The sequence below is a fragment of the Paenibacillus faecis genome, assembly GCF_008084145.1.
GTDB lineage: Bacteria > Bacillota > Bacilli > Paenibacillales > Paenibacillaceae > Fontibacillus > Fontibacillus faecis.
The window spans coordinates 806935-860000 of record NZ_VSDO01000003.1; the positions used below are offsets into that span (position 1 = coordinate 806935).

Annotated in this window: 49 protein-coding genes and 1 tRNA gene (2 of these 50 only partly in view); 23 read left to right on the forward strand and 27 right to left on the reverse strand. The window is 52.0% G+C overall.

The genetic code is table 11. The features are described 5' to 3' along the window. The 9 genes from FRY98_RS17015 to FRY98_RS17055 form a co-directional block, all read right to left on the reverse strand. Positions 1–184, reverse strand: partial view of an ABC transporter ATP-binding protein gene (locus FRY98_RS17015; RefSeq protein ID WP_148454087.1) — the beginning only. 782 nt of this gene lie to the left of the window's left edge; only the first 184 of its 966 coding nucleotides appear in the window; the start codon lies at positions 182–184; the stop codon falls past the left edge of the window. After that, on the reverse strand, positions 181–1170 hold the full coding sequence (locus tag FRY98_RS17020; RefSeq protein ID WP_148454089.1) for an ABC transporter ATP-binding protein: 990 nt from the start codon (positions 1168–1170) through the stop codon (positions 181–183). Before FRY98_RS17020 ends, FRY98_RS17015 begins: the two co-directional genes overlap by 4 nt. A 30-nt stretch (positions 1171–1200) precedes the next feature. Next, entirely contained in the window at positions 1201–2124 is a 924-nt protein-coding gene (opp4C, locus tag FRY98_RS17025) for an oligopeptide ABC transporter permease (protein ID WP_148454092.1), read from the reverse strand. Between the two features lie 11 nt (positions 2125–2135). Further along, the gene (locus FRY98_RS17030) at positions 2136–3098 is read right to left on the reverse strand and encodes an ABC transporter permease (protein WP_148454094.1); all 963 of its coding nucleotides are present in this window, start codon (positions 3096–3098) and stop codon (positions 2136–2138) included. A gap of 72 nt (positions 3099–3170) precedes the next feature. Next, positions 3171–4928, reverse strand: coding sequence for an ABC transporter substrate-binding protein (locus FRY98_RS17035; protein WP_148454096.1), 1758 nt, complete (start codon positions 4926–4928; stop codon positions 3171–3173). Positions 4929–5528: 600 nt separating this feature from the next. Then, complete coding sequence (gene rpsR / locus FRY98_RS17040; RefSeq protein ID WP_082207605.1) at positions 5529–5798, reverse strand: 30S ribosomal protein S18; 270 nt, start codon at positions 5796–5798, stop codon at positions 5529–5531. A 21-nt stretch (positions 5799–5819) separates the two neighbouring features. Then, positions 5820–6302: a single-stranded DNA-binding protein gene (gene ssb / locus FRY98_RS17045; protein WP_148454098.1), complete on the reverse strand. Its 483-nt coding sequence runs from the start codon at positions 6300–6302 to the stop codon at positions 5820–5822. Between the two features lie 42 nt (positions 6303–6344). Further along, positions 6345–6629 carry a 30S ribosomal protein S6 gene (rpsF, locus tag FRY98_RS17050; protein ID WP_148454100.1) on the reverse strand — a complete coding sequence of 95 codons (285 nt, stop codon included), beginning with the start codon at positions 6627–6629 and terminating at the stop codon, positions 6345–6347. A gap of 143 nt (positions 6630–6772) precedes the next feature. After that, positions 6773–8284 carry an RCC1 domain-containing protein gene (locus FRY98_RS17055; RefSeq protein WP_148454102.1) on the reverse strand — a complete coding sequence of 504 codons (1512 nt, stop codon included), beginning with the start codon at positions 8282–8284 and terminating at the stop codon, positions 6773–6775. 129 nt (positions 8285–8413) lie between these two features. Here FRY98_RS17055 and FRY98_RS17060 point away from each other — a divergent pair, with 129 nt between their 5' ends. Then, positions 8414–8611: a YjzC family protein gene (locus FRY98_RS17060; protein WP_148454104.1), complete on the forward strand. Its 198-nt coding sequence runs from the start codon at positions 8414–8416 to the stop codon at positions 8609–8611. Positions 8612–8917: 306 nt separating this feature from the next. Here FRY98_RS17060 and FRY98_RS17065 read toward each other — a convergent pair whose 3' ends face one another. The 5 genes from FRY98_RS17065 to FRY98_RS17085 form a co-directional block, all read right to left on the reverse strand. Beyond that, a complete protein-coding gene (locus FRY98_RS17065; protein WP_148454106.1) occupies positions 8918–9289 on the reverse strand; it encodes a YybH family protein in 372 nt (123 codons plus the stop codon). 100 nt (positions 9290–9389) lie between these two features. Next, positions 9390–9480: transfer RNA gene (locus FRY98_RS17070), tRNA-Ser, on the reverse strand. 99 nt (positions 9481–9579) lie between these two features. Further along, positions 9580–9813, reverse strand: a complete 234-nt coding sequence (locus FRY98_RS17075) for a DUF951 domain-containing protein (protein ID WP_148454108.1) — start codon at positions 9811–9813, stop codon at positions 9580–9582. Between the two features lie 58 nt (positions 9814–9871). Then, positions 9872–10777: a mechanosensitive ion channel family protein gene (locus FRY98_RS17080; protein WP_148454110.1), complete on the reverse strand. Its 906-nt coding sequence runs from the start codon at positions 10775–10777 to the stop codon at positions 9872–9874. Further along, a complete protein-coding gene (locus tag FRY98_RS17085; protein ID WP_148454112.1) occupies positions 10774–11040 on the reverse strand; it encodes a putative Se/S carrier protein in 267 nt (88 codons plus the stop codon). Before FRY98_RS17085 ends, FRY98_RS17080 begins: the two co-directional genes overlap by 4 nt. Before the next feature lie 166 nt (positions 11041–11206). Between FRY98_RS17085 and yyaC the strand changes: the two genes are divergently transcribed. Further along, positions 11207–11824 carry a spore protease YyaC gene (gene yyaC / locus FRY98_RS17090; protein ID WP_148454114.1) on the forward strand — a complete coding sequence of 206 codons (618 nt, stop codon included), beginning with the start codon at positions 11207–11209 and terminating at the stop codon, positions 11822–11824. Here the strand turns inward: yyaC and FRY98_RS17095 are convergent. The 12 genes from FRY98_RS17095 to rpmH all read right to left on the reverse strand — a co-directional run bounded on the left by FRY98_RS17095 (position 11796) and on the right by rpmH (position 24305). Continuing rightward, positions 11796–12296: a DUF4446 family protein gene (locus tag FRY98_RS17095; protein WP_148454116.1), complete on the reverse strand. Its 501-nt coding sequence runs from the start codon at positions 12294–12296 to the stop codon at positions 11796–11798. The two genes, yyaC and FRY98_RS17095, sit on opposite strands and share 29 nt — an antisense overlap. A gap of 17 nt (positions 12297–12313) precedes the next feature. After that, positions 12314–13474, reverse strand: a complete 1161-nt coding sequence (locus FRY98_RS17100) for an aminotransferase class V-fold PLP-dependent enzyme (RefSeq protein WP_148454118.1) — start codon at positions 13472–13474, stop codon at positions 12314–12316. A 116-nt stretch (positions 13475–13590) separates the two neighbouring features. Continuing rightward, a complete protein-coding gene (locus FRY98_RS17105; protein WP_148454120.1) occupies positions 13591–14433 on the reverse strand; it encodes a ParB/RepB/Spo0J family partition protein in 843 nt (280 codons plus the stop codon). Next, positions 14426–15187: a ParA family protein gene (locus FRY98_RS17110; protein WP_148454122.1), complete on the reverse strand. Its 762-nt coding sequence runs from the start codon at positions 15185–15187 to the stop codon at positions 14426–14428. Before FRY98_RS17110 ends, FRY98_RS17105 begins: the two co-directional genes overlap by 8 nt. A gap of 186 nt (positions 15188–15373) precedes the next feature. Continuing rightward, complete coding sequence (gene noc / locus FRY98_RS17115) at positions 15374–16192, reverse strand: nucleoid occlusion protein (protein ID WP_148454124.1); 819 nt, start codon at positions 16190–16192, stop codon at positions 15374–15376. Positions 16193–16526: 334 nt separating this feature from the next. Further along, positions 16527–17249, reverse strand: coding sequence for a 16S rRNA (guanine(527)-N(7))-methyltransferase RsmG (gene rsmG, locus FRY98_RS17120; RefSeq protein WP_148454126.1), 723 nt, complete (start codon positions 17247–17249; stop codon positions 16527–16529). Positions 17250–17253: 4 nt separating this feature from the next. Then, complete coding sequence (mnmG, locus tag FRY98_RS17125; protein ID WP_148454128.1) at positions 17254–19140, reverse strand: tRNA uridine-5-carboxymethylaminomethyl(34) synthesis enzyme MnmG; 1887 nt, start codon at positions 19138–19140, stop codon at positions 17254–17256. Between the two features lie 147 nt (positions 19141–19287). Then, positions 19288–20667, reverse strand: a complete 1380-nt coding sequence (gene mnmE / locus FRY98_RS17130) for a tRNA uridine-5-carboxymethylaminomethyl(34) synthesis GTPase MnmE (RefSeq protein ID WP_148454130.1) — start codon at positions 20665–20667, stop codon at positions 19288–19290. A 1255-nt stretch (positions 20668–21922) separates the two neighbouring features. Further along, positions 21923–22648 (reverse strand): RNA-binding cell elongation regulator Jag/EloR, encoded by a 726-nt coding sequence (gene jag, locus FRY98_RS17135; RefSeq protein ID WP_148454133.1) that lies wholly within the window; start codon positions 22646–22648, stop codon positions 21923–21925. Next, a complete protein-coding gene (locus FRY98_RS17140; RefSeq protein ID WP_211373314.1) occupies positions 22645–23538 on the reverse strand; it encodes a YidC/Oxa1 family membrane protein insertase in 894 nt (297 codons plus the stop codon). The genes jag and FRY98_RS17140 overlap by 4 nt, the downstream gene beginning before the upstream one ends. Positions 23539–23613: 75 nt before the next feature. Continuing rightward, positions 23614–23964 carry a ribonuclease P protein component gene (gene rnpA, locus FRY98_RS17145; protein ID WP_148454135.1) on the reverse strand — a complete coding sequence of 117 codons (351 nt, stop codon included), beginning with the start codon at positions 23962–23964 and terminating at the stop codon, positions 23614–23616. A gap of 206 nt (positions 23965–24170) precedes the next feature. Further along, positions 24171–24305, reverse strand: coding sequence for a 50S ribosomal protein L34 (rpmH, locus tag FRY98_RS17150; RefSeq protein WP_040735642.1), 135 nt, complete (start codon positions 24303–24305; stop codon positions 24171–24173). A 355-nt stretch (positions 24306–24660) separates the two neighbouring features. Between rpmH and gnd the strand changes: the two genes are divergently transcribed. The 19 genes from gnd to FRY98_RS17240 all read left to right on the forward strand — a co-directional run bounded on the left by gnd (position 24661) and on the right by FRY98_RS17240 (position 48474). Then, positions 24661–25560, forward strand: a complete 900-nt coding sequence (gene gnd, locus FRY98_RS17155) for a phosphogluconate dehydrogenase (NAD(+)-dependent, decarboxylating) (RefSeq protein WP_148454137.1) — start codon at positions 24661–24663, stop codon at positions 25558–25560. A 13-nt stretch (positions 25561–25573) separates the two neighbouring features. Then, positions 25574–26254 (forward strand): GntR family transcriptional regulator, encoded by a 681-nt coding sequence (locus FRY98_RS17160; protein ID WP_148454139.1) that lies wholly within the window; start codon positions 25574–25576, stop codon positions 26252–26254. Positions 26255–26288: 34 nt separating this feature from the next. After that, on the forward strand, positions 26289–27650 hold the full coding sequence (locus FRY98_RS17165) for a GntP family permease (protein WP_148454141.1): 1362 nt from the start codon (positions 26289–26291) through the stop codon (positions 27648–27650). A gap of 51 nt (positions 27651–27701) precedes the next feature. After that, on the forward strand, positions 27702–29249 hold the full coding sequence (gene gntK / locus FRY98_RS17170) for a gluconokinase (RefSeq protein ID WP_148454143.1): 1548 nt from the start codon (positions 27702–27704) through the stop codon (positions 29247–29249). A 474-nt stretch (positions 29250–29723) separates the two neighbouring features. Then, positions 29724–31070, forward strand: a complete 1347-nt coding sequence (gene dnaA / locus FRY98_RS17175; RefSeq protein WP_148454145.1) for a chromosomal replication initiator protein DnaA — start codon at positions 29724–29726, stop codon at positions 31068–31070. A 707-nt stretch (positions 31071–31777) separates the two neighbouring features. Then, entirely contained in the window at positions 31778–32920 is a 1143-nt protein-coding gene (dnaN, locus tag FRY98_RS17180; protein WP_148454147.1) for a DNA polymerase III subunit beta, read from the forward strand. A gap of 21 nt (positions 32921–32941) precedes the next feature. Then, a complete protein-coding gene (gene yaaA, locus FRY98_RS17185) occupies positions 32942–33163 on the forward strand; it encodes a S4 domain-containing protein YaaA (protein ID WP_148454149.1) in 222 nt (73 codons plus the stop codon). A 50-nt stretch (positions 33164–33213) separates the two neighbouring features. Further along, on the forward strand, positions 33214–34326 hold the full coding sequence (gene recF / locus FRY98_RS17190) for a DNA replication/repair protein RecF (protein ID WP_148454151.1): 1113 nt from the start codon (positions 33214–33216) through the stop codon (positions 34324–34326). Positions 34327–34345: 19 nt separating this feature from the next. After that, complete coding sequence (gene remB, locus FRY98_RS17195; protein WP_148454153.1) at positions 34346–34594, forward strand: extracellular matrix regulator RemB; 249 nt, start codon at positions 34346–34348, stop codon at positions 34592–34594. 45 nt (positions 34595–34639) lie between these two features. Beyond that, a complete protein-coding gene (gyrB, locus tag FRY98_RS17200) occupies positions 34640–36544 on the forward strand; it encodes a DNA topoisomerase (ATP-hydrolyzing) subunit B (protein WP_211373315.1) in 1905 nt (634 codons plus the stop codon). A 138-nt stretch (positions 36545–36682) separates the two neighbouring features. Beyond that, positions 36683–37621: a carbohydrate ABC transporter permease gene (locus tag FRY98_RS17205; protein WP_148454157.1), complete on the forward strand. Its 939-nt coding sequence runs from the start codon at positions 36683–36685 to the stop codon at positions 37619–37621. Positions 37622–37639: 18 nt separating this feature from the next. Further along, positions 37640–38479 (forward strand): carbohydrate ABC transporter permease, encoded by an 840-nt coding sequence (locus tag FRY98_RS17210; protein ID WP_148454159.1) that lies wholly within the window; start codon positions 37640–37642, stop codon positions 38477–38479. Positions 38480–38590: 111 nt separating this feature from the next. Further along, positions 38591–39994, forward strand: coding sequence for an ABC transporter substrate-binding protein (locus FRY98_RS17215; protein WP_148454161.1), 1404 nt, complete (start codon positions 38591–38593; stop codon positions 39992–39994). Positions 39995–40066: 72 nt separating this feature from the next. Beyond that, positions 40067–40288, forward strand: a complete 222-nt coding sequence (locus FRY98_RS29315) for a hypothetical protein (RefSeq protein WP_338114602.1) — start codon at positions 40067–40069, stop codon at positions 40286–40288. Further along, complete coding sequence (locus tag FRY98_RS17220) at positions 40285–41889, forward strand: cache domain-containing sensor histidine kinase (protein WP_338114603.1); 1605 nt, start codon at positions 40285–40287, stop codon at positions 41887–41889. Before FRY98_RS29315 ends, FRY98_RS17220 begins: the two co-directional genes overlap by 4 nt. After that, a complete protein-coding gene (locus FRY98_RS17225; RefSeq protein ID WP_148454163.1) occupies positions 41864–43474 on the forward strand; it encodes a response regulator transcription factor in 1611 nt (536 codons plus the stop codon). The genes FRY98_RS17220 and FRY98_RS17225 overlap by 26 nt, the downstream gene beginning before the upstream one ends. A 40-nt stretch (positions 43475–43514) precedes the next feature. After that, positions 43515–45359, forward strand: a complete 1845-nt coding sequence (locus FRY98_RS17230) for a heparinase II/III family protein (protein ID WP_148454165.1) — start codon at positions 43515–43517, stop codon at positions 45357–45359. Next, positions 45359–46522 (forward strand): glycoside hydrolase family 88 protein, encoded by a 1164-nt coding sequence (locus tag FRY98_RS17235; RefSeq protein WP_148454167.1) that lies wholly within the window; start codon positions 45359–45361, stop codon positions 46520–46522. Before FRY98_RS17230 ends, FRY98_RS17235 begins: the two co-directional genes overlap by 1 nt. Positions 46523–46608: 86 nt before the next feature. After that, complete coding sequence (locus FRY98_RS17240) at positions 46609–48474, forward strand: DUF2264 domain-containing protein (RefSeq protein WP_148454169.1); 1866 nt, start codon at positions 46609–46611, stop codon at positions 48472–48474. 83 nt (positions 48475–48557) lie between these two features. On the opposite strand, the gene FRY98_RS17245 is transcribed toward FRY98_RS17240, so the two are convergent. Continuing rightward, positions 48558–49337 carry a YheC/YheD family protein gene (locus tag FRY98_RS17245; RefSeq protein WP_148454171.1) on the reverse strand — a complete coding sequence of 260 codons (780 nt, stop codon included), beginning with the start codon at positions 49335–49337 and terminating at the stop codon, positions 48558–48560. A gap of 341 nt (positions 49338–49678) precedes the next feature. On the opposite strand from FRY98_RS17245, the gene gyrA reads away from it, so the two are divergent. Together gyrA and FRY98_RS17255 are read left to right on the forward strand one after the other, a co-directional pair. Further along, positions 49679–52192 carry a DNA gyrase subunit A gene (gene gyrA, locus FRY98_RS17250; RefSeq protein ID WP_148454173.1) on the forward strand — a complete coding sequence of 838 codons (2514 nt, stop codon included), beginning with the start codon at positions 49679–49681 and terminating at the stop codon, positions 52190–52192. A 177-nt stretch (positions 52193–52369) separates the two neighbouring features. Then, a protein-coding gene (locus FRY98_RS17255; RefSeq protein ID WP_148454175.1) for an HD-GYP domain-containing protein crosses the window boundary here: on the forward strand, positions 52370–53066 show its 5' portion. 404 nt of this gene lie beyond the right edge of the window; the window shows 697 of its 1101 coding nt (coding positions 1–697); it begins with the start codon at positions 52370–52372; its stop codon lies off the right edge, out of view.

The window sequence follows — 53066 nt, forward strand, 5'->3', positions numbered from 1 at the left end:
GCAGCGTTCGGCCGATCGTGCTCTTGCCGCAGCCCGACTCCCCTACCAGACCGAACGACTCGCCCCGCTCGATATGAAACGAGACGTCGTCCACCGCCTTCACGTAGCCGACCGTGCGGTGAAACACCCCGCCGGTAATCGGAAAATACTTCTTTAACCGTTCCACTTCAATTAATGCGCTCATCGTGCCACCCCCACTTCCTCGTACAGCCAGCAGGCGGTTTTATGTAACTTCTCGCCATGCTCCCGAAACGGCGGCTGCTGCTGTCGGCATATGTCCATGCAAAATTCGCAGCGGTCATGGAAATGGCAATTGTCCTCAAGCTCTATCGGATTGGGCACCTGACCGGGAATGGAGTAGAGCCGTTCCTGAGATTGCCCGAGAACGGGCTTCGCTTGAAGAAGGCCTTTGGTGTACGGATGCTGTGGGTTTTGGAACAGTTCCAGTACCGGCGCCTCTTCAATGATTTTCCCGGCATACATCACGATGACGTAGTCGGCCATCTCCGCGACCACGCCAAGATCATGGGTAATCAACATAATGGCCGTTCCCAGCTTCCGTTTGATTTCCCGCATCAAATCAAGGATCTGCGCCTGAATCGTCACATCCAGTGCCGTTGTAGGTTCGTCGGCTATCAACAGCTTCGGATTGCAGCTTAAGGCGATGGCAATCATAATGCGCTGGCGCATTCCGCCGCTCAGCTCGTGCGGATAGGCCTCATAGATCTGCTCGGCCCGCGGAATCCCGACAAGCTCAATCAATTCGATCGCGCGCTGCCTGGCTTCCTTGCGGCTTAGCAGCAAATGCATCATCAACGGTTCCGTAATCTGATCGCCGATCGTCAGTACCGGGTTCAGTGAAGTCATCGGTTCCTGAAATATGATGGATATATCCTTCCCCCGGATCCGGGACATTTCCCGTTTGCTTAATTTAAGCAAGTCTTTACCCTCATAGAGGATTTCTCCACCGGCGATGACACCATGCGGGCCTTCCACCAATCGCATCAGCGACATAGCGGTCACGCTCTTGCCACAGCCCGATTCTCCTACAACTCCTACCGTTTCCCCCTCGCGGATAGAAAAGCTGATTTTATCGACGGCCTTAACAACGCCTGCCGAAGTGTGAAAATGGGTCTCCAGATTGCGGAATTGCACAAGATCTTTAGCCATAATCGCATCTCCTTCTATGGGTTCCGAACGTTATCTCTTCATTTTGGGATCCAGGGCGTCCCGCAGCCCGTCACCGATGAGATTGATCGCCACGGTCGTAATCAGAATACACATGCCCGGAGGAATCCAAAGCCAAGGGCGCTTCCGGAAGTCAATTAAGTTGTTGGCGTCCGCAATCAAATTGCCCCAGGATGGGGTCGGCGGCACAACCCCGAGCCCCAAAAAGCTCATCGACGATTCATACAATATCGCACTCGCCACGCTCAAAGTCGCCGTTACGATAATAATCGGCACCGTATTCGGGAGAAGATGGCGGAAAATTTTTCGGCGGTCCTTCAGTCCCAGCGCCTCGGTGGCCAACATAAATTCTTGTTCCCGCAGCGTCAAAATCTGACCTCTGACAAGCCGCGCTAATGTCGTCCAGCTTAACGCTCCAATGATGAACATTAGGAAATAGATGCGCGAGCCGGGAGATACTTTTAAATCCGACATCACCGCGCCCAAGATGATCAAAATCGGCAGAGTCGGCAGGGACAGGAAGATATCGGCGATTCTCATAATGATCGTGTCGACGCTCTTCCGGTAAAAGCCGGCCAGGGCGCCCAAAGTCCCGCCGATCACCACGGTGATGACGGTGGCGACAATCCCCACCAGAAGCGAAATTCGGCCAGCCAGCATCACGCGGAGCAGAATGTCCCGGCCCAGCTTATCGGTGCCGAACCAATGCTTGGGGGACGGAGGCAAATTTTTATCGACCAGGGAATAGTCATACAAGTTATACGGTGAAAAGAAGGGGCCGAGAAAACAAATCAGGAACATCAGCACTAAGATGATCAGCCCGCCCAAGGCCAGCTTGTTTCGGTTAAACCGGCGTACCGCCATTCGCCAAGGCGATTCCGATGTCATGGCCGGACCACCCGTATTCTTCTTCATTGTAGCGATTTCTGTGGCCATACCTTCTCCTCCTACTTCAAGCGAATTCGCGGATCAGCCATCCCGTATAGCACATCCGAGAGCAAGTTCCCCAGGAGCGTTAGCACGGATAAGAACATGGTGAATCCCAGCATAAAAGGATAATCCCGCATATGAATCGCATTTAAATAGATATGGCCGATGCCCGGCCAGACAAAAATTTGCTCCGTAATCATGGCACCGGCAAACAAACCGGGGAGCTCGAAGCCAAGCAGCGTGATTGCCGGAATCATGGCATTGCGCAGGGCATGCTTGAAAATAACCGTTCTTTCCTTCAGTCCCTTGGCGCGTGCCGTCCGGATATAATCCTGGCGAATCACCTCGAGCATACTGGTGCGAAAATAACGGGTCAGGCTTCCGGTGCTGAGCATCGTAAGCACCAGAATCGGAAGAAAACTGTGATGCAGCACATCCATAATGTGGTCCCATCCCATGGCCTTCGACCCGGCCGTGACCATTCCGCCGACGGGAAACCACCCGAGTATCAGCGCAAATATCCGTATCAATAAAAGTCCGATAAAAAATGACGGCAATGACATGCATATAAAGACGATCAACGTAATAACTTTGTCAAAGAAAGAATACTGAAATTTTGCAGAAAAGACCCCCGTAAACACGGCTATGGTCCAACTGAGAACGAGTGTGGCGAAGGCGATAATAAAGGAGTTCCATACATAATCCTGTACGACCTCCATCACCGGTTTTTTATGCTGGAAGGATTCCCCCATGTTGCCGAGCATCATATTCTTGACCCAGGTAAAATACCTTAGATATTCGGGTTGGTCCAAGCCATAGATGGCTCTCAACTCGTCCGCCCTCTCCTGCGTCATGTTCGGATTGTTCAGCGCCGTTATGTAATCGCCCGGAACCAAGGCGGAAATGGCGTAGATAATAATAGAAATACCGATCAACGTGGGGATCATTTGCAAGAGTCTTCGGACAATATACGTTTTCATACCTTTTCCCCCTGGTAAAAGAGTGCGAGCGTACCCGGAAATCATGATTTCCGGGTACATTCGCTTATTGGCTTACTGCATCTCTACTTGATACAAGCTGTATGCGAAGTATTTATAAGGGGAGAAGTCGAAACCCTCAACGCGTCCGTTCACCGCCAGCATATTCTTTCTTTGATATAGCAGAATGACTGGAACATCCTTGTTCATTTCTTGATACATTTCTTTATAGATTTTTTTGCGTTCTTCGATATCGAGCGTTTTCTTGCCTTTGGCCATCAACTCATCGACTTTGGCGTTGGAATAGCCGATGTCGTTCTGGGCCCCATTCGTAATGTACACCGTGTTGTCCGGATCCGGCGTCAATCCCCATGCGGCGAAGAACATATCGAAATCCCCGGTATTGGCCTTATCCATAATAGCGTTGAAATCCAAAGTTTCCGCCACCACTTCAATGCCCAGTTCCTTATAGTTTTGCGTCATAATCGGCAGCAAAGCGTCTACCACAGGATTATCCGCCGTGGCCGAGAAATTGATTTTGAATTTCTCGCCGTCTTTTTCGCGGATCCCGCTGCTTCCCACTTTCCAACCGGCCTCATCCAGCATCTGTTTGGCCTTTTCCAAATCGAAATCATAGGTTTCGATATTTTCCTTTGTATGCGCCCATGATACCGTCGACTCCGGAATGTTGATGACATCGGCATACGGACCGTAGATCCCGGCTACAATTTCCTTCCGGTTCAAACCGTACACCAGTGCCTGGCGAACCTTGACATCCTGGAACTTCTTCAATTTGTGGTTAAATGCGATATATCCATAACCGTTGTTCGGCAGTAGGTTGATATCAACAAAGCCCATTTCTTTCAAGGCCTCGACATTGTCCTCCGATACGCTGATCCCTTCATCCATATCGGTTTCGCCCTGCTGCAGCATCGGCAGGTTCGTCGTTTCCGTCGTCGTCTTGAAGATAACGTTTTTGACCTTGGGCGCTCCGCGGAAATAGTTCTCGTTGGCTTCAAAAACGACCTCCTGACCCGGGCTGTACTTGGTCAATTTATATTGTCCGCTTCCAAGCGGCTTGGAGTTCAGTGCTTTTACCCCGTCGAGATTGCCCTGCTTATAGCTCGGTCCGTAATAGTGTTCCGGCAAGATGAAAATGTTCCCAAGCTCTACCGGCGTCAGGGCGGAGAATTCCGTGATGGACACTTCCACTGTATGATCGTCGATAATTTTTACGCCCGAAATTTCTTTGGCTTTGCCTTCGTGATACTCCTTGGCACCGACGATGTTGTAGCTCATCGGATCCGATTGACCATCATAACTCGCGTCAAGCAGCGTTTTGAGGGTGAAATAGTAGTCTTTTACGGTCATCGGCTTGCCATCGGTAAACGTTACACCAGGCTTCAAATGATACGTATATTTCAGGCCGTCTTCCGATACGTCGACTTTCTCCGCCAGACTGTTCGTATACGTTCCGTCGGCGGCCACTTCAATAAAGGAGTCGAAAAGCACATAGCAGACGTAAGCGTCATAAGTGGTTTCTCTAAACAGCGGGTTGAACACCCCTTTGGGATCGGTCATCCCCACAATCAAGGTATCCTTACGATTGACTGCCGCCGGCGGATTTAATGACATATCGACCGCTTCGATCACACCCTCTGGAGCCGCCTCCGCGGGAGGAGTCGCATTCTCGCCTTTGCTCTCCGTTTTGTTCCCCTCCTCGTTGCCCGGCGTCGTCGTTGCGGTGTTGCCTCCTCCGCCGCCGCTGCAAGCTCCGAGCACGAGTGAAAATACCAGCAATAGAACCAATAACCCCCACGATTTCTTTCTCATACGTTTACTCCTCCTCATGAATAATTTCATCTATAGTTTGTGAAAATTATTACTGATAGAATTTTAGCTGGTAAACGATTTTCCGATACGGGTGTAATCAGCCATGGAGTGAGGACTCTATTACCGGTTTATCCATATGTACTATGAAGTGATCCTCATTATGATTCATTAAAGAAGCGAAGCGGTTTGATTTGATTTATATCAAGATATGACATAATTGGCGTGGTATAAACCTGCGGTTAATTAATATGCAAGCCGATGCATTAGAAGAAAGAGGAAAAACTGTATTTGAATTATTGATCATAATACATGTGAATATATCTAACGTCAAGCATTTTTTTAGCCAAATTTTACAGAGTCAAAGGATGGATTTAATATTTTAAGGCGCTATACAGCACATAAATGTAACTATTTATCACCTACTATGTTATAAATTTTCGACATATGATTGTATAATCTAACATGATTCTACTTAATTCGCCTCGGATCAACTTGGAATGATGTCGATTTTTAAGTTTTTTTGTTTCCAGTTTTCAATAAAGGAACGCAAAAAAACAGCCGATCCCCGAAGGAACCGGCTGTTCTTGGCGTCTGGTTCGATTACTCCGTTGTGTACGGAAGCAATGCGATTTGACGGGAGCGTTTGATCGCTACTGTCAGCAGACGTTGGTATTTTGCGCTCGTACCCGTTACACGGCGAGGCAAAATTTTACCGCGCTCACTGATGAATTTCTTCAGCAGCTCAGTATCTTTATAGTCAATGTGAGTAATTTTGTTCACAGTGAAGTAGCACACTTTACGACGTTTGTTACGGCCGCCGCGGCGAGCCGGTCTCTTGTCGTCTCCGCCTTCTCTTTGCTTGAAGCTCATGCTTTTCAGTCCTTTCCGTAATTAAAATGGCAAATCGTCATCCGAAATATCGATCGGTTTCCCGTCATCGGAGAAAGGATCCTTCTGATTGTCCCGCGAGAAGTTGTTGCTGCGTCCGGCATTGCCGCCACCGCCTCCAAATGGAGACTCCTCACGCTGTCCTCCGCCGCCCGATCCGCCCTCGCGGTTCGACTCCAAGAAACGGACATTATCGGCAATGACTTCGGTGACGTAAACACGTTTACCTTCGTTATTCTCGTAATTCCGTACTTGGATGCGTCCTTCCACAGCCGTCAACCGTCCTTTGCGCAAGTAATTGGCACAGGTTTCGGCAAGCTGTCTCCAGGTTACGACTGGAATGAAATCGGCCTCGCGCTCTCCGCCTTGCGATGTAAAAGGTCTGTCCACGGCAATCGTGAACTGGGTGACCGCCACACCCGATGGCGTATAGCGCAGCTCCGGATCCCGGGTAAGACGTCCGATCAGAATGACACGGTTCAACAATCCAATCCCCTCCTTCGGGCTTGTTCAATACGAAACTTGCAATTAGGCAACGTCTTTAGTAATGAGATAACGGATAACCTCGTCGGAAATCTTCAGAATCCGCTCAAGCTCAGCAACTACCTCTGGAGTAGCTGTGAAATTTACGAGCACGTAAATTCCGTCACGGATCTTGTTAATCTCATACGCAAGCCGGCGTTTGCCCATTACATCATGCTTCGTAATTTCTCCGCCGTTTTGGATGATGCCTTGGAATTTTTCGACTGTAGCTTGAACAGCTTCTTGTTCAACGTCAGGACGAATAATGTACATCACTTCATATTTGCGCATCTGGTTCACCTCCTTGTGGACTATGGCCCCCAACCTGTTAAATTTGGGAGCAAGGAACGAGTCTAAACTCGCACCATAGTAGTATATCAAATCGAAACCCGCTCTGCAAGAACCTAAATAATACTGCTATATGCCTCAATGTTCTACTTCGCTTTGACTCCAATTCCTTGTTGGCCGTATTCGTTACCATTTCCCCACACCCACAATTTACCGCCGCTGATCCAATACATGTTCCGACTCGTATTTTCTATGTAACTTACGTTTTTATTTAAGTCACCGAGACGTGGATACGTATTATACGTCAACATTTCGTGATTCTCGGTCAGCAGCAACACGCCGTTTACGTTCAAGGAAACCGCTGTGTAATTCAGCTTCTTGCCAGCCGCGCTCCAGCCCGTTTGCTTGTTGTATCTAAGCGCCATATTCGTGATATTAGTCGGTTTTCCCAGTTTGGAAGGAACCTTCTGTCCAAGTTGTCTCGCCGAGTTGTCCCCATACCCCCACAAGTCGCCCTTGCTGTCTATCGCAATGATATATTCATCATTCGTATTCGCCGCGTCGAACTTTTGAATGTCTTTGAACCCGGCGATTTGTTCCGCTTGGGTCGTCTGCCCTTCCACGATTGAATTGTTCCAGCTCCATAGAGTTCCATCCTTCTTCAGCGCATACCCTTTCATATTGCTCATGGATACCGAAACCGCATCCTTGATCACGATCTGTCTAAAATGATTGCGGACGAATTCGCGAGCCTCATCATTGGCCCAGCCAACCCCTCCCAGTTGATACACGTTCCCCGATTTGGTCAGGAGTGCGACTCCGCGATTAAACGCGTTCATATCGACGATCGGCTCGCTGATCAAAGTGATTTTGGTCGGTTTGCCGGTAATGGTTTTGACGCCCAAATGATTCAAGTCGCCCCAGCCGTATAACTCTCCGTCCGTTGTAATATATAGGGAAAACTTCTCCCCCGCCTCGATTTTCTTAATCGTTTTGTCGGTTGTAATCAGCGTCGGCGGCAGCACCGGCATTTCGCTCTCGTTGATTTCCCGACTCGTATTTTTTCCCCATCCGTAAAGCCTGCCATCCTTTCCAAGCGCCAAAGTATGGGATTCGCTTGCGGCAACGGATATCGGTGAATCTACGGCTTTTAACTGGATTGGTTCTTTGGCGATGGGAGCTTGTGCTCCGACGCCATATTGTTCAAACTTCACCGGTTTCGGTTCCTGGTAGCCCTCGCGATACTTTTCGTAGGGACTTGGCGATTCATAACGATCCCGGAAATCCGGCAAGGTAGTAGCCGCCTGGGCGCCTCCCGGCACGCTCACGTAAACGCCCACGCCATAGTTGTATTTGGAGTGCCTGGATGGCTTGAACACCTCTTCATTAAAGGGAGGCGTCTTCAATTGATAATACCCTTCCTTATTTACCTGAACCGTAGAGGAGAAAAATGGCTTTTCATCCTCGTCCTTTAATTCGATTTTCACAGACGAAGCTTCAGCCAATCCTTCAACCAAGACGCTGTTATCTTCATTTCGCTGCGTGAAAATTTCAATTTTTTCTCCAATAGCCTGAACCGGCTGAACCGATATAGGCATAAATGGAAAAATGAGTGCCATGACAACCAGTATGGTTAATCCTCTTAAACGACTTCCCACGTTCCTTCACCCTCTCCTCTTCGATTATGTCTGTAAATAATTATCGGTCCGAATCGGTACATGATTAAGTCGGCGTTACAAACAATATGCTTGATTCCCCTAATTGGGACGGAAAGGAGGAGTAGAAAGATGGGCGAACGTACGGAATTTGAACCGGGCGACAAGGCGCCGAATCCCGGAGTTTATGTGGAGGTCGGCGAGGCGCGCAGCTTCCATACCCAAATCAATGACCCGAAGCGGATCACCCTGGAGCGCGGCGAGACGTTCCCGGACACGACAAACAAAAACCGCAAATGGAAAAAAGCCGAGAAGGCCCGTGTTCACTGACTTTTGGCCGCAGCCGCACTTTTTAAAAATTTGATGTATAGAACCCGGCTCACTGCACATAATACACTCAGACGGTGATGCAAAGAGAGGTGTGGTTCCGTTGGAGGTATCAGCGAGCAACATTTTTCAGGAGTCTTATTCACATCATTGTAGAAGCCTAGATCCCGGGTTAGTGAAGACCCCTCTTCTTTAGTCCGGGCTGCATACGCGCAGGATCGACCGTTTCTTGGGTTGTGAGAGAAGAATTCCATTAAGCACACCGTCAACCAGAAAAGGGACCCGAAAGGGTCCCTTCTGCCGTTCAATTTATGCAGGATCACGACTTAAATGCTCATGAATTAATCGCCAATCCCCGTCGTTTTCTTTAACAAAGATATTGGTGGCTCTTCCGCTTCCTTTCACATACTCCCCGTTGTAGTACCCTTCATACTGATATGTATAAATACAAGTGGCCACCTTCTCGTCGGCGGCTAACCATTGAATCTCCGAAGCATTATATACTTCATCCTTAATCAGGTTCCAGCTATTTTCAAAATACGCCCTAATCTCCTCCATGGTCCGGCAGGTCTTGTCACTAAACCAATAAACCACTTCCGGATGTAAAAGGGGTTGGATGTTGTCAAAGTGATGTGTGTTAGTCATTTCAATATACCGCTTCAATGCCTCTTTATAATCCATCTGTAGAGCTCCTTTCCGCCCCAGGCGAACCTAGAGTCCTAAGAATAAAGAAAAACCTTCTACATATGTAGAAGGATCGAGTTCACTATTGTAAAAATGATGGCGGAGAGGGTGGGATTCGAACCCACGCACGCCTTGCGACGCCTAGTTGATTTCGAGTCAACCCCCTTGGGCCTCTTGGGTACCTCTCCACAGCAAGCAAGATTGATTGTAACATGAATTTCAATGAATTGCAACTATTTTTCCTTGCTTGCGTGATTTTTTTCTAGGTCGTTATTTGAATTTACTCATTAAATCTCTTGCGCCCCTCCGGAGTTCCCCTCTTCACTTTCAGCAGCCGACCGTAGAACTTTGCGCATGTTCTTTTCGAATTTGGCCCGAGGGATAAGCACACTATGTTTGCATCCGACACACTTGATCCGTATATCCATCCCCATCCGGATGATTTCCATTTCATTGCTCCCGCAGGGATGATTTTTTTTCATAAGGACGATATCGCCTAGCTGAAAGGTCTTTCTCTCCATCCTCGCTCTCCTCCCGTCTTTTTAACTTCCTTCATTCTTCCCGTTTTGCCTTCAAAACTTAACCCGGCTGCTGTTCCTGCCCTTGCCCTGATTCCTGTGCCAGCCTTAAGGTCTCTTCTTCCTCCAGAGCCTCTTTGGCATACCGTTGAATTTTACGCTCCAGATCCGCCCGAATCCCGGGTGGACATTCCACCGCGATCCGAATCACGTATTCGTTGGCCGTGAGCGACTGTACCCCCATTACGTTGGGGATTTGGGCAAGCTCCGGCGTCTCCTCGGACAGCTGCATCATGGACTTCTTAAGCAGTTCCAAGGTGTCTTCCAGCTTGCGCGCATTGCTGAATGGAAGATCCACAACCGCCAAGGCCGTGCCGATTGAAAAGTTTGTCACATTGGTGATCATTCCGTTCGGTATGATATGCACCTCGCCGGTCCAACTGACAAGCCGGGTAGAACGCAGGCCGATCACCTCGACCGTTCCTTTTAAATTCCCCGTCTGAATCACGTCCCCAACGGCGAATTGATCCTCCAGAATAATGAAAAAACCGGTAATTACATCCTTAACCAGGCTTTGTGCGCCAAAACCGATGGCCAGACCTACGACACCAGCCCCGGCCACCAGCGGGGCCAATTGAATTCCAATTTCACCCAAAATTAGCATAATCATAATGAAATTGCTCGTGATCCAAGTGACATTTTTAAGGAGTTCCCCCACCGTCACGAACCTGCGGGGATTTACATTCAGCCGGCCTTTCTCCCGCCGCTCCAGAGATCGGTCAATAACCCGATAAATAATCTTGATGAAGATTCGGATTAATAGGAAGATCAACACGATCCTCAAACCGGCAAATAGGACCTTCTCCCACATGTTCATGTTCGTCAGCCAGTTCCATAACCGTTCGTTCCAGGCTGCCGCCGACTGCGTAATATCCTCCACCCCTGCTTTGAGCGTCCATCCTCTCATGGTGTTCCCTCCTCCAAGTCAATCATGTTGTACTCCGCGTTTACCCGTATAAAGATCCCGCGAATCTCTACCGCCTCGCGGCTTATGATCTCTTTAACCCGCTCCAAGCACTCCGGCGGAAATTGAATGGATAGCGCACACCCTGCGGTAATCTCCTTGGGCGTAGGGCATAAATCGATCTCGATCTCCGCGTATTCCAAAAGCATCTCCGCCCGCAGGGCTTGCTGCGTGGAATCGAAGGACATGATAAACCAACTGTCCACGAATCTCCCTCCTTCTCTTATTTCCTTACCGGAAATTCCGCTTTATTTCACTTATGACTTTAGTTGGAGTATAGAACTTCACAAATTTCCATATACTATCTACTAATATCCGAAAGCGCAGCCAATGCTTTGTATTGCTATCCCAGGTGGAGGAAAGGAAGATTCCATGTCGCAAATTCAGCCTAATGTACCGGGCCCGGGGCAAGATATTCCCTACTTGAAAATCCCCCATACCGATCCCGGCATTCATTCCGCTATCATTCATCGTTTGCTCTTGCACTTTGCCAAAATTTCGCCAGGCCAAGATCTGGTCATCGTATGTATCGGCACGGATCGTTCCACCGGCGATTGTCTCGGCCCGCTTGTCGGAACGGCGCTTTCCAAGCTGAATCACCGGCACCACTTTCATCTCTACGGAACATTGGATGAACCCGTCCATGCCATGAATTTGAAAGATACTTTGGAAACGATCAATCAAACGTTCATAGATCCTTTCATTATAGGGATCGATGCCTGCCTCGGTCAAACTTCCAGCGTGGGCTCGATTCAAGTGGTTCAGGGACCTTTGCGCCCGGGAGCCGGCGTAAATAAAGAATTGCCGCCGGTCGGCGATATCCATGTTACGGGGATCGTCAATGTCGGCGGCTTTATGGAATATTTTGTATTACAAAACACACGTCTCAGTTTGGTCATGCGCTTGTCGGAAATCATTTCCAGCAGCGTATCGACCGCCATTAAAGAATGGAACCGGGGCTTTATTCCCCTTGCCCGGCGAGAGCAATAGCTTCGATTTCCTCCGGAGATAACGCATGCTGGGATTGCCCTTCCGTTAGCGGCTTGGCATACACATAAGAACCCTCCCGGCTGTAAAGTCCGGTAATGACGATCCCGTTTTTAAAGTCGTCCACAAAAGCCACGGAAAAGCTGAGTTCATTTCCGCGCTCTCCAAACGCATTATAGCGCTTGATTCCGATCTTGGCCTTTTGTTTGGGGAGCAAAGCGTTGATGTTCTTCAGTTGCTGTTGTTGTTCCGCTTGTATATCTTCGATGATGCCCTGTTGATTTTTCAGATCGATCAACAAACTCTCAAGATCCTCAATTCCCGTTCCTTGCATCATTTGCTCATAATTCCGCCGCATTTTGCGCAGCTTGGCCCCTTGTATGAAATTCCATATCAGCAGCCAGAGTAAAATGACGGCAACCCCGGTGACAATCCATGCCAGCTGATCCGAGAAAAGTTTACTCCACTCCTGCATGTTCTTCTCCCCTATATTTAAGTATCACTTGCGATAGCCTGTACCGCTAAAATCAATTGTTCAACTTCCTCCGTCGTCGTGGTGTATCCGAAGCTTGCCCGTACCGCTCCCCCTTGCGTTGTCCCCGCCGTCATATGTCCCAAAGGTGTACAATGGTAACCCGCCCTTACGGCGATGCCATATTTCCGGTCCAGGAGGAAGGCAACCTCCGAGGCATCCCGCCCTTCCAAGGTAAACGCAACAATTCCGGTTCTCGGCAAGTCCAACCCCGGCCCCAAAACAGAAACGCCCTTGATCGTCAGCAGAGCGGGTATGAGCTTCTGAGTCAGCTGCCATTCATGCTCATAGATAGCTGCAACACTATGCTCCAAAACATAGTCCACACCTGCACCTAATCCGGCGATTCCTACGGCATTTTGAGTTCCCGCTTCATAGCGATCCGGACGAACCGTCGGCATCTCCAAAGCTTCCGATTGGCTCCCCGTCCCCCCATGCATAAGGGGCTCCAAATCGACATCCGGATGGATGTATAGTCCCCCGGTCCCTTGCGGTCCCATCAATCCCTTATGTCCGGGAAAAGCCAGCAGGTCGATCCCCATCGTTTGCACGTCGATCGGATATCCCCCAGCAGTTTGCGCTGCATCCACCACGAATAGGGCACCGTGTTTATGGGCGAGTTCCCCCATTTCCCGAATAGGAAGAATGCACCCCAGCAAATTTGAACTATGCGCACATACGACCAGCTTTGTATTCGGACGAAATGCTTTAGCCATTTGTTCCAGATCAAGATTCCCATCCGGGTTGACGGTGATATAATCAACCGATATATTCCGGGTTCGTTTCAGATACTCCAACGGCCTTCGGACGGAGTTATGCTCCACCATGGTGGCAATCGCATGATCGCCTGACCTTAGGGACCCTTTGAGCGCCAAGTTTAACGCTTCCGTAGTATTGGAGGTGAAAATAAGATCGTTCGGGTTATCAATATGAAACAGCTCGGCCAACTTCGCTCGAGTTTGAAACAGGGTTCGCCCGGCCTGTAACGCCATCCCATAATTTCCCCGACCCGAGTTTGCCGATGGTCCATTTAGTATTTCCAACATAGCTTTCCCTACACTAGCGGGTTTGGGCCATGAAGTGGCGGCATGATCCAAGTATATCAGGGGCTGCTGCTTCACATCGTCCCTCCTCTCCTACCGATCCTTCGAGAACACGCTAAGAATGCAATGACATACCCAACTTCCTAATTATAAGGCGGTCTATGCCCTTTAGGGAAGCTGAGTATGTCATTCGTTTAATTCAGCATATCGAGCAGTCGTTGCAAGTCTTCTTTGCTGTAGAAATTAATTTCAATTTTCCCTTTTTCCTTGTTTGACGACTTAATTTTTACGGTCGTCTTATAACGGCTGCGCAAGCTTTCTTCCACTTCATCAATGTAAGGATCCCGCTTCTTGCTTACCGTTTTTTGCTTTTCCTGCTTATTCCGATCCAGCTGTTGAACCGCATCCTCCAGTTCACGTACACTCCACTCATGGTCAATACATTGCTTGGCTAACTGTTTAATCTTACCAGGATCTTTCAATCCCACCAATGCACGAGCATGCCCCATAGATAATGTTCCACGTGAAACATATTCCTTTACTTCATCCGGTAATGACAATAACCGTAAGAAGTTCGCAATATGAGAGCGCGACTTACCTACCTTTAAGGAAAGTTCTTCCTGGGTTAATTGAAATTGATCCATTAAGCCTTGGTAAGCAACAGCAACCTCCATCGCGTTCAGGTTCTCCCGCTGTAAGTTTTCGATTAAAGCGATCTCCATGACTTGCTGGTCGGAAAAAGTGCGCACAACAGCCGGAATTGTAGTATTTCCGCAAAATTGTGAAGCACGGAAGCGCCGTTCCCCGGCAATAATCTCATAACCTTTAAGTACGCTTCGCACAATAATCGGCTGGATGACGCCGTGTTGACGAATCGATTCGGCTAATTCCCGGATCGCCTCTTCATCGAATGATTTTCTCGGCTGGTAGGGATTGGCGCGTAACTGATTCAACGGAATTTCAATAACCTTATCATCTTCCTGTACCGATAGTGACGGAATTAATGCATCGAGTCCCTTCCCCAAGCGTTTACTCATAGGAAACCACTTCCTTTGCCAACTCTAAATACACTTCGGCGCCTTTCGACTTGGGATCATAGGTAATAATGGACTGACCATGGGAAGGCGCTTCACTTAACCGAACATTTCTTGGAATGACCGTTTTATAAACCTTTTGCTGGAAGTACTTTTTCACTTCCTCAATGACCTGGATTCCCAAATTGGTTCGGGCATCGAACATGGTCAACAGAACCCCTTCAATTTGCAAAGAAGTATTCAAATGTTTTTGAACAAGCCGTACCGTATTCAATAACTGGCTTAGTCCTTCCAACGCGTAATACTCACATTGAATCGGGATTAACACCGAATCCGCAGCGGTCAAAGAATTAATGGTAAGAATCCCCAGCGATGGTGGGCAGTCGATTAAAATATAATCGTAAAGATGTTTGACCTGCTGCAGCGACTTCTTTAATCGAACTTCACGCGAAATCGTCGGAACCAGCTCTATTTCAGCCCCCGCCAACTGAATGGTGGCCGGGATAATATGCAATCCCTCAATTTCAGTGGGCAAAGTAGCCTCTTGCGGGTTGACTTCATTAATCAACACATCATAAATGCAATTGGCTACATCCGCTTTATTTACTCCAACTCCACTGGTGGTATTCCCTTGCGGGTCTATATCGATGAGGAGCACTTTTTTACCGATCGATGCGAGTCCCGCTCCCAAATTAACAGAGGTCGTCGTTTTGCCGACGCCTCCTTTTTGGTTAGCTATGGCAATTATTTTAGACAATCCATTTCACCTCAATATAATAGAAGAATCTCTTTGTAGAATAATGTGTGCGTTAACTAAGTTGTTGCTACAAAAAGACCACAGCGCTCCTGGCGAGTACCCTTTCCGATTGAACAAGAAAGCTCCATCCATTTCCCAAAAAGAAACTGACCTCAGACCTTTCGGTTCCGGTCAGTAGCATGTCTGCTATCTCTTTGGAATTTGAATGACAATTTCATAATGATCTTCATGGTCCTTTTCGGCCGTTTTAATGGCCAGACCCGAGCCGGACACCATATCAATCGATTGACGAATCGTATTTAAGGCCAGTCTGACATCCTTGGTAAAAGAAATTCGTCTGGAGGCCTTCTTATTCTTAGCCGCTTCCTTATAGAAAGCAATTCGAGCTTCCGTTTGTTTTACATTTAATTCCTTGGAGATCACTTCTTCCAGTACTTTCATCTGCAGCTCTTCGGAATCCAAGGAAAGCAAAGCTCTGGCGTGCCGCTCCGTTATTTTCCGTTCCATTAATGCGACTTTAACGCCCTCGGGAAGTTGCAGCAATCGTATTTTGTTCGCAATGGTGGATTGGCTCTTCCCTAACCTTTGTGCCAAACTTTCTTGCGTGAGTTGATGCAAGTCGATGAGATTTTGGTAGGCAAGCGCCTCTTCTATAGCCGTTAAGCCTTCACGCTGCAAATTTTCAATCAAAGCGATCGAAGCCGCCTGGGAGTCGTTGAAATCCCGCAAAATAGCCGGGATGGTTTCTAATCCCAATTTTTTAACTGCCCGCCAACGTCTTTCACCGGCGATAATCTCGTACTTGTCATTTCGATATCGTACAACAATCGGCTGAATCACCCCATGTGTCCGAATCGTCTGACACAACTCATCGATCTTCCCATCATCAAAAATAGTCCGGGGCTGGTACGGGCTTCCGACAATGTTCCCCACCGGAATTTGCTTAACTTCATCACCGTTCGTTCGTTCGGTTAAACCAAACAATTTAGAAAATTGTTCTTTCATTCCGCAGATTACCACCTAATTTCATAGTGACATAAGGCACACCTTGGCAGCACATTTTTCAAATGAAAATGCGTTGTGCTACCTATACTAGTGAGAATCCTTATGTATAAAACCCTCCTCTGAGGTCGAACCCCAGCAGCAGGGAATATAAGGATAACCCATCATTGAAGCAAAATGCCCCGACAATGATTCGTGATACATCTATTCTACCACTTTTTTCTCTATAATCCTATTCTCTTATTTAATGATTTTTTAGGAGAAGTCACGTAAAAAAAAGCCCCTAACAAATTGTTCCACGTGAAACAAAGAGTTAGGAGCATGCTTGCTTATCTTGTTATACAATAGGCTGCTTTAATGGAGTTCCCGCTTTCCTCGGGTATTTCTTTGGCGTGGGAGCCGTTTTGCCGACAATAATGATGTGCCGGTCGGAATTCTCCATCGGCAGTTCAAAGTGATGGCTTGATTCAAGCTTCCCTTTAAGTTCGCTTAAACTGCGTTTTGCCTCTCGAACTTCTTCCTCCGGGTCGCTTCCCTTCATTGCTGCGAATTTACCTCCGGTCTTCACAAAAGGCAGGCAAAACTCATTAAGCACCGCCATTCGAGCGACCGCCCGCGCGGTAACCAGATCAAAAGAGTCCCTGAGCCCTTCCTTTCGCCCCAAATCTTCCGCGCGCCCGTGAAGGAGTTCCACTTGGGATAAACCCAGCTTATCCACTACGTTCTGCAAAAAATGAATTCGCTTATTCAAGGAATCAATAATCGTCAGCTTTATGTGCGGAAAGCAAATTTTTAAAGGAATACCCGGAAACCCTGCACCGGAACCAATGTCAGCCAAAGTTTGCACCTCATCCATCGGGATATAAAAAGAAAGTGTGATGGAATCATAGAAATGCTTGATATAGACTTGATCCCGCTCCGTAATCCCGGTAAGGTTCATTTTTTCATTCCACGAAACCAGCTCTTGAAAATAGGTCTCGAATTGATCCATCTGCTTGGGGGAAAGATCGATCTTATGCTCCAACAGAAGGGAGTGAAAACCGGTTTGTATCGTATCCAATAGATCAACCTCCTGCAGCCGTTACCCGATTATAATGCTCCAGATAAACGAGGAGTATCGAGATATCGGCTGGTGTAACGCCAGAGATTCGGGAAGCTTGGCCGATCGAGATCGGACGGATTTTCGCCAGCTTTTGCCGGGCCTCCATCGCGAGCCCATGAATATCTTCATAATTAATATTCTCAGGTATCTTCTTCTTCTCCATCTTTTGGAGTCTTTCCACATGAAGCAATTGTTTTTCAATATAACCCGCGTACTTAATCTGTATCTCTACCTGCTCCTTCATTTCCTCGTCCAATTCCACCTCGGACGGGAATAAGTTACCCACATGTGCATAAGTAACTTCAGGCCGGCGAAGAATTGTCAACAAGTTGCTTCCATCCTGGATCGGTGCCGAGCCGATGGATTCAAGCAGCGGATTAATCTCCGAAGGACGAACTTTCGTCTCCCGCAACCGTTCGATTTCTTTCTCAACTTTTTCCTTTTTATCAATAAACTGGTTGTATCTCTCCTGCGTAATCAACCCGATTTCATATCCGATCGGAGTTAAACGCAGGTCTGCGTTATCATGACGCAAAAGCAGGCGATACTCCGCCCGTGAAGTCAACAGCCGGTAGGGCTCGTTTGTCCCTTTCGTAACCAGATCGTCAATCAGGACGCCGATATAGCCTTGAGAACGGTCAAGGATCACCGGCTCTTTGCCTTGAACCTTACGGGCCGCGTTAATCCCCGCCATAATGCCTTGGCCGGCGGCTTCCTCATATCCGGAAGTTCCATTGATTTGCCCTGCCGTAAACAACCCCGGCACACGCTTCGTCTCCAGCGACGGCCAGAGCTGCGTAGGAACCACGGCGTCATATTCGATGGCATACCCCGTCCGCATCATCTCCACATTTTGCAGGCCAGGTATGGACCGAAGCATTTGCAATTGAACATCTTCCGGCATACTCGTCGAAAATCCTTGAACGTAATACTCCGACGTGTTTTTCCCTTCCGGCTCCAGGAAAATTTGGTGTTTCGGCTTATCCGCAAACCGGACGATTTTGTCCTCGATGGAAGGACAGTACCGCGGCCCCGTCCCTTCAATCACCCCGGAGAACATGGGTGCCCGATGCAAATTCGCATTGATGATATCATGCGTCTCGGAAGACGTGTACGTCAACCAGCAAGGCAATTGCTCGTTATCCGAGCTTTTCGTTTCATAGGAGAAAAACTTCGGCTTTTCATCTCCCGGCTGAATCTCCGTTTGCGAAAAATCGATGCTGTCCTTGTGAACCCGCGGCGGCGTGCCTGTTTTGAACCGCACCAATTCAAAGCCCAGCTCCTTCAAGTTTTGCGACAATCTCACCGAAGGCTGCTGGTTGTTCGGTCCGCTTTCGTACATAAGCTCGCCCATGATGATTTTGCCGCGTAAATACGTTCCGGTGGTCAGCACCACGGCCTTAGCCCGGTATTCCGCGCCTGTCTTGGTGATCACACCGACACATTGACCGTCCTCGACGATCAGCTCCTCCACCATACCTTGACGCATCGTCAAGTTCGGCTCCCGCTCCATCGTTTCCTTCATCGTTTGCTGGTACAAAAACTTGTCCGCCTGCGCCCGCAGGGCATGAACGGCCGGTCCTTTCCCCGTATTCAGCATCCGCATTTGGATAAAAGTCTTGTCGATATTGCGGCCCATTTCCCCGCCGAGCGCATCCACTTCGCGTACCACATGGCCTTTCGCCGGACCGCCGATCGAAGGATTACACGGCATAAACGCCACCATATCCAGGTTGATCGTGATCATCAGCGTGCTGCAGCCCATCCGGGCCGCCGCCAAAGCGGATTCACAGCCGGCATGACCCGCCCCTACGACGATAACGTCATAACTTCCGGCAACATAACCCATCTTTTAAACCTCCTAAAACGTAAGTGTGAACCTTGATGAACTTGTATGACTCACTTCGTGTTCTCCACACGTATATTTTAAATTTAAATTAATCCATCAATCTCCATCATCATACCATGATCCGCCGGATTGCATACGCTGGAATCATTATTTTCCCAGACAGAATTGTGAAAAAATTTGATCGATCAGCGCATCCGGCGCGGAATCCCCGATCACTTCCCCAAGCTGTTCCCAAGCCAAACGCACATCGATTTGCAAAATATCGATCGGAACTCCGCTGTCTGCCGCCTCATAAGCGTCGGCCAGCGACTGCTTGGCTTTCTTCAACAGCGCGATATGCCGGACATTGCTGACATAAGTCAAATCGCCGGACTCCAGTTTGCCTCCAAAAAACAGTTCCGAGATCGCATCTTCCAAATGATCCAATCCCTCCTGGGTTTTGGCGGACAATTCGACCACAGCATTTTCCGGGAAATAATGAGCGATTTGAGCGCGATCCAACTGCTGAGGAAGATCGATTTTATTTAACAGCACAAGCGTCGGTCTGTTTTTCAATTGCTCCATCAGTTTCAATTCATCCTCATGCAGCGATTCGGCACTGTTGAGGACCAGCAAAATCAAATCCGCTTCCACTACGGCCGCCTTGGACCGTTCCACGCCAATCTGCTCCACCACGTCCATCGTTTCCCGGATTCCCGCCGTATCGAGCAGCTTCAAAGGGATATTGTTAATCGTGACATACTCCTCGATCACGTCGCGCGTCGTTCCCGGAATATCCGTGACGATCGCTTTATTTTCACGGGCCAGCGCATTCATCAAGGAAGACTTCCCTACATTCGGGCGTCCTACAATGGCTGTAGTAATCCCTTCCCGGAGGATCTTGCCCTGGTTTGCGGTTTTCAGGAGCCCGTCGATTTGCGATGTTACTTCCGTACATTTGTCTTTGATGAACTCCATGGTCATCGATTCCACATCATGCTCGGGATAATCGATGTTCACTTCGATATGCGCCAACGTCTCCACCAAACTATGCCGCATGGCGTTGATTCTGCGCGACAAGTCGCCTTCCACCTGCTTCAAGGCCACGGAAAAAGCCCGGTCGGATTTCGACCGGATCAAATCAATAACCGCCTCCGCCTGCGACAAATCGATTCGTCCATTCAAAAAAGCGCGCTTCGTAAACTCCCCCGGCTCCGCCAGGCGAATTCCCCGCTGCAACAGCAGCAGATCCATCACGCGCTTTACCGATATGATGCCCCCGTGCGTGCTGATTTCCACCACATCTTCGGTCGTAAAAGAACGCGGCGCCCGAAACAAAGAAACGAGCACCTCTTCCAGTTTCTCGCCTGTCTCGGGGTCCACGATGAAACCGTAATGCACGGTGTGGCTCTCCGCCTCCGATAATGCCGTTTTGGAGCGGAACAACCGCCCCACTTCGCCGATCGCTTCCGGGCCGCTGACCCGGATCACGGCGATTCCGCTCTCGCCGACCGCAGTCGAGATCGCGGCTATTGTATCGCTTAGCATGATATATCACCTCGATTATTGATAGTTAGTGCTGTATGGGTGAATCCTTGGCGCTGCGCAAGTCGCCAAAACCTAATTCGTGAATCCTGGGCGCTCCGCAGTCCGAATGATCTTCCGATCGCTGTTGCCCTTGGATTGCTTCATCTTCCTCAACCTTAAGCAGCGGCAATCCAACGGCAAAGGCGAGCGCTAGCGCTTCTCCAGATTCATTCGGCCCTGCTCCGCTGGTGATTCACCGTGCTTGCCAAACCTAAAATCGTGAATCCTTGGCGCTGCGCAGCCCGAATGATCTTCCGATCGCTGTTGCCCTTGGATTGCTTCATTCACCTCAACCTTAAGCGGTGGCAATCCAACGGCAAAGGCGAACGCTAACGCTTCTCCAGATTCATTCGGCCCCGCTCCGCTGGTGATTCACCGTGCCGGCCAAAACCTAAAGTCGTGAATCCTGGGCGCTGCGCAGCCCGAATGATCTTCCTCACCAATAAGTATATCCTAAGCGACTGAAAGTCCCGATTTTGATATGCCCCCTCATCAGCAAGCGCATCCCGCAGGGACAGCGTCTCCTTCCCCTAACCTTACTCCCCAACCACTAACTTACCGCCCTTTCTCCTGCAGGAGATCTACCCTAAAGCGTGCCCCAACGGGGAGAAAAGCGGCTATCACTTCCATCGCCCGCCCGGGTGCACCGAAAGCAGCAGTGTCTCCAACCCTCAGGTAGCCCAGGTGCACCCAAAGTAAGACGGACCCGTAGGGGGAAAAGCGTGCCTATCGCCACAGTTAAAGCGCATCCCCGTAGGGGACAGCGGGCAGGAGCGCCTCTGTAACTCCTACGTTCCTCCCCTTGCGGGTGTCCCGAGGGCTGCCAGCCCTGGGGGCCCTCCCTTACGGTAAGGGAGGGTTTGGGTGGGTTGAGATCCCTCGCAGGAGCTCTACCCTAAAGCGTGCCCCAACGGGGAGAAAAGCGGCTGTTTCCACTACAGTCCGCCCGGGTGCACTCAAAGTAAGACGGACCCGTAGGGGGAAAAGCGTGCCCACCACCATAGTTAAGCGCATCCCCGTAGGGGACAGCGGGCAGGAGCGCCTCTGTAACTCCCACGTTCTTCCCCTTGCGGGTGTCCCGAGGGCTGCCGGCCCTGGGGGCCCTCCCTTACGGTAAGGGAGGGTTTGGGTGGGTTGAGATCCGCTGGTTGAGGCCCTGTATTTAAAAGAAAAGCAATGACATTTGCCGGAGCAAGACGCCATTGCATTTCACGCTTCATTTGCTTTGCTTCAATGTAATCACGACCCGCCGGTTAGGCTCGTCGCCTTTGCTGTACGTTTTGACCTCCGGATGATCCTGCAGTTTGGAATGGATCACTTTGCGCTCCTGAGGAGACATAGGTTCCAGAGAAACTTCCTTTCGGGTGCGAATGACCTTGGCGGCTAGACGCTCGGCCAAATCCTCCAGCGTCTTCTTGCGCCGTTCCCGGAAATTCTCGGCATCCAGAGTCAGACGAATAAAGCTGTCCGAGTACCGGTTGGCAATGATATTGGCCAAGTATTGCAGCGAATCGAGGGTTTGGCCTCTGCGGCCGATCAGCACGCCAAGGTCGCTCCCTGAAATGTTTAGGACCGTACTGTCTTTCCGGTGAACGATCTCCACATCGACATGAATGTCCATGCTTTCACCGACGTCCTTGATGAATGACGCCGCCGCTTCATAAGGATCCTGTCCAGGGGAAGCCTCTCTCTCGGGCTGCTCCTTCGGGAACACCGTCGCATGCTTCTCCGGGGTGGTCCCTTGCGGCGGAACCGATGACTCTTGCTCGGAAAGTAAAGTCAATTCGACCTTGGCTTCCTTTACGCCAATCAGTCCCAGGAATCCTCTTGATGGCTGCTCCAACACATTCACGGTGACTTTGTCCTCGGTGGTGCCGAGCTTAGCCAATCCTTGTTTTACAGCTTCTTCAATGGTTTTTCCTGACGTCACGATCTTGTTCATTTCGATTTTTTGGCCCCCTTGGCACTTTTACCGGGATGACCGGCTTTTAAATTCGAACCGCCCTTTTTCGGCTTTCCGGAAGGGACTGAGACTGAACCCGCTCCAGCGGCATTGGCGGCGACAACCGGGTCCTTCTTACGATAAATAAAGAAGTTCTGCCCGATGGTGTACAAGTTACTGAAAATCCAGTACAACGGAAGCGCCGCGGCAAAATTCATCGCCATGACGAAGATCAATACCGGGTAGATAAACATCATGAACTGCATCGGGCCCTGCATGCCGGCCGGGTTCATGTTCGACATCATCTTCGTTTGAATGAACGTCGTCAACGCCGCGATGATCGGCAGGATGTACCATGGATCCGGCTGGCCCAACTGCAACCAGAGGAAGGAATGGCCCGCGATCTCCGAGTTGTAGTAAATCGAGTTATATAGAGCGATGAACACCGGCATCTGAATGATAAGCGGAAAACAGCCGGCCATCGGATTAACCTTGTTTTCCTGGAACAGCTTCATGGTTTCTTGCTGCTGTTTCTCCGGGTTGTCCTTATACTGCTCGCGGATCTTCTGAATTTGCGGCTGAATCGCCTGCATCGCTTTCGAACTCTTAACCTGCTTGAGCGTAAGCGGCAAAATAAGCGTCCGCACGATCAGCACCATCACGAGGATGGCCAAGCCATACGCCCCGCCGAACCATTCCGCAAACGTATCCAAAGCAAAAGAAAAGTAATAAACGACATTTCTCGTCCACCAGGAACCGCTTGTCCGCATGTCTTCGGTGGTACTCATGTGATTGGCCGGATTCGCGCCACACCCCGCCAAGACGGCCATCAGACCGATTGCGAGGATGAGCAGGAGCCATTTCTTTTGATTTTTCGTAAGACGCGACACTTCAAAACCCCTCTCTTAACCTATCCATACAACGTAAATCATACCATATTTAATGGGACAAAGAAACAAGCACGCTTACCGTCCGGAAGGCTTGAGCAGCGCGGCTTTGCGCAGGACATGAAGCACGCTCTTCTCCAGTTCTTTGTACTCCATCCCGACCGCCCCGTTGCGGACGATCAGAATCAGGTCCAAATGATCCCGGATTTCCGGTTCATGCAGGCGGACGATCTCCTTCAACATGCGGCGCATCCGATTGCGGACGACGGCATTGCCGATCTTCTTGCTGGCGGAAACGCCGAGCCGGAAACGCTCGATTTCGGGCCGGGTCGAATAGTAAACGACGAGCTGACGATTGGCAAAAGATTTTCCGTACCGGTAAACCCGGTTGAAGTCTGCCCGATTTCGTAATCTCAACTTTCTGTGCACGAGCTTCTTCTCCTCGGTCAAGCCCCTGAAGGGCTGGCTGTCATTGTAGTTATAGACATGTCCCATCTGCGGCAAACGATACAAAAGGACCCCACAAAGTTAGGCGGTTACACCTCTTCTTCTTCAAGACGACTTTGCGGGGCTCCGGTTCAAACACATCTATGACAATGTAAAAAAAGACCACCGTAGTGGTCTTCATGCACGCATTACGCACTCAATACTTTTCTGCCTTTTTGACGGCGAGCAGCGAGAACCTTACGGCCGTTTTTCGTGCTCATTCTTTTGCGGAAACCGTGAACCTTTTTACGTTTGCTCACATTCGGCTTAAATGTCGGTTTCAATGTATTGCACCCCCTTAACAGGAATCGATCACTGTATATTTACCATTTTCATATCCACAGAAAATGCCTTTTTACATTTAATCATAACCCCCCTGAAAAGTCAACAGAGCCCGGCATTTCTTTTTGGGCGTCTTTTGCGTTTTTCGGGGCCTGTGCATAGTTTTTTGAAAAAAGTTTTCCACAACCCTCTAGTTTTTACGCGGGAATAGAAGTTATGCACATGTGGAAAACTATTTGCAGGACATTTCGCCTTGGGAAATCGCTTTCTTAAAGTGATTTACAGGGACCATGTAGAGGAGTAATATAAAAAATAAGTTGTATACAAGTATACCAATTAAGAAAGGTGTTGAATTTTATGAAATTAGGCATGGTCGGTCTTGGCAAAATGGGGTACAACCTCGTGCTTAATCTTCTGCATCATCGGCATGAGGTGGTGGCGTTCGACATGAACGGCGAAGCCGTCCAAAACGCCGCCAAGCAAGGTGCGGTTCCCGCGTCAAGCTTGGAACAGCTGGTCCAATCGCTGGAGGCTCCCCGCATCGTTTGGGTGATGGTCCCAGCCGGTCCCGCCGTTCAATCGGTGGCGGACACGTTGATCCCCCTGCTGTCCCCCGGCGACATTGTGATCGACGGCGGCAACTCGCACTACAAAGATTCGCTGGCCCTCGCCGAAAAATTGTCCGGCCACGGGATCCACTTCTTTGATGTGGGCACTTCCGGCGGCGTGGAAGGCGCCAATCAAGGCGGCTGCTTCATGATCGGCGGAGACGAGGCGATTTTCCGGACGATCGAACCGATCTTCAAGGATATCGCGGTCGATAAAGGTTATCTGTACGCCGGTAAAAACGGCAGCGGCCATTTTCTGAAAATGGTGCATAACGGGATTGAATACGGCATGATGCAGGCGATTGCCGAAGGTTTCGAAGTGCTCGAGAAAAGCCAGTTCGACTATAACTTCGAAGATGTGGCCCGCGTCTGGTCCAACGGTTCGGTGATTCGCAGCTGGCTCATGGAACTGACGGAGCACGCTTTTTCCAAGGATCCCAAGCTCGAAGGCATTCGCGGCGTCATGAGATCCTCGGGCGAGGGTAAATGGACGGTTGAAACGGCCCTGGATCTTCAAGCCAGCGCTCCGGTCATCGCCCTATCCCTCTTTATGCGCTACCGCTCTCTTGAAACCGACACGTTCCACGGCAAAGTCGTTGCCGCCCTTCGCAACGAATTCGGCGGACATGCCGTGGAATCGTCCAAATAAAGGGGACGGTTTTATGAAATTCCCGTCTTCCTGGCTGAAGGGCAGCTCCTTGGGCGAATTTATCGCTTGCGAGCTGCGCCTTCAAATTATTAACGGCACCATTCAACACGGGACCGTCTTGTCCGAGAACCGCATTGCCGCCGAGTTCTCGGCAAGCCGTTCTCCGGTCCGTGAAGCTTTGAAAACGCTGTCCAGCGAAGGGCTGATCACGTTGCAGCGAATGGGAGCCGTCGTTAACGGCCTGCAGGTAAAGGATATCGAGGAGCTCTACGACGTCCGGTACTTGATCGAAAGTTTCTCCTGGCGTCGGCTTGCCTCCACCGATCCCACGCCGATCATCGCCAAGCTCCACCAAATTGTCGACAAGATGGAGCTAGCCGCCAAATATCGGGATGTCGTGGAGTTCGCTTACCAAGACCTTACCTTCCATGAGCACATTATCACCGCGGCCAACCATGCGAGGCTGATGCACCTTTGGTCCAGCATCCGGCCCATTGTGATGACCGTGATGTTGATAACGACCGAAGAGGTTTTGTCCGAAGGCGAGGCAAAAATCAACTATGTCGTGGAGAAACACCGCAAACTGTTGAAAGAACTGCAATCCCAGGACCCGGCGGTCATCGCGGCCGGGATTGAAGAGTATTTTGCCGATTCAATCAACACCGTGCATACCAGCATGAAGGAAACGAAATAGTAGTAAAAAAGGGTAAAATAGAAGGAGGACCACCATGAGCACGTTATTCAACATGAGCCACAACGCCACCTTGTTATTTTGGACCCTGGTGACGATTGTCTTTCTTGTCGTTCTTATTTCCAAATATAAATGGAATCCATTTGTAACACTGCTGATTTCGGCCTTATTGCTCGGCCTGCTGACCGGCATGCAGCCGCTGGACGTCGTCAGCTCGATTACGAGCGGGCTTGGAGGGACGCTGGGCACGATCGCGATTGTTATCGCTCTTGGCACCATGCTCGGCAAAATGATGGCCGAATCGGGCGGAGCGGAAAAAATCGCCACGACGCTTGTGGACCGGTTCGGGGAAACGAAAGTCCACTGGGCGATGATGGTTGTCGGATTTATCGTCGGGATCCCGGTCTTTTTCGAGGTCGGCGTCATTCTTCTGATCCCGATCGTGTTTACGGTAGCCAAAAAAACGAAAATGTCGCTGCTGCAAATCGGGATCCCGATTTTGGCGGGACTGTCCACCGTACACGGACTCGTCCCCCCGCATCCGGCTCCGATGATCGCCATCGACGCGTATGACGCGGACCTCGGCCGCACGATTCTGTACTCGCTGCTGATCGGCTTTCCGACCGCCATTATCGCGGGTCCCCTGTTCGGCCGATTCATCGGGAAACGCATCGTCCTGGAACCGCCCGCGGAGCTGGCGGAGCAATTTGCGGTCAAAGGCTCCCGCAAGCTGCCGGGCTTCGGCATCACGCTGTTTACGATTCTGCTCCCCGTCCTGCTGATGCTGATCGGATCGATCGCCGATATTCTGGATCCGGAGGCCACGCACAGCTTTACGCTGTTCTGCGAATTTATCGGCCATGAAATCATGGCTCTGCTGATCGCCGTTGTCTTTTCCTTTTTCTCGCTCGGTTTCTCCCGGGGCTTTACGAAGCACGAGATTTCGAAATTTACGAGCGAATGTCTGGCCCCGATCGCCACAATCGTCCTGATTATCGGGGCGGGCGGCGCCTTCAAACAGGTGCTGATCAACAGCGGCGTCGGCGGCGCTATTGCCGAACTCGCCACAGGGGCGCATATTAACGTCATCCTGTTCGCGTGGTTCGTCGCCGCCCTGATCCGCGTAGCGACCGGGTCGGCCACCGTCGCCATGACGACCGCCGCGGGGATTGTCGCCCCGGTTTTGGCCCTGTCGCCCGGCGTCAACGTCGAACTGGTCGTGCTGGCCACCGGGGCCGGTTCCATCGTGCTTTCGCACGTAAACGACGCGGGATTCTGGATGGTCAAGGAATTTTTCAATATGACCGTTCCGCAGACGTTGAAGTCCTGGACCGTCATGGAAACGATCCTTTCGGTCGTGGGCTTGGCACTGATTCTACTCGTTAACGCTTTTTTCTAAAATTATTAATGAAACGAATTATTCAAACCTGGAGAGAGAGGGTAATATCGGATGGAACAAACTGCTTATATGATCGGTGTGGATATCGGTACGACGAGCACCAAGGCGGTGCTGTTTGAAGAGAACGGGACCATCGTCGCCTCCGCCAATGAAGAATACCCGCTGTATACCGACGCGGCGGACGTCGCGGAGCAGGAACCGGAGGAGATATTCACCGCCGTCCTGAATGCGATTCGGCACGTCATGAACCAAAGCAAGGCGGCGCCCGAGCGCATTCTGCTTGTCTCCTTCAGCGCGGCGATGCACAGCGTCATCCCGGTCGACTCCGCGGGCAAACCGCTGATGAGGTGTCTCACCTGGGCGGACAATCGAAGCGTCGAATGGTCGAAAAAATTAAAAAACGAGCTCGGCGGACATGAGATTTATCTGCGCACCGGAACTCCGATCCATCCGATGTCTCCGTTGACCAAGCTGCTCTGGCTGCGCCATGATAAAGCGGATATTTTTGAACAAACCAGCAAATTTATTTCTATTAAAGAATATGTCTTTGCCAAACTGTTCGGCGAGTACGTCGTCGATCATTCCATCGCCTCCAGCACCGGGCTCTTGAACCTGGAGCGGCTGGATTGGGATGAGGAGGCGCTGCGGGTCGCCGGCATCACGCCGGAGCAATTGTCCACGCTGGTGCCGACCACGCACGTCATGAACCGGCTGTCGGAAACCTATGCGGAGAAAATGGGCCTCCTCCCCTCCACCCCCTTCGTCATCGGGGCCAGCGACGGCGTGCTGTCGAATCTGGGCGTGAACGCCATCGACCCCGGAGTGGTCGCGGTTACGATCGGAACAAGCGGCGCGATTCGGACGGTCGTCGACCGTCCGAAAACCGATCCCAAGGGCCGCATTTTCTGTTATGCGCTGACCGAGAAACATTGGGTCATCGGCGGAGCGGTCAATAACGGCGGCGTGATTTTCCGCTGGGTGCGCGACGAATTCGCCGCCTCCGAGGTGGAGACCGCCAAACGTCTGGGCATCAGCCCTTACGATGTGCTGACCAAAATCGGCGAACGGGTGAATCCGGGGGCGGACGGACTCCTGTTCCATCCTTATTTGGCCGGCGAACGCGCCCCGCTCTGGAACCCGGACGCCCGCGGCTCGTTCTTCGGTTTGACGCTGCATCATCAGAAAGAGCATATGATCCGCGCCGTATTGGAAGGCGTCATCTATAATCTGTACACCGTACTGCTGGCGATGGAGGAACAGATCGGACAGCCGCAAAAAATCCAGGCCACCGGCGGATTCGCCCGCTCCCCGCTCTGGCGTCAGATGCTGGCCGACATCTTCGATCAAAAGGTCGTTATTCCCGAGAGCATCGAAAGCTCCTGCCTCGGCGCAGTCGTACTCGGGCTGTACGCGCTTGGTAAAATCGAGTCCTTTGACGTCGTTTCCGACATGGTCGGCGGCACCTTCGAGCATTCGCCGATTCGAGAGCATTCGGCGGTGTACAAAGAACTCCTCCCGATTTATATCCGGATCTCCCGCAAGTTGGAGGAAGATTACGAAGCGATCGCCAAATTTCAGCGCGGTCTAAAATACGAGTAAAGAAGCGATAAAAAAGACGGTATCCGAAGTTGCTTCGGAGGACCGTCTTTTTTTGTCTCTAGAAGTATTCACAACCCTCATTTGGGAATATGTCGGACTTTTGGATATCCTGTGTATAATTTTATACGGATTCACTCGGATTCTGTCGAAATTTAAACAATTTATAAACAATATGTAGTGGTGTGGGTTAAAATTATACACAAGTTATTGAATTTGTGGATAAAAAACAGCAACGCATTGAAATATAAGGCTTCTTTTGCTATGATTATATTGTTTTCGGTGTGAATATCTATTTTGAAACCACAAATTATCAACAGCCTGTGGATAACATTGTGAACAATTCAAATTTATCCATGTTTATAATCATTCCACTTTACTGACTCATGGGGATAAACGTCCCCTTTATTTATGTTTTTTCGACCCTTTCTGCATGGCTCATGCCACAATTGGAAGATTTAAAAGGAGTGACCGTCTGTGGATAGCCATACCTCCGATCTATGGCAGCAAATCTTATCCATCATTAATACAAAACTCAGCAAACCCAGCTTCGATACCTGGTTCAAAGCCACCAAAATCGTATCCCTGAACGATCGGTCGATCGTCATTTCCGCGCCCACCACATTCGCCGTGGAATGGCTGGAGAGCCGCTATACGAAATTGGTCGCAACCACGGTTTACGAATTTCTCGGCAAGCAAGTGGACGTATCCTTTGTCATTGAGGAATCCGCCGCTCCAGAGCAGACGCAGGTATACAAGGAACCCCCTGCGCCCGTCCAAGCGGAGGAAAGCGTTTCCAATATGCTGAATCCCAAATATACCTTCGATACGTTCGTTATCGGTTCCGGCAACCGGTTCGCGCACGCTGCCTCGCTAGCCGTTGCCGAGGCGCCGGCGCGCGCCTACAACCCGCTTTTTCTATACGGAGGGGTAGGTCTCGGCAAGACGCACTTGATGCACGCGATCGGTCACTACATTTTGGAGCACAGTCCAAGCAGCAAAGTGGTCTACATCTCGTCCGAGAAATTTACGAACGAATTCATCAACTCCATTCGCGATAACCGTGCGGAGAGCTTCCGGAACAAGTACCGGAACATCGATATCCTGCTGATTGACGATATTCAGTTCATCGCCGGCAAGGAATCGACGCAGGAGGAGTTTTTCCATACCTTTAACGCGCTCCATGAGGAACGCAAACAGATCATCATTTCCAGCGACCGGCCGCCCAAGGAAATTCCGACGTTGGAGGAACGGCTCAGATCCCGGTTCGAATGGGGGTTGATCACCGATATCCAACCGCCCGATCTGGAAACGCGGATCGCCATTCTGCGCAAGAAAGCGAAAGCGGAGAATCTCGACATCCCGAATGAAGCGATGATGTATATCGCGAATCAAATCGATACGAACATCCGGGAGCTGGAAGGCGCTCTAATCCGTGTAGTGGCGTACTCTTCCCTCATCAATCAGGATATCACCACCCATTTGGCCGCCGAGGCCCTGAAGGACATCATTCCGTCGAGCCGGCCGAAGATGATTACGATTCAGGATATTCAGCAAAAAGTCGGCGAATATTACAATCTGCGGCTTGAGGATTTCAAAGCCCGGAAACGGACCAAGGCTATCGCTTTTCCCCGTCAAATCGCCATGTATCTATCCAGGGAATTAACGGATTTCTCGCTTCCCAAAATCGGGGATGCCTTCGGCGGACGGGATCATACCACGGTCATTCACGCCCACGAAAAAATATCCCAGCAGCTGAAAACCGACCAGGATCTCTATAAAGTTATCAACAACATTACGGAGAAAATCAAAAATTCATCCTGAATAAGCTATAAGCCTATGCACATGATATTCACATGTGGATAGGCTTCATTTCATATATTTTATGTCGTTATCCACATATTCAGGGCCCCTACTACTTCTTCTATATATTTAAAAGATATACATCATCATAAAACAGCGGCGATTGCCGCCTCGGGAAGAGCAGGACAACCCACGCTGAGATCAGCCGGCTTCTCGGACACGGTTTCTGGGTTTCTCGTTACTATGAAATTTGATGGTTTATTAGCGAGAATTGCATTTACTTGCTAAAATCAAATATATGCAGATTAGGTCGAGCATATGCTAAAGAAGTAGAGTTTTATTGCTAAATAGGGGTGGAACTCCGAAATTGTAGATGCAAAGCACCGCCGGCGGAGTTATAAAGTTTAACGGGAAAATCTCCCGCTAAAGTACCGCTTTTGGTATTAGGATCGGATTTAGCTGGAAAAGTTCCATCTATTTGGCGGCCCTACCGCCAATAGACGCAATTTCAAACGAATTAACGGGAGGTTTTCCAGCTAAATCACCTCTGCAGCCGCGTACGCACCAAATTAGCGGGAATAAATCCCGTTAATTTGAAAATGCAGGCCAAGAGTGTGAAACGCCCCTTTGGACCGTTGTCGAATATGCAATTTTAAGATACGAAGTAAGTTTTATTGTAATGGTTATTCCAGATGCTATGTTCCATAAAACTTTTAGGAGTTGAAGTTATGAAAATCCGCGTTTTAAAGCATGATTTGAACGAGTCTATCCAGCATGTGGCCAAGGCGATCTCCAGCCGCACCACGATCCCGATCTTGACGGGGATCAAGCTGGAGGTAAACTTCCAGGGGATGACGCTGACGGCGAGCGATACCGATATTTCCATCCAAGCGTTTATTCCGGCGGAAGATCAGGAGAAGCAAATCGTGCAAGTCGAACGTACGGGCAGCGTAGTGCTGCCGGCGAAGTTTTTTGTGGAAATTATCAAAAAACTGCCTTCCAACGAAATCGAAATGGAAGTGGGCGAAGGGTTTAAAACGCAAATCCGTTCCGGTTCCACCGATATTCAGATGGTCGGTCTGGATCCCGAAGAATTCCCGGTTCTGCCGAATATTGAAGAGAATCAGGTGATCTCCATTCCGGGAGACCTGCTGAAAAATATGATCAAGCAAACGGTGTTCTCTATTTCGACTAATGAGAGCTCCCCGATTCTGACCGGTGTGTTGTGGAATTTGAGCGATAACCAGTTCAAATTCGTCGCTACCGACCGTCACCGCCTGGCCAGCCGAACGGCGGGACTGGACGATGCGGAAGGCGTGCGCTTCAGCAATATCGTCATTTCCGGCAAGACGCTGAATGAACTCAGCAAAATCGTTCCCGACCAGAACACACGGGTGGACATCGTCGTGGCGGACAACCAGGTGTTGTTCAAAATTGACCGGGTACTCTTTTATACCCGTATTTTGGACGGGACTTATCCGGATACTTCCAAGATTATTCCGACAACCTATAAAACAGAACTGGTTCTGGATACAAAAAAATTAAGCGAGTCCATTGACCGCGCTTATTTGATGTCCCGGGAAGAGAAAACGAATATCGTCCGGCTCCAGACGCTGGAGAACGGAACGATTGAGATTTCCTCCAGTTCCTCCGAGCTGGGGAAGGTCACCGAGCAGCTGGATCTGGCGGAATTTACGGGCGATCCGCTGCGGATCTCGTTCAACTCCAAATACATGCTCGATGTGTTGAAAGTGGTGGAGAGCGAGCAGCTTCACATCGGTTTCACCGGAGCGATGAGTCCGATCATCATCAAGCCGGTGGACGACAGCCAAAGCCTCTATCTTATTCTGCCGTACCGGACTACAAACTAAAGAGAGGTCGTTGGACACACGATGAAGACGATTCCGATTTCCAGTGAATACATCAAACTGGATCAATTTTTGAAACTGGCCGACTGCGTTTCGACCGGCGGCATGGCCAAGGCGCTGCTGCAGGAAGAAGCCGTCAAGGTAAACGGGGAGCCCGAGAACCGGAGAGGCCGGAAGCTGTACCCGGGCGATACGATCACGGTGGAAGACTGCGGCACATTCCAGGTCGTCCGCGGCGAGGAGTAGGTGCCCCCTGGCCTTTAGAGCCGGGGGATGCGAGGAGGGCCGGGATACCATTGTTTGTTAAATCGATATCACTTGCGAATTATCGTAATTACGAGGCGCTGTCGCTGGATTCCTTCGGCAGCGTCAATCTCATGATCGGGCGCAATGCCCAAGGGAAGACCAATCTGCTGGAGGCGCTGCTCGTGCTTGCGCTCACCAAATCGCACCGGACGGCGAAGGACAAAGAATTGATCTCCTTCGGCAGCGCCCAGGCTACAGTGTCGGCGGAAGTGGAGCGGAGATACGGGGCGGTAAGCCTCGAACTGCGCTTCTCGCAGCAAGGGAAACGGGCCAAACTGAACGGCCTGGAACAGCGGAAGCTGAGCGATTTCATCGGGGCGCTGAACGCCGTGATGTTCGCCCCGGAGGATCTGGAGATCGTCAAAGGAACCCCCGGGGTCCGGCGGCGGTTTCTGGATATGGAGATCGGGCAGGTGCAGCCCAGCTATCTTTTTCACCTTCAGCAGTATCAAAAAGTGCTCGTTCAACGCAATAACCTGCTGAAGCAGGCGTGGGGGGCCGGTCCGGAGGTTACCACCATGCTGGAGATATGGAATGAACAGTTGGCGGAGCACGGTGTTAAAATCATCAAGAAAAGGAAACAATTTATAAGAAAACTGCAAAAATGGGCTCAGCAGATTCACGAAGGGATCACCGGGGGCGGGGAAAACCTGAAATTATCCTACCTTCCGTCCTTCGGCGAGGCCGAAGAAGAAGATGAAGCTGTCTTATTGGAGCAATTTATGATAAAGTTATCACAAACGAAAGATCAGGAGATCCGCCGCGGAATGACCCTTTCGGGTCCGCACCGGGACGATTTGGCGTTTCATATCAACGGAAATGAAGCCCAAAGCTTCGGCTCTCAGGGGCAGCAGCGGACGACGGCCCTATCACTTAAACTGGCGGAGATCGAGCTGATTCACGAGGAAATCGGGGAGTACCCCATTTTGCTGTTGGACGATGTCCTGTCCGAGCTGGATCCATACCGCCAAACTCAATTGATCGAAACGTTTCAAAGCAAAGTGCAGACGTTCATTACGGCAACCGGGATTGAGAGCCTCAATGCCAGCCGTCTTCAGGACGCCAGCATTTTTCATGTTCAAGAGGGACAGGTCCATCCATAGAGACGGGGAGGGAATCGCGTTGTACATTCATCTGGGCGGGGAGAAGGTGGTCCTCTCCTCGGAAGTGGTGGCGATTTTCGATATTTCGATTGAGAAATCTTCGAAAATCTCGAAGCAATTCGTCAGCCATGCCATCAAGGAGAAGCAGGTCGTGCGGATCGGGGAAGAGGAGCCCAAGTCGATTGTCGTGACCGGGGATGCCGTGTACTACTCGCCGATTTCCTCCGCGACGCTGAAGAAGAAGAGCAACGTTTCATCCATGATTTAAATCCACCCGACACAGAATTTATAGAAGTAGGTGAAGGCAGTGTCTATGAACGAGCAATCGTATGATGAGAGTCAGATACAGGTACTGGAAGGTCTTGAAGCGGTACGCAAACGGCCGGGGATGTATATCGGGTCGACCAGTTCCCGCGGGCTGCATCATTTGGTTTGGGAAATCGTCGATAACAGTATTGACGAAGCCTTGGCCGGCTATGCGAACAAAATCGATGTCACGGTTCATGAAGACAACAGCGTGACCGTGGTCGACAACGGTCGCGGCATTCCGGTCGGGGAGAATCAGAAGCTGAAGAAATCCACGCTGGAGGTCGTCATGACGGTTCTTCACGCCGGGGGGAAATTCGGCGGCGGCGGATATAAAGTATCCGGCGGTCTGCACGGGGTTGGTGTGTCCGTCGTGAACGCCCTGTCCGAGAAAGTGCTGGTTCAGGTTCATCGGGACGGTCATATTTACCAGCAGGAATACCGCCGCGGGACACCGCAATACGATGTCAAGATCGTGGGCGATTCCTCGATTACGGGAACGAAGACGACGTTCCATCCCGATCCGGAGATTTTTACCGAAACTACGGTTTATGATTATAATACGCTGCTGACGCGGATTCGCGAACTGGCGTTCTTGAATAAGGGCATCAACATCTCCCTGACCGACGAACGGACCGGTGTTTCCGAGTCGTTCCATTACGAAGGCGGGATTATGGAGTACGTGAAGTTTTTGAACCAAAATCGGGAGGTTCTGCACGAGCAGCCGATTTATGTGGAAGGCCAGCGCGATATGGTTCAAGTCGAGATTGCCTTGCAATACAACGACAGCTACACGGAGAATATTTTCTCGTTCGCCAACAATATCAATACGCATGAGGGCGGCACGCACGAGTCGGGCTTCAAGAGCGCATTGACGCGGATTATCAACGATTATGCCCGCAAGAGCAGCGCGATCAAGGAGAATGACTCCAACCTGACGGGGGACGACGTTCGTGAAGGCTTGACGGCAATTATCTCCGTCAAGATTCCCGAGCCGCAGTTTGAGGGGCAAACGAAGACCAAGCTCGGCAACAGCGAAGTGCGCGGGATTGTCGAGTCCCTATTCTCCGAGAAGCTGCAGGAATTCATGGAGGAGAACCCGGCGGTCGCCCGGCGCGTTCTGGACAAAGCGCTGCAGGCCTCACGGGCTCGTGAAGCCGCCCGGAAAGCGCGCGAGCTGACCCGGCGCAAGAGCGCGCTTGAAGTCAGCGCCCTGCCGGGCAAGCTGGCGGACTGCTCCTCGAAAGACGCGTCCATCAGTGAGCTCTACATCGTCGAAGGCGACTCGGCGGGCGGTTCGGCCAAGCAGGGCCGGGATCGTCACTTCCAGGCGATTCTGCCGCTGCGCGGGAAGATCCTGAACGTCGAGAAGGCCCGTTTGGACCGGATCCTCGGCAACGCGGAAATCCGGGCGATCATTACGGCGCTCGGCACCGGGATCGGCGAGGAATTCGACATTTCGAAGGCACGGTACCATAAGATTATCATTATGACCGATGCCGACGTCGACGGCGCGCATATCCGCACCCTGCTGCTGACGTTCTTCTTCCGCTACATGCGGAAGATCATCGAAGCCGGGTACGTATACATCGCGATGCCGCCGCTCTTCAAGATCGAGCGGAACAAGGTTGTTCGCTATGCCGGTTCCGAACGCGAGCGCGACGAAATCATCGCGGAATTCGGCGAGAACGCCAAGTTCAACGTACAGCGCTATAAAGGTCTCGGAGAGATGAATCCCGAGCAGCTGTGGGAAACGACGATGGATCCGGAAAGCCGGACGATGCAGCAGGTTTCCATCGCCGACGCGATTCAGGCCGACGCCATCTTCGACACGCTGATGGGCGACAACGTCGAGCCGCGGCGCGACTTTATCAATGAGCATGCAAAAACGGTCAAGAACCTCGATATTTAAAGGACCGGACAACAAACAAGTCAAAATTAGCGTGAAGATGATCAAAATACCGTCATTTCGATGACGGTATTTTTTTTATAATTTTTTTGAAATGAAAACAACGTCTTCGCCTAACTCACTCGAAACGAGGTGTTTAAGATGTCATCGACGCAAGCTGCCCTAAAGAAGCCCCCGGCTTCGAAGCCGCAAAAGATGCGCTCCCTGCAGAGGGGGGAGACGCTGGCCGGCCTCCTGTTCGTCAGCCCGATGTTGATCGGCGTTTCGGTTCTGGTGCTGCTGCCGATTATCGCGACGGTCGTGCTGGGCTTCGCCGACTGGAACTTCGTTCAGGGCTGGGACGGTATTCGCTGGATCGGGCTGCAAAATTACGAGCATTTGCTCAGCGACTCCATGTTTCTGCGCTCGCTGCGCAACAACCTGATTTTTTTGCTGACGGTCCCGGTCTATATGCTCATCTCCATGGTGCTGGCGATTCTCATTGACCGGTACGTCTACCTGAAGGGGTATTTCAAGGTCGCCTATTTCATGCCGTACATCTCCAACATCGTGGCTGTCGCGGTCGTGTGGCAGGTGCTGTTCCAGCCTTCCTACGGTCCGATCAATGAAATGCTGAAGGCGCTCGGCATCTCCGATCCGCCCAAATGGATCGCCGATCCGAACTACGCGCTGATCTCGATCATGATGATTTCCGTCTGGATTTCCATCGGCTTTAACCTGATCATTTATATCGCCGGCCTGCAGGCGATTCCGAAAGATCTGTACGAGGCGGCCGACATCGACGGGGCCAACGCCTGGGTTAAATTCCGCCGGATTACGCTGCCGCTGCTGTCGCCGACGTCCTTTTTCCTGCTGGTCACCGGGATCATTTCGACGTTCAAGGTATTTGATATTATCGCGGTGATGACGCAAGGTGGGCCGATCGGCTCGACGACGATGATGGTCTGGTACCTCTACGATACCGCCTTTGTCAACCTGAAGGTAGGCTATGCCTCCTCCATCGGGGTCGTCCTGTTCGCTTTCGTCATGCTGATCACGCTGATCCAATGGATCGCCCAGAAAAAATGGGTCAACTACTAGCCGGGAGGAGGAAATTCGATGCAAAAACGCATTTCAATCCATGGGCCGAAGCTGGGGTTGACCGTGGTCATGCTTGCCGTTAGTATTTTGTTTCTGCTTCCGTTTTTTTGGATGCTGATGACGTCTTTCAAAATCGAGAAGGATGTGTTTGTATACCCGATTGAGTGGATTCCGAGACAATGGAACGCGATCGCCAACTATAAGGAAGTGTGGTTCGGCCAGTATCCGTTCTACCTGTACTACTGGAATTCGATCAAGGTCAGTCTGATCACGACGTTGATCTCCTGTTTCGTCTCCAGCCTGGCCGCCTATGGATTCTCCAAGATCCGGTTCGCCGCGGGGCAATGGCTGTTTTTGATCGTATTGGCCACCTACATGATTCCGGGACAGGCGATTCTGGTGCCGCAGTTTATTTTGTACCGCAATATCGGCTTGTTCGACAGCCACCTGGGGCTTATTCTCATCGGCAGCTTCAGTGTGCTTGGAACATTCATGCTTCGGCAGTTTTTTATGGGAGTCCATCAGGATTTCATCGAATCGGCCAAAATTGACGGAGCCGGGCACTTCCGGATCTTCTGTTCGATCGGTCTTCCGCTGGTCAAGCCGGCGGTGGCCACATATGCGATCCTGCGTTTTATCTGGACGTGGAACGATTATCAGAACCCGCTGATTTTTTTGCGGACGGACAAATGGTTTACGCTGCCCCTGGCCATGCAGAAGTTTACGTCCATGAGCGGCGAGTTCTACTCCCTGCAGATGGCCGGGGCCGTCTCCGCGATCTTCCCGCTGCTGCTGATTTTTATCATTGGGCAGAAGAGCGTGATCCAGGGCATTGCGCTGGGGGGCGTAAAGGGATAGGCCAAAGAAGTCAAAATATTTTAAATAAAGTAAATATAGTGGGATTCGTCTTTTGTAAGCGTTTTATATAATGTGAGCTAACCGGAATTTAATATGAGGAGGGGTTCATGGATGATGAAGAAACGTGGGAAGACGCTGTTGGCAGCCGTGCTGATGATGAGTCTGTTGTCCGCTTGCGGCGGCGGGAACGGGGGAACAACGGCCAATGGGGGAGGGGATTCTTCGGCAAGCCCGGGAGCGGGCGGGGGAAGCGGAGACGGCCAAAGCATCAACCTTCGCCTGTACACCTACGGGACGGAGGAGGCGTACAATTGGAATCATACGCTCCGCGCTTATGAAGAATCCCATCCGGGCATCAAGATCGAATTGGTTCAGCTTAGCGAGAAAGGCGATACGCAAGAGGCCTTCAAAAAGCTGGACCTCGAGGCTGCTTCTTCCGCGCAAATGGACATTCTCATGTTCAGCGATCCGGCGGGTTACGCCCAGCGTGTGGCCTTGGGCATGGCCGAACCTTTGGATGAGTTTATCGCCAAGGACGGTTTTAAAGTGGAAGAGGACTATAAGGTCGACACCCGTTTGAACGGGAAGGTTTACGCGCTGCCGGGGAAGTTCAATCCGTGGTACGTCCTTTTGAACAAGAATCACCTGGAGGAGACGGGATTGGAAGTGCCTGCCGATTGGACCTGGGCGGAGTTTGCCGATTACGCGAAAAAGTTAACCCAGGGCGAGGGGGCGTCCAAGCGCTACGGCACCTATTTCCATGGGCCCCAAGCGGGGGGATGGATGGAATACTTGAAACTGATGATGGAGAATCAGCCGGAGAACGCCGACTTTCTGAAGGCCGACGGTTCGTCCAATCTGGATGACCCCAATTTCCGAAAAACCTTGGAACTTCGCGTACGGATGGAAAAAGAGGATAAGTCCTCCGTCCCATACACGGATATGATTTCGCAGAAACTGGCGTACCGGACGCAATTTTTTAACGAGTCGGCCAGTATGCTGCTGATCGGCAGCTGGATGAACACCGAAATCGGCGGAACGGACAAAGTACCGCTGAACTTCAATGTCGCCGTGGCGCCATTTCCGAAGAACACCCCCGAGGACGAAACCGGCTTGACCCCGGTAACTACCGACTACGTGGCCGTCGCCGCCAAATCCAAGCATAAGCAGGAGGCGTATGACTTTGTCCGGTGGTATACGACGGAGGGGCAGATCGTGCAGGGCAAAAACATCCCGGCCTGGAACCAGGTCGGCAGCGAACAGGTTCAAGGCATTATCGACACCATCTTAAGCGGGACGAAGAATCCGGAAAAGGTGGACAAAAAGTCGCTGGTCGATACCTTGATGGTGTCCAAGGCTTCGGCGATCATTCCGCCGGCTTCTTATCAGTCCGAAGTCTATGAAGCGATTAATGAGGAATACGAAAAGCTGATCCTGGGCAATCAGGACATCGAAGCGACGATCAAAAACAGCCAGGAGCGCGTCGCCAAAATCATTGAATCCAACCAAAAATAATTTGCTATAATGATTCAAAAACAGGGGACGGAAGCATCGTCCCCCTCTTTGTCCAAGGGGGCCCGGTCCGGTATGTTGGAATACCTGAACAAAAGGCTGCCGCGGTCGATCCGCAGCAGGCTCATCCTCGCTTCCCTGGCCTGCATTCTTCTGCCGGCGGCGTTTACGCTCAGCATCTATAATTCGCTCACGGAGAAGGCCGTGAGACAGCAGGCGGCAACCAATGCGGAGAATGCGCTGGAACTGGTCAACGGATCGGTAACCCAACGAATGGGGGGATGCTCAATATCGTGAATTATATTCAGGTCAATTCGGGCCTGAATACCTATTTCAAACTTGTGGCGTCCGGAAATGAGGGCGGTGATCCGTACAGCCGTTTTACGGAAGCCAATCGGGTACTGGAACAGCTCGACAGCTTGACCGTGCTCGGGGAGCGGAGCTATGTCACCGTCCTTTTGACGAACGGGTCGTATTATATGAATTATTCGGTAAGCGATTACAATCCGCTGGACTGGATGGACCGCCCGTGGTTCGAGAAGCTTAACAGCTTGCGGGGGCTGGAGTCGTATTGGACCGGACCCGAGCCGACGACCTTCAATTACGACAAGTTCGATCACCCCTACCAAATATCGGTGGCCCGTCCCCTGAGGCGCGGAGATTCGGAGATTTACGGGTATGTCATCGTCACGGTGATGGAGGATCAATTCAATCAGATTTTTCGCAAATTGTCGGCCGGACAGGAGGTCCTCCTGACAGATGCTGCGGGAACGATTGTTTCCCATCGTAATCCTGAGCGGGTCGGAGCCTCCTTTACCTATGCATCCCCCGAAGGGGATGCCCGGTCTTCCTTGATCCGCAAAGGGAAGGAAACTTACCTGCTGACCGAACGAAATATCCCTATGGCGGGATGGCGGCTCATTATGATGCAGCCCTACAAGGAGGCCATCGTCAATATCAGCTCGATTTTCAATAAAGTGTTCTTGTTTCAAATGGTCTCGTTCGCCGTGTTCCTGCTGATTCTGATTTGCCTTGTTCGTGCGTTTACCCAACCGCTGGTTCGCCTAAGTAAAGTGACCACGGCGGTGCAGCGGGGAAATCTGGAGGTCCGTACGGGGGTCCGGGGAAACGACGAAATCGGCCGGCTCGGCCTATTGTTCGACCAAATGCTCGACCGGGTCAAGGAAATGATCGCGGAAATTTCCGCAAGTCAGGCCCGTAAGCGTAATGCCGAACTCAAAATGCTCCAGGCCCAGATCAACCCCCATTTTTTATTCAATGTGCTGAACTCGATCCGCATGAAAATCATGAAGCATGGCGATCTGGAGAGCGCCAAAATGGTGGGGTCGCTCTCGGTACTCTTGCGAATGACGGTCAGCCGCGAGGAGGACGAAATTACGCTGCATGAAGAGATCGATCTGGTCTCCCATTACGTCAGCCTGATGAATTTGCGGCAGCGGGAGGCGGCTCTGCTGGATTTGCAGATCGATCCGGAGGCGTTTCTCGTGCGGGTACCGCGGTTTATTCTGCAGCCAGTGGTGGAGAACGCGCTCATTCACGGGCTGCGGCAGCGGGCGGGATTGATCACCATAAGGGCGGTTTTGAGGGCCGGAGAGGTCATTCTGTCGGTATACGACAACGGAGGGGGAATGCCGCCCGAACGGCTTGCCGATATCCGAACGAAGCTGGCCGAAGGGACGCTCCCGGCGGAAGGCCAAGAACGGGGCGGCCACTTTTCGGGAATCGGGCTCCATAATGTCGCGGAACGGATGGCGATGATCCATGGCGAGGCATTCCGCATGCATATTTCCAGCGAGCCGGGGAGCGGCACGGTTATAGAAATGCATTTTCCTCAAAGGGAGGGAGCTCGCGATGTACAACGTGATGCTGGTGGATGACGATTATCCTGTGTTGGAGCTGCTGTCGGAGACCATTCAGTGGGAGCGGCTCGGCCTGAGGTTAATGGGAACGCATGAGAACGGCTGGAACGCCTGGGAACATGCGCAGCGGGAAATGCCGGATATTCTGATCACCGATATCGGGATGCCGAAGATGGATGGGCTCGAGCTGTCGGAAAAGATTCGCGGAATCCGGCCGAACGTGAGAATCGCGATTTTGTCTTGTCATCATGAGTTTGACTATGCCCTAAAGGCGATGCGGCTCCGGGTCCAGGATTATTTGCTGAAGGATACGCTGGTTCCCGAGGATCTGGCGGCGCTGTTGGCCCGGTTCAAGGAGAGCATCGAGCAGGAGCATCAGATCGGCTGGGAACAAACCCGGATGAGGCACCTGGCTGCGGAAACCCGCGAACTGCGGAAGGTCCAGAAATTCAAGCTTTTTATCGATCAGCCGCTCCTGTTTCCCGGTCAATGGACGGGGGAGCTACGGGAATACGGCCTATTTACGGAAGGACGCTTCTGTCTGCCTGTCGTCGGACATCTGGAGGATTACTCCTCGGTGAAACAGCGATTCACTTCGGACGAAACGCTGCATTTTGCCGTGAGCAACGTCATGAACGAGGCTATGGAAAATCTCGAGCCGAGAGGGGTCCATATCGGTTATCAGGCGCGGACTTCATTATTGCTGTTTTCTTACCGTCCGGGCATCCAAACCAATGTGTATGAGACAGCGTCAGCCGCATTAAGGGAAATCGGAGTCACCTTGAACCGGGTGCTAAAGATCCGCATGTCCTTCATTCTGGGGCAAGGCTGCGCTTCACCCGTCGAGTTGAAGGCTTCCTTGGGAGAACTGCTCGGGGAGGGGCAGCGCTTCTACCTTGAACCGGGGACGATTTCAAAGCGGGAAAAGCCCCTTCCCGTTCCTCCCGGAGGTCCGCCGAATCTGTTTGCCGAATACGGCCGGGCCAGCCAGGAGCTGCGGGAGGTGCTGCTCGGATCGCGGCCCTGCCGGGCCACCGAGGTGGCGGAGGCCTGGATCGGACGCATCCGCGAACGGCGTTATCCACCGGAGATGGTCAAGGATTGGACGCTCAAGCTGCTGCTGGACTTAAAGCTGAAACTGCACTCCTTGCAGGCGGTCCGTCCTTCCTATTCGGCCGATACGCTGCACAAGGAACTGATGGATATCGCCTCCTTGGCGGAACTCCGCCAATGGCTGATTCACCATTTGACCGGGATCGCCGGCTTGAAAAACGCGGGGTCCGGCATGAGCAAGCGGCCGGAAGTGGCGGAAGCCTGCCGGTACGTCTCGCTGCGTCTTCATACGCGAATCTGCCTGGATGAGGTGGCGGAGCATCTCTATCTGAATCCCAGCTATTTTAGCAGGCTGTTTAAGAAGGAAACCGGAATGACGTTTATCGAATATGTGACGAGCATGAAAATGGAACGGGCCAAGGAGCTGTTGGATGCCACAAACCATACGGTCGGCGAGATCTGCGAGCGGCTGGGCTACGATAATCAGAGCTATTTCATCAAGACGTTTAAGTCCTATGCGGGAATGACGCCTGCCGAATATCGGGGATAACTTCATGCGGCCCGGCCTTTTTCAGGAAGGGAGGTTGGATATGGACCATTTGGACAGAAGGACCCTCCGGGAGATCGTGGATCGCATGGCACCCGCCGATTTGCATCTTTACTATGTTTCGGGGGATGCGGCGAAATTTTGGCGAAACGTACGAGCGCACGAGGCTTACCGGCAAGATCTTGAGGAAATCGAATCGGAAGGAGAACGATTGTTGGGGGAAGAGCTGCCGGAGCTGGGCTACGGGTTGTTTTCCATTTTTCGGGATACCGGGTCGCGACTGGAGTATGAGCGGGTTTATTTTGAGCGGAGGAGAAGATTGAACACCTTTGCCTTGCTTTGTTTGTCGGCCCCTGACTCCATGCTCTACGAATCCCATCTCCATGAAGCGATCTGGTCGATTTGCCGGGAGTACAGCTGGTGTCTGCCCGCCCATTTAGGCGAGAACGACGATCCGGTACAGTCGATCGACTTGTTCTCCGCTGAGACGGGATTCACGCTCGCCGAAATATCCCTGCTCCTTGGTGAAAGGCTGCCGAAGCGGTTACGGTATCTGATCGAGGGGGAAGTGAATCGGAGGGTGCTAGGGCCGTTTTTGGCAGGCGGGGGGTATTCTTGGGAGAGGGCCACCCACAATTGGTCGGCGGTGTGTGCGGGGTCCGTCGGGGCCACGGCATTGCTGTTGGAGTGTGGAAAGGAAGCGCTTACCGACGTGCTGCTCCGGGTCCAGGCCAGCCTGGAGTGGTATTTGCGGGGATTCGGTGAAGATGGGGCCTGTCTCGAAGGGCTCGGTTATTGGAATTACGGATTCGGCTACTTCGTCTATTTCGCGGACCTGCTGCGTTCAAGAACACGCGGTGAATTGGATTGGTTCGCTCGGGGGAAGGTGCGGCGAATCGCGTCTTTTCCGCAAAAATGCTACCTGGGAGGAAGGGCGGTCGCCAATTTTTCCGATTCGCCGCCTACCCATCCGATCCAGGTGGGGCTCTCCCATAAGCTGGCGGAGTACTATCCGGAATTGGAACTACCGCCTGCGGATCTGCGCGCCGATTATCGTGACGACCACTGCAGCCGATGGGCCCCGGCGCTGCGAAATCTGATCTGGCGAAATCCCGCCGCTATCGGAGGCAAGCGGGAGTGGGACAGCGCCGCCTGCTATATGCCCGATGCGCAGTGGCTCATCTCCCGCTACCGGAGTCCAGCGGGAATGTTCGGGTTTGCCGCCAAGGGAGGGCATAACGGGGAGCCGCACAACCACAACGATCTCGGCCACTTTATGCTGCTGGCCGACGGAGTGGCGCTGGTGGCGGATCTGGGGTGCGGGGAGTACACCGCCGACTACTTCGGGGCCGGCCGGTACATGTACGCCTGCAACGGGTCCCAGGGCCATGCGGTTCCCGTGATCGACGGACACGGGCAGGAGGCGGGCGAAGAACGGGCCGCGGCGGTGCTGGAGGCTTCCACAGGGGAGATGGAGGACAGGTTTAGGCTGGAGCTTGCCGGAGCCTATCCGCGGGCTTCCGCGCCGAAATCATACATCCGCTCCTTTGCATGGCATAAATCGGAGCTGCCGGTGCTGGAGCTGCAGGATCTGTTTCATTTTGCCCGGCCGCCGGGATCGCTGATCGAACGGATTGTCACTTTGGCTCCGTCGGCGATCGATCAGGCTCAGGGGGTGGTTATTCTGTCGCCCCCGCAAAAGGAGACAGGGGCGGTTTCGGCCCGCAAACTGCGGTTGCGGTACGATCCCTCCCTCCTCAGTGCCCGTGCGGAGGAGCAGAGCTACCGGGACCATTTTGGCCGGGATACGGTTTGGTATGCGCTAGATTTCCACGTGGAACATCCGCGGGAAGAATTTCAAGTCGGTTTCCGGTTCGAATTTATTTGATGATTAAGCCAAATGAAAGGGGAGCAGGTAACGTGACGGAAAACCTTGCATGGGCGGAAGAGGCCTGGAATCAGGGGCTGACAAAGACGAGGCACAACAGCCGGCGTATAGGAGCGGGATTTCCCCACGCCAGTCAAGGGGGAAAATACGACTTGGCGGAGCCCGCCTGGTGGACGGCCGGGTTTTGGCCCGGCATGCTGTGGCTGTTTTATAACGGCAGCGGAGACGACTCTCTGAGAGCGTTGGCCGAACAATGCGAAGCACAGCTGGATGAAGTGCTGGACGCATTCATCCGTTTGGACCATGACATCGGTTTTATGTGGACGCTGACGAGCGTGGCCTCCTTTAAGCTGCTCGGCAGCGAAACTTCGAAGCTTCGCGCTCTGAAGGCGGCGAATTATTTGGCCGCCCGGTTCAATTTGAAGGGGCGGTACATCCGCGCCTGGAATCCCTGGTATGAAGGGGACGAGAACGCCGGTTGGGCGATCATCGACTGCTGCATGAATATGCCGCTGCTGTTTTGGGCCTCGGAAACAACCGGAGATCCGCGGTTCCGGCATATCGCCGAGGCGCATATGGATACCGTCCTGACTCAGTTCGTCCGTCCCGACGGCTCGGTCTATCATATCATCCGGTTCGATCCGGTAACCGGCGAGCGGATGGAAGGTCTCGGCGGGCAGGGCTATGCGCCGGAGTCGGCCTGGTCCCGGGGAACCGCCTGGGCGATCTACGGGCTTACGCTGGCTTACCACCATACCGGGAAGTTGGATTATCTGGACGCCGCCAAACGGGTCGCGCATTTTTTCCTGGCACAGCTCCCCGAGGACCATGTGCCCCATTGGGATTTCCGGGCCCCGGTGGAGGCGAGGATTTACCGGGACTCCTCCGCCGGGGCCTGCGCGGCCAGCGGCCTGCTGCTGCTGGCTGAGAAGTTGGGCGAGACGGAAGGGGAGGCTTACCGCGGATCCGCCGAACGAATCCTGAGGTCGCTGTATCAAAACTACGGAACTTGGGACGACCCGAACGAGGAAGGACTGCTCTTACACGGAACCAGCCACTACCCTGAGGGGAAAAACATCGATGTTCCACTGATTTACGGCGATTTTTTCTATGTGGAGGGATTGGCCCGTTTAACGGGGAAGGGCCCTTTTTATTGGGAATAGGCGGGGGATAAGAGGCTGAGAAAAAGTTAACGTGAGGTTTTCCCGTACATGTTTAGCGAGACCAAGAATGAGAGGAGCGATAACCTATGAGTCGGCATGCCCAAACGCTGCAGCGGAATCCGCTGCGGACGAAACAGGACCTTCAGGCGGCACTACAAGAGCTCACGGCCCCGCTGCGCCCGCATTACAGCGAGGGAAAAGCCCGGTTAAGGCTTGGTGTCGCCGGGGCGGGATTCGACGCCTCCATCGCCGAAATGGAGGGTTTCTCCCGCGTGTTGTGGGGCTTGGTTCCGCTGCTCGCCGGCGGCGGGGAGGATGACCTCTGGGAGGTTGTGCTCGAAGGGATTCGCCACGGCACGGATCCCGCACATCCCGAATATTGGGGCGAGGTGGCCGACTATGATCAGCGGCTGGTGGAAATGGCGGCGTTCGGGTTTGCGCTGGCGCTGATTCCGGAAAGGATTTGGGGGCCGCTGAATGAGCGGGAACGTACGCATTTGCAGGAATGGCTCGGGCAAATCAACCGGCATCCTTGTTACGACTGTAACTGGTTGTTTTTTAATGTGTTGGTGAATTTGGGTCTTCACAAAGCGGGACTCTCTTACGATAAAGGGCAGTTGGAGGCCAGTCTGGACCGGATCGATACGTTTTATTTGGGGGATGGTTGGTACAGCGACGGTCCCGGGGGGCACAGCGATTATTACGTCCCGTTCGCCATTCACTTCTATGGGCTGCTTTACGCCGTCCTGATGAAGGAAGGGGACCCGAAGCGGGCGGCCGTCATCCGGGAACGGGCCGGACGGTTCGCGGCCGACTTTCTCTACTGGTTCGCGCCGGACGGGGCCTCCCTTCCTTACGGGCGCAGCCTGACTTATCGTTTCTCGCACGCGGCTTTTTGGGGAGCCATGGCTTACGCGGAGATGGAGGAACTGTCCTATGGGGTCCTAAAGGGGCTCGTTTTGCGGCATTTCCGCTGGTGGTTTCGGCAGCCGATGCTCGATGCGCAGGGGCTGTTGACCGTGGGGTACGCCTATCCGAACCTGGTGATGGCGGAAAATTACAACTCGCCCGGCTCGCCCTACTGGGCATTAAAGGCGTTTCTGCCGCTGGCCTTGCCGGACGATCACCCGTTCTGGCGGGCCGAGGAGATGCCTCTTCCGGCGGGACCGGCCATGTCGGTGCAAAAGCCTCCGCACCTGGTCGTTTGCCGCCGGGAGGAGACCGGGCACGTCGCCGCCTTTAACAGCGGGCATCGGTCGACGAACGAGCACACGCACACCTCGGCAAAATACGAGAAGTTTGCCTATTCCACGGCGTTTGGGTTCAGCGTCCCCCGAGCGGAATGGGGGTTGTCCCAAGGGGCCTTCGATTCGATGCTTGCGCTCAGCGAAGGCGATCAACTGTTCCGGGTCCGCCGCCGGAATGAGGAAACCTGGATCGATGGCCACCTGCTCTACGCCCGTTGGATGCCTTGGCGGGATGTCGAGGTGCAAACTTGGATCGTCGCCGGCTTGCCCTGGCATGTCCGAATCCATTGCGTAAATACATCCCGCGAGCTGGATGCCGCCGAAGGCGGCTTCGCCCTGGGATTGTCCCCGCAGATGGACCGCTTCGAGAAGGCGGCCGGCGTGACCGTCCGATCGGCGCAGGGCAGCGTCGGGATACAGTCCCTGCTCGGCTATGAACGGGCGGAGCTTGTCTACCCGAACGCGAACACGAATCTTCTTCATCCGCGTACGGTGATCCCGGCTTTACGGGCCCGTCTGTCGCCGGGGGCGCACTGGTTGGCATCCGCCGTGTTCGGCGAGCCGGGGCAAGGAACGGTTCCTGGCCTTGAGATCGCCGAATTGGACCTGGATGCGGCTCTCGCTCGGCTTGGCGTGAAGGTAGGCGATACCGCTATTGAAGTTGAGAAAGTGGACGGCCAGATTACCGTTATCAAGTCGTACTAAAAAACAAGGGAGTTTACAGCTCAAAACTAAGGCGGTCTCCGGTTACAGGTGAATTCACCCTGCCTGCGGAAAACCGCCTCTTCTTATTTTTTCAGACGGCCATAGGCGACCGCATAACGGCGGATTTTTTTGTAAATGTCCTTATCGGGGAGAAATTTAAAAGGAAAAAGAGCGGGAAGGGTATTTACTTCCAAAATCCAGATTTGATGCTGTTCGTCAATAGCGATATCCAGTCCGATTTCTTTCAGATTCGGGAATTTGCCGGCGAGCTGCCTCGCCGCCCGGACACCGAGCAGTTTCATCTCCTTGTATGTTTTTGCAAAATCTCTAGGCTCCAGATAGGGTCCCAACAATTCTTCAAGTGTCGCGGTCATACCGCCGCCATGATAATTCGTGATGATTTTTTGCTGTGCGGCGACGCGTCCGATGAAACCGGTCGTCTCCCAGCCTTTTTGCGGTGTCCTCTGGACAAGCGCGCGGATGTCGAATTTACGGCGCCTGTAGGTCAGCAGGTGGATTCCTTGTTGTATGAGATACACCTTTTTTCCGATTCGTTGGACGAGAACGTTGTGAAGTTCCTCCAGGTTGGGATAAAAATCGCTTTGAATACCGTACCGGAGTTTATACTGCGGAGCCCGTTCCTGCTCGGATACGAGTTCGTCGGTCCAAGGCTCGACGCTCATGACGCCGTTGCCGTAGGTGCCGCGGTCGGGCTTCACATAAACAAGACCATGAATCTCCAACATTTCCTTCAGATTCTCCAGGCTGTATTTGCGCGTGTCGGGGATAAAGGGCCGAATCGTGTCTTTCTGTCTCAAAATCACGGTCTTCTCCCATTTGCTAGCGATGCGCTGAATAGCCAACTTAGCATCCATCCTTTCCAAAACCCCGGGCTGCCACCGTTTCAGACATGAAAAACATAGGACAGAAGAGAAAAACAATGATATAATTATAAGATATGGGGATTTTATAAGATTTTTGACCATTTTTTTCAACAACTACTCTATATGCCTATATTCTAGTGTATGAACTACAAGGGCAATGGGAATGGACACATCCCCATTTATTAGTGTCTATACCACATGGGATCTCTGGCCGGCACGTTTAATCGGGCATGATTTGTGCAAGTAATATAATGATTCGGGGCAGGATGAGGACATCCCATTATCATAGGCACTTGGATAGAATTTGAAGGAGGTCCAGCATGGCGGAAGAAAAGTTTTCGCAAATTATAGACCGGGACATTAATGTGGAAATGCGCGAATCCTTTATGGATTACGCCATGAGCATTATCGTCAGCCGTGCTTTGCCGGATGTAAGGGATGGTCTGAAGCCGGTGCATCGGCGTATTCTGTACGCCATGAATGAGCTTGGCATGCATCCCGATAAGCCATTCAAGAAATCGGCGAGAATCGTCGGCGAAGTTATCGGTAAGTATCACCCGCATGGCGACTCCGCGGTTTATGAAACGATGGTGCGGATGGCCCAGGATTTTTCCATGCGTTATATGCTGGTCGACGGTCATGGCAACTTCGGGTCGGTCGACGGGGATATGGCTGCCGCAATGCGATATACGGAAGCGCGGTTGTCTAAAATCGCTATGGAAATGCTGCGTGACATCAACAAAGAAACGATTGATTTCATGCCGAACTATGATGGTGAGGAGCAGGAGCCGCTTGTGCTTCCGGCACGTTTCCCTAACCTGCTGGTTAACGGGGTATCGGGGATCGCCGTCGGGATGGCAACGAACATTCCGCCGCATAATTTGGGCGAGGTTATAGACGGGGTACAGGCGCTTATTGCCAATCCGGATCTCGACTCTCTGGATCTCATGGAATATATCAAAGGCCCGGATTTTCCGACTGCCGGTTATATCATGGGCCGGACGGGGATACGTCAAGCTTATACGACGGGGCGCGGCTCCATTACGATGCGGGCCAAAACCACGATCGAAGAGCATAACAACAAGGCGAGAATCATTGTGGAAGAACTTCCGTATCAGGTGAATAAGGCCCGGTTGGTTGAAAAAATCGCCGAGTTGGTCCGCGAGAAGAAGATCGACGGCATCACCGATCTGCGGGATGAATCCGACCGCAACGGCATGCGCGTTGTGATCGAGCTGCGCCGGGATGTCAATCCGAACATCGTGCTGAACAATCTGTTCAAGCACACGGCGTTGCAAAGCACGTTCGGCATCAATATGCTGGCGATCGTGAACAATGAGCCTAAGATTTTGACCTTGAAGGAAGTCCTCAGCTATTATTTGCAGCATCAGGTTGAAGTTATTCGCCGGCGGACGGAATATGAGCTGAAGAAAGCGGAAGCCCGTGCTCATATCCTCGAAGGTCTGCGCATCGCGCTGGACCACCTGGACGAGGTGATCGCGCTGATCCGCGCTTCCCAAACGACGGAAATCGCCCGCACGGGGTTGATGGAACGCTTTGGGCTAAGCCAGGAGCAGGCCCAGGCGATTCTGGACATGCGTCTGCAGCGTTTGACCGGTTTGGAACGCGAGAAGATCGAGAGCGAGTATCAGGAACTTTTGCAAAAGATTGCCGAATACCGCGAGATTCTGGCCAACGAATCCCTCGTTCTGCAAATCATCAGCGACGAGCTCCAAGAGATCCGCGACCGCTTTGCGGATGAGCGCCGGACCGAGCTGTTGGTCGGGGAAGAGAGCATCCTGGATGAAGACTTGATTCCGCAGGAAGAAGTCGTCATCACGATCACGCATACCGGGTACATCAAGCGTTTGCCGCTCACGACCTACCGCAGCCAGAAACGCGGGGGACGAGGCGTCGTCGGGATGGATACGAAGGACGATGATTTTGTGGAGCACTTGTTCGTTACGAACTCGCACCACTATCTCATGTTCTTCACCGACCGGGGGAAAGCGTATCGCCTGAAGGCTTACGAAATCCCTGAACTCGGCCGGACCGCGCGTGGGACGCCGATTATCAATCTGATTCAGATTGAGCAGGGCGAAACCGTCAACGCGGTTATTCCGGTGGAGCGCTTCGATGAAGACAAGTATCTGTTCTTCGCGACCCGTCAAGGGGTCGTGAAGAAGACGCCGATCGAAGACTACATCAATATCCGTAGGGGCGGATTGATTGCCGTACATCTGCGCGAAGACGATATTCTGATCGACGTGAAGCTGACGGACGGCAACCAAGAAGTCATCATGGGGACGGCTCAAGGGATGTCCATCCGTTTCCCAGAGAGTGACGTTCGCTCGATGGGCCGCGCCGCAACCGGCGTGAAGGGGATTACGCTCGATGAAGACGATCATCTGATCGGGATGGATGTCATCGTTTCGGATCAGGATGTTCTGATCGTAACCACCAACGGTTACGGGAAGCGTACGCCGGCGTCGGAGTACCGGATTCAAAGCCGGGGCGGTAAGGGGATCAAGACGATCAATGTGACGGAGAAGAACGGTCCTGTCGTCGGTCTTAAAGTGGTCAAGGACGATGAGGATCTAATGATCATCACCGCCAGCGGTACCCTGATTCGGACCAGCATGTCGGGAATCTCCACGATGGGACGGAACACGCAGGGCGTCAAGCTGATCAACATCCGCGAAGACGACGCCGTGGCTACCGTTTGCCGATCGGACAAGACGGAAGAAGAACCGGAGGAAGAGAACCAGAATGAAGAAGGGGGAGTGTCCCTGGAGGACGCTCAACCGGATAACGGTTCCGATTCGGAGGAATAAACAAGCGATAACACCGGATTTCCTTAAGGAGGTCCGGTTTTTTCTATTCTTTTCATTACGGCGGAAAAAGGATTGTTGGGCTTCAAGTCTCGTAATATAATGGCGGTAGATAGTTCTTTTTACCCTGGATAGGGCCCTACCCTACATATTTGGAAGATTTAAGGAGAGAGTGAAATCATGGCCAGCGTCCCTGTATTGGATCTGAAACCCGGTTTGAAAATTGTTGAGAACGTACACACTCCGCTCGGTGGATTGTTAATGCACAAAGGAAAAGTGCTTTTGCCTAGAGACCTGGATATCCTGCGTGCGTTTATGGTTCAGCTTGTAGAAATTGAGGACGGGCAAGTTAAAGGGCGCGAGGTAGTGACCGAGGTTTCGGATTCGGCCAAAGCGGGACATGCCGACAACTCATCATCTCATATTGAAAATGAACCGGCCGCGATCGATCAGCTCCACAAAGAATACGACCGGATGCTCCATTTAACCAAGAGCGCCTTTCAGTCGGTTCTGGCATCGGAACTGCCTATTTATGAGCTCCGCCATCAAATGGAGGCTTTGATCAAACAGTTGAAATTTTATAACGTGCTTACCTTTACGCCGCGAAATGTGAACGAATACGATTATCTGTTCCATAACGCCATTTTGTCGGCCCTTACGTCCTATACGATCGCTCGTTGGCACGGACTTCCGCAGAAAGACTGGATGCAAGTCGCTTTCGCGGGTCTTCTTCATGATATCGGAAATACGAAAATCGATCCGGCGATCCTTTATAAACCGGATTCGTTGACCGGTGAGGAAGCCGAGGAAATGCGAATGCATACGACGTACGGATATCAACAGCTCCGCAAGACGTCGGCCATCAATGAAGGTGTCC

Coding starts and splice junctions, on each gene's coding strand:
- FRY98_RS17020 (WP_148454089.1), bottom strand. CDS start 1,170: ATGGCTAAAGATCTTGTGCAATTCCGCAATCTGGAGACCCATTTTCAC.
- opp4C (WP_148454092.1), bottom strand. CDS start 2,124: ATGGCCACAGAAATCGCTACAATGAAGAAGAATACGGGTGGTCCGGCC.
- FRY98_RS17030 (WP_148454094.1), bottom strand. CDS start 3,098: ATGAAAACGTATATTGTCCGAAGACTCTTGCAAATGATCCCCACGTTG.
- FRY98_RS17035 (WP_148454096.1), bottom strand. CDS start 4,928: ATGAGAAAGAAATCGTGGGGGTTATTGGTTCTATTGCTGGTATTTTCA.
- rpsR (WP_082207605.1), bottom strand. CDS start 5,798: ATGAGCTTCAAGCAAAGAGAAGGCGGAGACGACAAGAGACCGGCTCGC.
- rpsF (WP_148454100.1), bottom strand. CDS start 6,629: ATGCGCAAATATGAAGTGATGTACATTATTCGTCCTGACGTTGAACAA.
- FRY98_RS17060 (WP_148454104.1), top strand. CDS start 8,414: ATGGGCGAACGTACGGAATTTGAACCGGGCGACAAGGCGCCGAATCCC.
- FRY98_RS17065 (WP_148454106.1), bottom strand. CDS start 9,289: ATGGATTATAAAGAGGCATTGAAGCGGTATATTGAAATGACTAACACA.
- FRY98_RS17075 (WP_148454108.1), bottom strand. CDS start 9,813: ATGGAGAGAAAGACCTTTCAGCTAGGCGATATCGTCCTTATGAAAAAA.
- FRY98_RS17080 (WP_148454110.1), bottom strand. CDS start 10,777: ATGAGAGGATGGACGCTCAAAGCAGGGGTGGAGGATATTACGCAGTCG.
- yyaC (WP_148454114.1), top strand. CDS start 11,207: ATGTCGCAAATTCAGCCTAATGTACCGGGCCCGGGGCAAGATATTCCC.
- FRY98_RS17095 (WP_148454116.1), bottom strand. CDS start 12,296: ATGCAGGAGTGGAGTAAACTTTTCTCGGATCAGCTGGCATGGATTGTC.
- FRY98_RS17105 (WP_148454120.1), bottom strand. CDS start 14,433: ATGAGTAAACGCTTGGGGAAGGGACTCGATGCATTAATTCCGTCACTA.
- noc (WP_148454124.1), bottom strand. CDS start 16,192: ATGAAAGAACAATTTTCTAAATTGTTTGGTTTAACCGAACGAACGAAC.
- mnmG (WP_148454128.1), bottom strand. CDS start 19,140: ATGGGTTATGTTGCCGGAAGTTATGACGTTATCGTCGTAGGGGCGGGT.
- mnmE (WP_148454130.1), bottom strand. CDS start 20,667: ATGCTAAGCGATACAATAGCCGCGATCTCGACTGCGGTCGGCGAGAGC.
- jag (WP_148454133.1), bottom strand. CDS start 22,648: ATGAACAAGATCGTGACGTCAGGAAAAACCATTGAAGAAGCTGTAAAA.
- gnd (WP_148454137.1), top strand. CDS start 24,661: ATGAAATTAGGCATGGTCGGTCTTGGCAAAATGGGGTACAACCTCGTG.
- FRY98_RS17160 (WP_148454139.1), top strand. CDS start 25,574: ATGAAATTCCCGTCTTCCTGGCTGAAGGGCAGCTCCTTGGGCGAATTT.
- FRY98_RS17165 (WP_148454141.1), top strand. CDS start 26,289: ATGAGCACGTTATTCAACATGAGCCACAACGCCACCTTGTTATTTTGG.
- gntK (WP_148454143.1), top strand. CDS start 27,702: ATGGAACAAACTGCTTATATGATCGGTGTGGATATCGGTACGACGAGC.
- dnaN (WP_148454147.1), top strand. CDS start 31,778: ATGAAAATCCGCGTTTTAAAGCATGATTTGAACGAGTCTATCCAGCAT.
- yaaA (WP_148454149.1), top strand. CDS start 32,942: ATGAAGACGATTCCGATTTCCAGTGAATACATCAAACTGGATCAATTT.
- gyrB (WP_211373315.1), top strand. CDS start 34,640: ATGAACGAGCAATCGTATGATGAGAGTCAGATACAGGTACTGGAAGGT.
- FRY98_RS17205 (WP_148454157.1), top strand. CDS start 36,683: ATGTCATCGACGCAAGCTGCCCTAAAGAAGCCCCCGGCTTCGAAGCCG.
- FRY98_RS17210 (WP_148454159.1), top strand. CDS start 37,640: ATGCAAAAACGCATTTCAATCCATGGGCCGAAGCTGGGGTTGACCGTG.
- FRY98_RS17215 (WP_148454161.1), top strand. CDS start 38,591: ATGATGAAGAAACGTGGGAAGACGCTGTTGGCAGCCGTGCTGATGATG.
- FRY98_RS29315 (WP_338114602.1), top strand. CDS start 40,067: ATGTTGGAATACCTGAACAAAAGGCTGCCGCGGTCGATCCGCAGCAGG.
- FRY98_RS17225 (WP_148454163.1), top strand. CDS start 41,864: ATGTACAACGTGATGCTGGTGGATGACGATTATCCTGTGTTGGAGCTG.
- FRY98_RS17230 (WP_148454165.1), top strand. CDS start 43,515: ATGGACCATTTGGACAGAAGGACCCTCCGGGAGATCGTGGATCGCATG.
- FRY98_RS17235 (WP_148454167.1), top strand. CDS start 45,359: ATGATTAAGCCAAATGAAAGGGGAGCAGGTAACGTGACGGAAAACCTT.
- FRY98_RS17240 (WP_148454169.1), top strand. CDS start 46,609: ATGAGTCGGCATGCCCAAACGCTGCAGCGGAATCCGCTGCGGACGAAA.
- gyrA (WP_148454173.1), top strand. CDS start 49,679: ATGGCGGAAGAAAAGTTTTCGCAAATTATAGACCGGGACATTAATGTG.